This is a genomic window from Nocardia sp. NPDC058519 (genome assembly GCF_042719755.1).
In the GTDB taxonomy this organism is placed as follows: Bacteria; Actinomycetota; Actinomycetes; order Mycobacteriales; family Mycobacteriaceae; genus Nocardia.
Genome location: NZ_JBHXNK010000005.1, coordinates 111779 through 168561 on the forward strand (window position 1 = coordinate 111779; position 56783 = coordinate 168561).

Annotated in this window: 55 protein-coding genes (2 of these 55 running past the window's edge); 31 read left to right on the forward strand and 24 right to left on the reverse strand. The window is 67.0% G+C overall.

What is annotated here, in order from left to right; translation table 11 throughout:
• The 5 genes from ACFWPK_RS08115 to ACFWPK_RS08135 all read right to left on the reverse strand — a co-directional run.
• On the reverse strand, positions 1–575 hold the beginning of the coding sequence (locus ACFWPK_RS08115) for a hypothetical protein (protein ID WP_378913853.1). It extends 808 nt beyond the left edge of the window; only the first 575 of its 1383 coding nucleotides appear in the window; it begins with the start codon at positions 573–575; its stop codon lies beyond the left edge, outside the window.
• A gap of 15 nt (positions 576–590) precedes the next feature.
• Positions 591–983, reverse strand: coding sequence for a hypothetical protein (locus tag ACFWPK_RS08120; protein ID WP_378913854.1), 393 nt, complete (start codon positions 981–983; stop codon positions 591–593).
• 29 nt (positions 984–1012) lie between these two features.
• A complete protein-coding gene (locus ACFWPK_RS08125) occupies positions 1013–1534 on the reverse strand; it encodes a DUF3558 domain-containing protein (protein WP_378913855.1) in 522 nt (173 codons plus the stop codon).
• An 80-nt stretch (positions 1535–1614) separates the two neighbouring features.
• Positions 1615–2040 carry an HIT family protein gene (locus ACFWPK_RS08130; RefSeq protein ID WP_378913856.1) on the reverse strand — a complete coding sequence of 142 codons (426 nt, stop codon included), beginning with the start codon at positions 2038–2040 and terminating at the stop codon, positions 1615–1617.
• Between the two features lie 14 nt (positions 2041–2054).
• A complete protein-coding gene (locus tag ACFWPK_RS08135) occupies positions 2055–2432 on the reverse strand; it encodes a PH domain-containing protein (protein WP_378913857.1) in 378 nt (125 codons plus the stop codon).
• 192 nt (positions 2433–2624) lie between these two features.
• Here ACFWPK_RS08135 and purD point away from each other — a divergent pair, with 192 nt between their 5' ends.
• Positions 2625–3908 carry a phosphoribosylamine--glycine ligase gene (gene purD / locus ACFWPK_RS08140; protein WP_378913859.1) on the forward strand — a complete coding sequence of 428 codons (1284 nt, stop codon included), beginning with the start codon at positions 2625–2627 and terminating at the stop codon, positions 3906–3908.
• An 11-nt stretch (positions 3909–3919) separates the two neighbouring features.
• Here purD and ACFWPK_RS08145 read toward each other — a convergent pair whose 3' ends face one another.
• Positions 3920–4996 carry a M23 family metallopeptidase gene (locus ACFWPK_RS08145; protein ID WP_378913861.1) on the reverse strand — a complete coding sequence of 359 codons (1077 nt, stop codon included), beginning with the start codon at positions 4994–4996 and terminating at the stop codon, positions 3920–3922.
• 127 nt (positions 4997–5123) lie between these two features.
• On the opposite strand from ACFWPK_RS08145, the gene ACFWPK_RS08150 reads away from it, so the two are divergent.
• The 5 genes from ACFWPK_RS08150 to ACFWPK_RS08170 all read left to right on the forward strand — a co-directional run bounded on the left by ACFWPK_RS08150 (position 5124) and on the right by ACFWPK_RS08170 (position 10128).
• Positions 5124–6287: a pyridoxal phosphate-dependent aminotransferase gene (locus ACFWPK_RS08150; protein ID WP_378913863.1), complete on the forward strand. Its 1164-nt coding sequence runs from the start codon at positions 5124–5126 to the stop codon at positions 6285–6287.
• Between the two features lie 157 nt (positions 6288–6444).
• Positions 6445–7098, forward strand: coding sequence for a TetR/AcrR family transcriptional regulator (locus ACFWPK_RS08155; protein ID WP_378913865.1), 654 nt, complete (start codon positions 6445–6447; stop codon positions 7096–7098).
• A 6-nt stretch (positions 7099–7104) separates the two neighbouring features.
• Positions 7105–8526 carry an adenylosuccinate lyase gene (gene purB / locus ACFWPK_RS08160; RefSeq protein WP_378913867.1) on the forward strand — a complete coding sequence of 474 codons (1422 nt, stop codon included), beginning with the start codon at positions 7105–7107 and terminating at the stop codon, positions 8524–8526.
• An 82-nt stretch (positions 8527–8608) separates the two neighbouring features.
• A complete protein-coding gene (locus ACFWPK_RS08165; protein ID WP_378913869.1) occupies positions 8609–9031 on the forward strand; it encodes an HIT family protein in 423 nt (140 codons plus the stop codon).
• Between the two features lie 137 nt (positions 9032–9168).
• Positions 9169–10128 (forward strand): alpha/beta hydrolase, encoded by a 960-nt coding sequence (locus ACFWPK_RS08170; protein ID WP_378913871.1) that lies wholly within the window; start codon positions 9169–9171, stop codon positions 10126–10128.
• A gap of 58 nt (positions 10129–10186) precedes the next feature.
• Here the strand turns inward: ACFWPK_RS08170 and ACFWPK_RS08175 are convergent, their stop codons facing one another.
• On the reverse strand, positions 10187–11191 hold the full coding sequence (locus tag ACFWPK_RS08175; RefSeq protein WP_378913873.1) for a DUF2330 domain-containing protein: 1005 nt from the start codon (positions 11189–11191) through the stop codon (positions 10187–10189).
• A 130-nt stretch (positions 11192–11321) separates the two neighbouring features.
• On the opposite strand from ACFWPK_RS08175, the gene ACFWPK_RS08180 reads away from it, so the two are divergent.
• The 5 genes from ACFWPK_RS08180 (at position 11322) to ACFWPK_RS08200 (ending at position 17675) form a co-directional block, all read left to right on the forward strand.
• On the forward strand, positions 11322–13469 hold the full coding sequence (locus ACFWPK_RS08180; protein WP_378913874.1) for a S9 family peptidase: 2148 nt from the start codon (positions 11322–11324) through the stop codon (positions 13467–13469).
• 99 nt (positions 13470–13568) lie between these two features.
• Positions 13569–14270, forward strand: a complete 702-nt coding sequence (locus ACFWPK_RS08185) for a DUF2334 domain-containing protein (RefSeq protein ID WP_378913876.1) — start codon at positions 13569–13571, stop codon at positions 14268–14270.
• Positions 14271–14458: 188 nt separating this feature from the next.
• Positions 14459–15883, forward strand: a complete 1425-nt coding sequence (locus ACFWPK_RS08190) for an APC family permease (protein WP_378913878.1) — start codon at positions 14459–14461, stop codon at positions 15881–15883.
• Positions 15880–16317: a hypothetical protein gene (locus tag ACFWPK_RS08195; protein WP_378913880.1), complete on the forward strand. Its 438-nt coding sequence runs from the start codon at positions 15880–15882 to the stop codon at positions 16315–16317. Before ACFWPK_RS08190 ends, ACFWPK_RS08195 begins: the two co-directional genes overlap by 4 nt.
• A gap of 11 nt (positions 16318–16328) precedes the next feature.
• On the forward strand, positions 16329–17675 hold the full coding sequence (locus ACFWPK_RS08200; RefSeq protein ID WP_378913882.1) for a dipeptidase: 1347 nt from the start codon (positions 16329–16331) through the stop codon (positions 17673–17675).
• A 1-nt stretch (position 17676) separates the two neighbouring features.
• Here ACFWPK_RS08200 and ACFWPK_RS08205 read toward each other — a convergent pair whose 3' ends face one another.
• Complete coding sequence (locus ACFWPK_RS08205; protein ID WP_378913883.1) at positions 17677–18321, reverse strand: MBL fold metallo-hydrolase; 645 nt, start codon at positions 18319–18321, stop codon at positions 17677–17679.
• Between the two features lie 97 nt (positions 18322–18418).
• On the opposite strand from ACFWPK_RS08205, the gene purS reads away from it, so the two are divergent.
• On the forward strand, positions 18419–18655 hold the full coding sequence (gene purS, locus ACFWPK_RS08210; protein ID WP_056818769.1) for a phosphoribosylformylglycinamidine synthase subunit PurS: 237 nt from the start codon (positions 18419–18421) through the stop codon (positions 18653–18655).
• Positions 18652–19329 (forward strand): phosphoribosylformylglycinamidine synthase subunit PurQ, encoded by a 678-nt coding sequence (gene purQ / locus ACFWPK_RS08215; RefSeq protein ID WP_378913885.1) that lies wholly within the window; start codon positions 18652–18654, stop codon positions 19327–19329. The genes purS and purQ overlap by 4 nt, the downstream gene beginning before the upstream one ends.
• On the opposite strand, the gene ACFWPK_RS08220 is transcribed toward purQ, so the two are convergent.
• Positions 19326–20399 (reverse strand): substrate-binding domain-containing protein, encoded by a 1074-nt coding sequence (locus ACFWPK_RS08220; RefSeq protein WP_378913886.1) that lies wholly within the window; start codon positions 20397–20399, stop codon positions 19326–19328. The genes purQ and ACFWPK_RS08220 overlap by 4 nt on opposite strands.
• 60 nt (positions 20400–20459) lie before the next feature.
• Between ACFWPK_RS08220 and ACFWPK_RS08225 the strand changes: the two genes are divergently transcribed.
• Together ACFWPK_RS08225 and ACFWPK_RS08230 are read left to right on the forward strand one after the other, a co-directional pair.
• Complete coding sequence (locus ACFWPK_RS08225; RefSeq protein ID WP_378914051.1) at positions 20460–20897, forward strand: MarR family winged helix-turn-helix transcriptional regulator; 438 nt, start codon at positions 20460–20462, stop codon at positions 20895–20897.
• Positions 20898–20958: 61 nt separating this feature from the next.
• Positions 20959–22251, forward strand: a complete 1293-nt coding sequence (locus ACFWPK_RS08230; RefSeq protein ID WP_378913888.1) for a M18 family aminopeptidase — start codon at positions 20959–20961, stop codon at positions 22249–22251.
• Between the two features lie 34 nt (positions 22252–22285).
• Here ACFWPK_RS08230 and ACFWPK_RS08235 read toward each other — a convergent pair whose 3' ends face one another.
• Positions 22286–23539, reverse strand: coding sequence for a glycosyltransferase 87 family protein (locus tag ACFWPK_RS08235; RefSeq protein WP_378913889.1), 1254 nt, complete (start codon positions 23537–23539; stop codon positions 22286–22288).
• Positions 23540–23701: 162 nt separating this feature from the next.
• Here ACFWPK_RS08235 and purL point away from each other — a divergent pair, with 162 nt between their 5' ends.
• Positions 23702–25996 carry a phosphoribosylformylglycinamidine synthase subunit PurL gene (gene purL, locus ACFWPK_RS08240; protein ID WP_378913890.1) on the forward strand — a complete coding sequence of 765 codons (2295 nt, stop codon included), beginning with the start codon at positions 23702–23704 and terminating at the stop codon, positions 25994–25996.
• 95 nt (positions 25997–26091) lie between these two features.
• The gene (locus ACFWPK_RS08245) at positions 26092–27786 is read left to right on the forward strand and encodes an alpha/beta hydrolase (protein ID WP_378913892.1); all 1695 of its coding nucleotides are present in this window, start codon (positions 26092–26094) and stop codon (positions 27784–27786) included.
• A 48-nt stretch (positions 27787–27834) separates the two neighbouring features.
• Here ACFWPK_RS08245 and ACFWPK_RS08250 read toward each other — a convergent pair whose 3' ends face one another.
• On the reverse strand, positions 27835–28122 hold the full coding sequence (locus tag ACFWPK_RS08250; protein WP_056818759.1) for a YiaA/YiaB family inner membrane protein: 288 nt from the start codon (positions 28120–28122) through the stop codon (positions 27835–27837).
• Positions 28123–28278: 156 nt separating this feature from the next.
• Here ACFWPK_RS08250 and ACFWPK_RS08255 point away from each other — a divergent pair, with 156 nt between their 5' ends.
• Both ACFWPK_RS08255 and ACFWPK_RS08260 read left to right on the forward strand, forming a co-directional pair.
• Positions 28279–29982 (forward strand): alpha/beta hydrolase, encoded by a 1704-nt coding sequence (locus tag ACFWPK_RS08255; RefSeq protein ID WP_378914052.1) that lies wholly within the window; start codon positions 28279–28281, stop codon positions 29980–29982.
• On the forward strand, positions 29979–30602 hold the full coding sequence (locus tag ACFWPK_RS08260; RefSeq protein ID WP_378913894.1) for a CPBP family intramembrane glutamic endopeptidase: 624 nt from the start codon (positions 29979–29981) through the stop codon (positions 30600–30602). The genes ACFWPK_RS08255 and ACFWPK_RS08260 overlap by 4 nt, the downstream gene beginning before the upstream one ends.
• Before the next feature lies 1 nt (position 30603).
• Here ACFWPK_RS08260 and ACFWPK_RS08265 read toward each other — a convergent pair whose 3' ends face one another.
• From ACFWPK_RS08265 to ACFWPK_RS08275, 3 genes are all read right to left on the reverse strand, one after another.
• Complete coding sequence (locus ACFWPK_RS08265; protein ID WP_378913896.1) at positions 30604–31470, reverse strand: alpha/beta fold hydrolase; 867 nt, start codon at positions 31468–31470, stop codon at positions 30604–30606.
• A gap of 83 nt (positions 31471–31553) precedes the next feature.
• Positions 31554–32054 carry a hypothetical protein gene (locus tag ACFWPK_RS08270; protein WP_378913898.1) on the reverse strand — a complete coding sequence of 167 codons (501 nt, stop codon included), beginning with the start codon at positions 32052–32054 and terminating at the stop codon, positions 31554–31556.
• A 6-nt stretch (positions 32055–32060) separates the two neighbouring features.
• Complete coding sequence (locus ACFWPK_RS08275; RefSeq protein WP_378913900.1) at positions 32061–32264, reverse strand: hypothetical protein; 204 nt, start codon at positions 32262–32264, stop codon at positions 32061–32063.
• Between the two features lie 43 nt (positions 32265–32307).
• Between ACFWPK_RS08275 and ACFWPK_RS08280 the strand changes: the two genes are divergently transcribed.
• Positions 32308–32718, forward strand: coding sequence for a sterol carrier family protein (locus ACFWPK_RS08280; protein ID WP_378913902.1), 411 nt, complete (start codon positions 32308–32310; stop codon positions 32716–32718).
• A gap of 1 nt (position 32719) precedes the next feature.
• Here ACFWPK_RS08280 and ACFWPK_RS08285 read toward each other — a convergent pair whose 3' ends face one another.
• Positions 32720–34042, reverse strand: a complete 1323-nt coding sequence (locus ACFWPK_RS08285; protein WP_378913903.1) for a YhgE/Pip domain-containing protein — start codon at positions 34040–34042, stop codon at positions 32720–32722.
• Between the two features lie 256 nt (positions 34043–34298).
• Here ACFWPK_RS08285 and purF point away from each other — a divergent pair, with 256 nt between their 5' ends.
• The 6 genes from purF (at position 34299) to purM (ending at position 42648) form a co-directional block, all read left to right on the forward strand.
• Entirely contained in the window at positions 34299–35879 is a 1581-nt protein-coding gene (gene purF / locus ACFWPK_RS08290) for an amidophosphoribosyltransferase (RefSeq protein WP_378913904.1), read from the forward strand.
• 277 nt (positions 35880–36156) lie between these two features.
• On the forward strand, positions 36157–37764 hold the full coding sequence (locus tag ACFWPK_RS08295; protein WP_378913906.1) for an ABC transporter substrate-binding protein: 1608 nt from the start codon (positions 36157–36159) through the stop codon (positions 37762–37764).
• Positions 37765–37832: 68 nt separating this feature from the next.
• Positions 37833–38873 carry an ABC transporter permease gene (locus tag ACFWPK_RS08300; RefSeq protein WP_378914053.1) on the forward strand — a complete coding sequence of 347 codons (1041 nt, stop codon included), beginning with the start codon at positions 37833–37835 and terminating at the stop codon, positions 38871–38873.
• On the forward strand, positions 38873–39823 hold the full coding sequence (locus ACFWPK_RS08305; protein ID WP_378913908.1) for an ABC transporter permease: 951 nt from the start codon (positions 38873–38875) through the stop codon (positions 39821–39823). Before ACFWPK_RS08300 ends, ACFWPK_RS08305 begins: the two co-directional genes overlap by 1 nt.
• The gene (locus ACFWPK_RS08310) at positions 39816–41480 is read left to right on the forward strand and encodes an ABC transporter ATP-binding protein (RefSeq protein WP_378913910.1); all 1665 of its coding nucleotides are present in this window, start codon (positions 39816–39818) and stop codon (positions 41478–41480) included. The genes ACFWPK_RS08305 and ACFWPK_RS08310 overlap by 8 nt, the downstream gene beginning before the upstream one ends.
• A gap of 88 nt (positions 41481–41568) precedes the next feature.
• Positions 41569–42648: a phosphoribosylformylglycinamidine cyclo-ligase gene (purM, locus tag ACFWPK_RS08315; RefSeq protein WP_101464588.1), complete on the forward strand. Its 1080-nt coding sequence runs from the start codon at positions 41569–41571 to the stop codon at positions 42646–42648.
• A 292-nt stretch (positions 42649–42940) separates the two neighbouring features.
• Here the strand turns inward: purM and ACFWPK_RS08320 are convergent, their stop codons facing one another.
• From ACFWPK_RS08320 to ACFWPK_RS08335, 4 genes are all read right to left on the reverse strand, one after another.
• A complete protein-coding gene (locus ACFWPK_RS08320) occupies positions 42941–43168 on the reverse strand; it encodes a DUF3073 domain-containing protein (protein ID WP_266297215.1) in 228 nt (75 codons plus the stop codon).
• 175 nt (positions 43169–43343) lie between these two features.
• The gene (locus ACFWPK_RS08325) at positions 43344–44294 is read right to left on the reverse strand and encodes an asparaginase (RefSeq protein ID WP_378913913.1); all 951 of its coding nucleotides are present in this window, start codon (positions 44292–44294) and stop codon (positions 43344–43346) included.
• A 31-nt stretch (positions 44295–44325) separates the two neighbouring features.
• Complete coding sequence (locus ACFWPK_RS08330; RefSeq protein ID WP_378913914.1) at positions 44326–44994, reverse strand: MOSC domain-containing protein; 669 nt, start codon at positions 44992–44994, stop codon at positions 44326–44328.
• 11 nt (positions 44995–45005) lie between these two features.
• On the reverse strand, positions 45006–46109 hold the full coding sequence (locus tag ACFWPK_RS08335) for a YgfZ/GcvT domain-containing protein (protein ID WP_378913915.1): 1104 nt from the start codon (positions 46107–46109) through the stop codon (positions 45006–45008).
• A 122-nt stretch (positions 46110–46231) separates the two neighbouring features.
• Here ACFWPK_RS08335 and ACFWPK_RS08340 point away from each other — a divergent pair, with 122 nt between their 5' ends.
• From ACFWPK_RS08340 to ACFWPK_RS08360, 5 genes are all read left to right on the forward strand, one after another.
• The gene (locus ACFWPK_RS08340; protein ID WP_378913916.1) at positions 46232–47137 is read left to right on the forward strand and encodes an aminodeoxychorismate lyase; all 906 of its coding nucleotides are present in this window, start codon (positions 46232–46234) and stop codon (positions 47135–47137) included.
• A 135-nt stretch (positions 47138–47272) separates the two neighbouring features.
• Positions 47273–48727 (forward strand): cytochrome ubiquinol oxidase subunit I, encoded by a 1455-nt coding sequence (locus tag ACFWPK_RS08345; protein WP_378913917.1) that lies wholly within the window; start codon positions 47273–47275, stop codon positions 48725–48727.
• 9 nt (positions 48728–48736) lie between these two features.
• The gene (gene cydB / locus ACFWPK_RS08350) at positions 48737–49765 is read left to right on the forward strand and encodes a cytochrome d ubiquinol oxidase subunit II (protein ID WP_378913918.1); all 1029 of its coding nucleotides are present in this window, start codon (positions 48737–48739) and stop codon (positions 49763–49765) included.
• A gap of 3 nt (positions 49766–49768) precedes the next feature.
• A complete protein-coding gene (cydD, locus tag ACFWPK_RS08355; protein WP_378913921.1) occupies positions 49769–51601 on the forward strand; it encodes a thiol reductant ABC exporter subunit CydD in 1833 nt (610 codons plus the stop codon).
• Positions 51602–51660: 59 nt separating this feature from the next.
• Positions 51661–53259 carry an ATP-binding cassette domain-containing protein gene (locus ACFWPK_RS08360; protein ID WP_378914054.1) on the forward strand — a complete coding sequence of 533 codons (1599 nt, stop codon included), beginning with the start codon at positions 51661–51663 and terminating at the stop codon, positions 53257–53259.
• Positions 53260–53587: 328 nt separating this feature from the next.
• Here ACFWPK_RS08360 and ACFWPK_RS08365 read toward each other — a convergent pair whose 3' ends face one another.
• The 5 genes from ACFWPK_RS08365 to ACFWPK_RS08385 all read right to left on the reverse strand — a co-directional run.
• Complete coding sequence (locus ACFWPK_RS08365) at positions 53588–54280, reverse strand: FABP family protein (RefSeq protein WP_378913922.1); 693 nt, start codon at positions 54278–54280, stop codon at positions 53588–53590.
• A gap of 177 nt (positions 54281–54457) precedes the next feature.
• Positions 54458–54763 carry a DUF1416 domain-containing protein gene (locus ACFWPK_RS08370; RefSeq protein WP_056818727.1) on the reverse strand — a complete coding sequence of 102 codons (306 nt, stop codon included), beginning with the start codon at positions 54761–54763 and terminating at the stop codon, positions 54458–54460.
• A gap of 5 nt (positions 54764–54768) precedes the next feature.
• Positions 54769–55602 carry a sulfurtransferase gene (locus ACFWPK_RS08375; RefSeq protein WP_378913923.1) on the reverse strand — a complete coding sequence of 278 codons (834 nt, stop codon included), beginning with the start codon at positions 55600–55602 and terminating at the stop codon, positions 54769–54771.
• A 32-nt stretch (positions 55603–55634) separates the two neighbouring features.
• On the reverse strand, positions 55635–56102 hold the full coding sequence (locus tag ACFWPK_RS08380; RefSeq protein WP_378913924.1) for a DUF4395 domain-containing protein: 468 nt from the start codon (positions 56100–56102) through the stop codon (positions 55635–55637).
• A 280-nt stretch (positions 56103–56382) separates the two neighbouring features.
• Positions 56383–56783, reverse strand: partial view of a thioredoxin family protein gene (locus ACFWPK_RS08385; RefSeq protein ID WP_378913925.1) — the 3' portion only. The gene runs 34 nt beyond the window's last position; 401 of the gene's 435 nt are visible here — the last part of the coding sequence; its start codon lies beyond the right edge, outside the window; it ends in the stop codon at positions 56383–56385.

A 56783-nucleotide genomic window follows, 5' to 3' on the forward strand; every position in this document is an offset into this window, starting at 1 on the left:
CCCGCTACCGTGCTGCTCTGTTTGTCGGACTCATGGGGCACTGAGTACTTCACTTGCTGGAAGCCGGAACGAGCTTCGGCCATTTTGTTGCCGATCAACCGCGCGGCCTGCTCGACCTTGTTGATTTCGGTGAGGTAGCTATTGGTGCTCGACAGGGCAGAATTTGCGGCAGAACCTGCCCAGCCGCGTTCCATTTCTTTCTGGATATTATCGCGGAACAGCTTTGCCTTATCTCTCGTGTTATCCGCGAGGGCTGTCCAACCGTCAATGCTCGTGGTCATCTGTCCGATGTTTATCGATTCGGCAAACTTCATGATGCGCGAATGCTCCATGTCGACGAATGACTCCATCGCTGCCGGAAAAACTTGAGAGGCATATTCGCCGGAGAAGCCGGATGCAAGCGCCTTGTTGTCGCCATAGATTTGTGCACGCTCTTTATTGCCGTCCGATTGTGCATCCAATTCTGACTGCGTCGGCGCAATGTCATTGTCGAACAGTGAACCTACACGATTTGCGATCGTGGGCAAGAAGGTGCTTGTATTGGAAATACCGGAAAAGAATTCTCCAAACGACATATTATCCCCCTGAAATCAATCGAGCTTGTTGGTCTGCTGCTTTACGGCAAGCTGGGTGGCTTCGTCGCAGGCCTTGTACGCGGCGCCGGCTTTGCGGTACATGTCAGCCATGGCGGCGAGGACTTCTTGATGCTTGGTGATGGCGTCCGTGTAGGAGCCGGATCCAGGGCCGCCCTGCGCAAGGTTTGCGAATTTTTCGCCGAGTGTTGTCGCCGACCTCAGGTCTCCGAAGGATTCAGCGAATACCATGGCCTTTGCGCGCTGGCTAAGTGAGGTGAGTTCGGCGCTGTAGTCATCGCACCACTTCGCGCACCGTTCAGCTGCGTCGTACTCGATTATCAGCGTTCCCGCGGCCGCCTCCCCTGCCAGTCGCTGGAATTCCTTCGCGGTTTCGTTCGTATCTGCCATCGCTGCAATCTCTTTCGTGTCTGCAGTCGTTACTTCGGAATGATTTCAACAAAGTGCGGCGCTGCATCATTTACAACAGTGCAGGGGTCAGTCGTTGACTTGCTGCTCGATGCCTTATTGGCCTGTAGCGTGATCCTGCCCTGGCTGGATTCGAATACGATCCCACATTCTTCGGCGGGCGAACGGTCGCCGATGAGATACTGCTTGGCGGCTCTTCCTCCTACCGTGACATCTTTGAAGTCGTGTAGGTGGGTGTTTTCTTGGAATTTCTGCATGGTGTAAGTGGTCGAGTAGAACGAGAGGAAGAAGTCGCCCGCGAGCCAGTTGCACCCCTTCCACTCTGCACGTGGCACTGAGAACGGATTGTCGTCCTTCTTTGCAGGATCGGCCCCCGCCGCCTGCAACACGCTGTCCGATACAGCACACGGGTCGAACAACTGCTCCTTGGTCAGCGGAGCCCCGCTGGCCTCAGGCTGCCCATCGACCGCCTTGGAACATCCGGCGAGCGCCACTACAGCGCACACTCCGGCGGCAAAGCCAACCAGTCGCATCGTCTCTCCTCTTTCGCGCACAACAACCACTCGATGTCTTAGACGCGAGACCGGTCGTTTCGGTTCCATCCAGGGCAAAATCAGGCTGGGACGTTGGCTCCGTGGCCGAGGTCGCGCAGGGCGGCCTTGATCTTGGTTTGGGCCTCGTCGAGGGATTCGGGGGTGGGGTCGGTGTTCGCGCCCGAGATGTCGAAGTCGCCCATCGTGTAGGCGGGGAAGACGTGAGTGTGCAGGTGGGGGACCTCGAGGCCGGCGATGAGCAGGCCGGCGCGAGGGGCGTCGAAGGCGACGCGGACGGCCTGGCCGATCTTCTGGGCAAGGCCCATCATCCTGGCGATCACGGCGGGATCCACGTCTTGCCACTGGTCGATCTCCGCGCGCGGGACGACGAGGGTGTGGCCCTGGGTGACGGGGCCGATGGTGAGGAAGGCGACGAATTCGTCGTCCTCCCAGACGAAGCGGCCGGGGATCTGACCTGCGATGATCGCGCTGAAGACGGATGCCATACCGGTGAGCGTAGCTAGATCGACACGAAATGCGACAGGATGCCCTGCACCTCGTAGATGTCGACCTGACGGTTGAATCGCTGCTTGACCGGCTCGCCGCCGCTGCCGATCCAGATGTAGAGCTCGGCGTCGAGGTCGAAGGTGCCCGCGGTTTCGACGGCGAAGTGGCTGATCGAGCGGTAGGGGATGCTGTGGTAGCTGACCTTGCGGCCGGTGACACCCTGTTTGTCGACCATGATCAGGCGGCGGTTGGTGAACAGCATCGCGTCGCGGACCAGGATGAACGCGGCATACACCTGCTCGCCCTGCCCGAACAGCTTCGCGTATTCCTGCTGGGCGGCGGCCGGATCTATGCGACCGGCATTGCCCATCATCCCGTCGAGCAGGCCCATGATGTTCTCCCCGTTTCGGCGGCGGCTCCCGCGCCACACCTGGTTTCATTGTGGCGCAAGCGAAGCCGGGCCGCGAGATGCTGCGCCGTGCGTTCACCAGTTCGCCGGTCGGCCGAAAAGTCGACCATGGGGACGATCAGTGCGGTCGGCCCTAGCGCGGCGACCTACGACGGCGCGACTAATCTAGGGGCCGTGCGCGTACTCGTCATCGGTTCCGGAGCCCGTGAACATGCCCTCGTCCTGGCGCTGCGCCGGGATCCGTCCGTGACGGCGGTGATCGCGGCCCCTGGCAACCCCGGCATCGGCCAGCACGCCGAGCTGCGCCCGGTCGATCCCTGCGCCGCCGAAGACGTCGCCGCGCTGGCCGCCGAAGTGGCCGCCGACCTGGTGGTGATCGGTCCCGAGGTGCCGCTGGTGCTCGGCGTCGCCGACGTCGTGCGCGCGGCCGGGTTCCCGGTGTTCGGCCCGTCGGCCGACGCGGCACGCATCGAAGGGTCCAAGGCGTTCGCGAAAGATGTGATGGCGGTGGCCGGGGTGCGGACCGCGCACAGCGAGATCGTCGACAGCCCGGCCGAGCTGGACGCCGCGCTGGACCGCTTCGGCCCGACCTGGGTGGTCAAGGACGACGGGCTCGCCGCAGGCAAGGGCGTGGTGGTGACCACCGACCGCCGCGCGGCCCGCGACCACGGCGCCGAGCTGCTCGAGCAGGGCCATCCGGTGCTGCTGGAGTCGTTCCTCGACGGCCCTGAGGTGTCGCTGTTCTGCCTGGTCGACGGCGAAACCGTGGTTCCGCTGCTGCCCGCGCAGGACCACAAGCGAGTCGGCGACGGTGATTCCGGCCCGAACACCGGCGGCATGGGCGCCTACACGCCGCTGCCGTGGCTGCCGGACGAGACGCTCACCGAGATCATCGACAACGTGGTGAAGCCGGTCGCGGCCGAGCTCGTCGCGCGCGGCAGTTCGTTCTCCGGCCTGCTGTACGCGGGTCTGGCGATCGGCACGAACGGCCCCGCGGTCGTCGAATTCAATTGCCGTTTCGGCGATCCCGAGACCCAGGCGGTGCTCGCGCTGCTCGACAGCCCGTTCGCCGAACTCCTGCACGCCACCGCGACCGGGCGCCTCGCCGAGGTCGACGCCCCGCGCTGGAAGGACGGTTCCGCGATCACCGTCGTGCTCGCCGCCGAGAACTACCCGGCGCGCCCGCGCACCGGCGATGTGATCACCGGTGCCGATGACGGCGCGCTGGAGGGCGAGACCCTGGTGCTGCACGCCGGTACGGATCAGCGCGAGGACAAGGCGCTGGTGTCGGCGGGCGGGCGCGTGCTGAACGTGGTCGGTGTCGGTGCGGATCTCGCTCAGGCGCGGGAGCGGGCCTACGCACGACTCGCGGGAATCAAACTTCCCGGCAGCCATTTCCGGACCGACATCGGCGCGACCGAAGTTGTTGTTCCGGAACGCAACAGCGTCGTGGGGTAATTCGCGGACGATCAGTTGAGCCGCAGGCCGTGCATCGCGAGCCAGGCCTGCGGATCCACATGCTGACCGTTCTGGACGATTTCGAAATGCAGGTGCGGGCCGGTGGAATCGCCGCGATTGCCGATGCGCGCGATCTGCATTCCGGCGGGGACGCGCTCGCCCTGGGAAACGAAGAAGTCGTACATGTGGCCGTAGATGCTGATGGTGCCGTCGTCGTGCCGGATGCGGACCCACAGGCCGAAACCCTGCGCCGGTCCGGCTTCCACCACGGTGCCGTCGGCCACGGCGTAGATGGGGCTGCCGATGGGGCCCGCGATGTCGATGCCGCGGTGCAAGGTGCCCCAGCGGGAGCCGAAACCGGACGTGAACGCACCCTTCGCGGGCAGGCTGAACCCGCCGACCGACGGGGTCGATCCGGGCACCATCGCGCCGGGGACCACCGGGGCGCGCTGGCCCATCCAGTCCTGCCATTCACCCGATGCCGCGGCCGCCGCCTCCGCTTTCGCACGTTCGAGGGTGGCGCGGGCCGCCGCGGCGACCACGAGTGCCTCGCGGCGCTTTTCACCCGCGTCGATCGCGGCGAGCATGCGGGTCGCCGATTGGGGGTTGGATAAGAGCTGCGGGGGATAGGCGATAGCCACGTGCAGTGCTTCGCCCGGTGCGAGTGGGGGCCCGTCGACGGCGCCGCCGAACTGCCCGTCGGCAGCGACGAACACCGCCACCGCGGCCATTCCGGCGATGAGTACGCGCCGCTCGACCAGCACCTGACGCACGCGCTCACGGCTGGGCCGCCGCGCCCACATGCCCTCCGCCTGCGCCTTGGGCCGTCGCCAGAAGACCTTGCGCACCTCACCGCTGCGCAGCTCGCCCGCGATCTCACCGACCAGCGGATACCGCGCGGCCCACTCGGCCATCCGATCGCGCGCCCCGACCTTGGACGGCAGCTGTTCGCGCCAATTCGCTTGCAGGATTCGACCATTGACGCTGACAGGCGGACGGCGAAGCGCATCGGTAGCCGAACGCGTCGACTCGGGGCTGGTCGTTTCGGTGTCGGCGGGTTCCGCCGCCTTCGTCCCTGTCCGCTTCATTCCGCCCCCGCGCCCCGGCCCCGACGTGACCACAGGGGTCGCGTCGGTGGCTGCGTCTTCGCTGTCGGAGCCATTGTGCCGACCATATCCGTGAACGCTCGCAATCGGGTGCTCTACCGTCTCTCGGGTGTCCAGAGAATCGCGCCGGTCGGCCATTGCCCCTTTCTACGTCATGGATGTGTGGAAAGCGGCTGCTGAACGCGCCAGGTCGCACGGCGATGTGCTGGTGCTCGCGGCGGGGCAGCCCTCGACGCAGGCGCCCGCGCCGGTGCTGCGGGCGACCAGAGCCGCCATCGATCACGAATTGCTCGGCTACACCGAGACATTCGGCATTCTGCCGCTGCGCGAGGCCATCGCGGGCCATCACAGCGAGACCTACGGCTACGACGTGCACCCCGACGAGGTGGTGGTGACGACCGGGTCCTCTGGCGCGTTCACGCTGATCTTCCTGGCCGCCTTCGACCCGGGTGACACCGTGGTGGTGGCGCGTCCGGGCTATCCCGCCTACCGCAACACGCTGTCCGCGCTCGGCTGTGCGGTCGTCGAACTGGACTGCGGCCCGCAGACCAGATTCCAGCCGACCGTGGCGATGCTCGAGGCGCTGCCGGAGCCGCCGAAGGGTCTGGTGGTGGCCAGCCCGGCCAACCCGACCGGCACCATGATCGACCCCACCGAGCTCGCCGCGCTGGCCCGCTGGTGCGAACAGCACGGCACGCTGCTGATCTCCGACGAGATCTACCACGGCATCACCTACGCGGGCGCGAGCACGCCGACCTCCTCGGCGTGGGAGTTCTCCCGGGAATCGGTGGTGATCGGTTCGGTGTCGAAATACTTCTCGATGACCGGCTGGCGGCTCGGCTGGATGCTTGCCCCGGCCGACCTGCGCCCGGCGCTGCAACGGCTGGCGTCGAATATGACGGTGTGCCCGCCCGCGATCTCCCAATACGCGGCCGTGCACGCTTTCGGGCCGGAAGCCAAGGATGAACTGGACGGGCATGTGCGCCGGTACGCGCGCAACCGGTCGCTGCTCCTGGAGGGTTTGCCCGCGATCGGAATCACCGATCTCGCCCCCGCCGACGGCGCCTTCTACGCCTACGCCGATATTGGACATTTGACCGACAATTCCCGGGCCTGGTGCGCGGAGGTGCTCGCCGAAACCGGCGTCGCACTGGCGCCCGGACTCGATTTCGACACCACAAATGGAAACCACACGGTCCGTTTTTCCTTCGCAGGCGCCACCGACGACATCGCCGCAGCGCTGGAGCGTCTGGGAGGGTTCCTGAAGGGCTGATCCGGCCCCTTGTCAACAGTGATGTGCGACAACAACTTTGCGTAGTACGAACACATCTGTGCCGGGATACGGTAAAACTCAGTTATCCCGAATTCCCAGTGTTTCCCCGATGACGATTGCGCACGGTTGAACTGATGATGACTGGCACGTTGGCACGGTGACCACCGCAACGACCCCGAAAGGCGAACGACGTCGGCAGGCTCTGGTGGCGGCGGCGGCTGAGCTGTTGCTCGAAGGCGGCTTCGACGCCGTGCGACATCGTTCGGTGGCCTCCCGAGCCGATCTTCCACTCGCGTCGACCACCTACTACTTCGAATCGCTGGAAGATCTGATCGCCCGCGCCGTGGAGTTCAGCGGCGCGATCGAACTCGACGCGATGCGCCGCCGGGTCGGCGAGGTCAGCCATCGCAGGCGCGGCACCGACGCGACGGTCGAGCTCGTCCTCGACGTGCTCGTCGGCCCCGACGACGGCGACCTGGACGCCCGCGGCCAGCTCATCGCCCGCTACGAGCGTTCCGTGGCGTCGGCCCGTCATCCCGAGTTACGTGAGGTCCAGCTCCGACTACGCACCCAGCTCGAAGAACTGCTCGCCGACGTGCTGCGCCGCTCCGACCGAGTGGTGCGCCCCGAGCAGTTACGCAGGCTGGTGGCCGTCGTCGACGGCGCGGTGGTCGCCGCGCTGATCGAAGGCCACCCCGAGCCCCGCCGACCCGCCCGGGCCGGTCTGCTCGAAATGATCGACATCGTCGCCCCGCCCGTGGTCCCGAACATGATGCCCCAGCAGGCCGAACGGGTGCGGCAATTAGACTGAGTGCTCGTGAGCCTCGTCCCGAATGTCCTCGCCACCCGATACGCCAGCCCGGAGCTCGTCGCGCTCTGGTCGCCCGAGAACAAGATCGTGCTCGAGCGCCGGTTGTGGCTGGAGGTGCTGCGCGCGCAGGCCGAACTCGGAATCGATGTCCCCGCAGGGGTTGTCGAGGACTATGAACGCGTGATCGGCCAGGTGGACCTGGCCTCGATCGCCGAGCGCGAGCGGGTCACCCGTCACGATGTGAAGGCGCGGATCGAGGAGTTCAACGCCCTCGCCGGGCACGAGCACGTGCACAAGGGCATGACCAGCCGCGACCTCACCGAGAACGTCGAGCAGCTGCAGATCCGGCTCTCCCTCGAGCACGTCTACAAGCACGGCATCGCCATCGCGGCGCGGCTGGCCGAGCGGGCGGCCGAGTACCAGACGCTGGTGATGGCCGGGCGCTCGCACAATGTCGCCGCGCAGGCCACCACGCTGGGCAAGCGCTTCGCCTCCGCCGCCGACGAGATGCTGGTGGCCCTCGCCCGGACGCGCGACCTGATCGATCGCTACCCGCTGCGCGGGATCAAGGGCCCGATGGGCACCGCCCAGGACATGCTCGACCTGCTCGACGGTGACGCGGGCAAACTCGCCGCCCTCGAACGGCAGGTCGCCACCCACCTCGGCTTCGCGACGGTGTTCACCAGCGTGGGCCAGGTGTACCCGCGGTCGCTGGATCACGATGTGCTGTCCGCGCTGGTGCAGCTGGGCGCCGGGCCGTCGTCGTTCGCGCACACGATTCGGCTGATGGCCGGTCATGAGCTGGTCACCGAGGGTTTCCAGCCGGGCCAGGTCGGGTCGTCGGCGATGCCGCACAAGATGAACACCCGATCCTGCGAGCGGGTGAACGGCCTGCAGGTGATCCTGCGCGGCTACGGCTCGATGGCGGCCGAGCTGGCGGGCGCGCAGTGGAACGAGGGCGACGTGTTCTGCTCGGTGGTGCGCCGCGTCGCGCTGCCGGACGCGTTCTTCGCCATCGACGGGCAGACGGAGACCTTCCTGACCGTGCTCGCCGAGTTCGGCGCCTACCCGGCGGTGGTCTCGCGTGAGCTCGACCGGTACCTGCCGTTCCTGGCGACCACCCGCATCCTGATGGCGGCGGTGCGCGCCGGCGTGGGCCGCGAGACCGCGCACGAGGTCATCAAGGAGCACGCGGTGGCGGTGGCGCTGGCCATGCGCGAGCAGGGGCGCGAACCCGATCTGCTGGATCGTCTCGCCGCCGATGAGCGGATGCCTCTCGACCGTGCGGGCCTCGACGCGGCGCTGGCCGACAAGGCCGCGTTCATCGGTGCGGCATCGGACCAGGTGTCCGAGGTGGTCGCGCAGGTGCAGAAGCTGGTCGAAGCCAATCCGGAAGCCGCGCGCTACACGCCGTCACCGATTCTGTAGAGCCGTGCGTATCAGCCCGCCCCTGCCGCTTTTCCGGCGCAGGTGGCGGGCTTTCGCGCGTCGGAGTCGATACCGTACGCGGGTGAATCCGTACACGATCTTCACCGACATCATCGCCGGGGCCGCCCCGTCCTCGAAGGTTTACGAGGACGACGAAGTCCTCGCCTTCATGGACATTCGTCCTGTGACACCGGGGCACGTTCTGGTGGTGCCCAAGGTGCCCGCGCCGAGTCTGGCCGATCTCGATCCCGCCCTGGGCGGCAAGCTCTTTCAGGTCGGGCAGCGGATCGCCGCCGCGCTGCGCAGCAGTGAAGTGGCGGCCGACGGGGTGAATTTCTTCCTCGCCGACGGGGTTACGGCCGGGCAGGAGGTCTTCCATGTGCACCTGCACGTGATCCCGCGAACACCCGGCGACGGCTTCGGCTTGCGTGCGCGGCCGACAACTCCCGCGCGGGCGGACCTCGACTACCTGGCAGGCTCGATCCGGGGCGCGCTCACCCGCTGACCTGCATTTTCGGGCGAAGCGGTCATTGCAAACCGGGGAGTTTGCTGAAGAAACGCCGGAAACGCTAAATGCTTCCAGTTCGTTCACCTGTGGGTTACCTTGGACTGTCATTGGCATGCGGTTATGGAGGGTAGATCGTGCGTCGTACAGGTGTTGCTGCTGTAGTGCTGGCTATTGCTCTCGGTGTGATCGGACCGGCGGTGGTTCACCCCACGGCGGCGTCCGCCGCGCAGATCATCGGAGTCAACGAACTGACTCCGCACCGGACGGCTATCACCGTCGCCTCGCCCGCGATGGGCCGCAATGTCGACCTACAGGTGCTGCATCCCGCGGGCGGTGGCTCGCGCGGCACGTACTACCTGCTCGACGGGCTCGACCCCGGCATCGGCCAGAGCACCTGGACCAACGCCACCGACGCCGAAGCCTTCTTCCGCGGCAAGAACGTCAACGTGGTGCTGCCGATGGGCGGCCAGGCCAGCTACTACACCGACTGGATCACCGATGATCCGCGTTTCGGCCGGTACAAGTGGGAAACGTTCCTCACCCAGGAACTGCCCGGCCTGATCGACGGACACTTCAACGGCAACGGCGTGAACGGCATCGGCGGGCTGTCGATGGGCGGCAACGCGGCCTACATCCTTGCTGCCCGCCACCCCGGCCTCTACCGTGCCGTGGCCGGTTACAGTGCCTGTCCGGACATCGCGATGGCCGCGGGCGCGATGATGTTCTCCATCGTCAATCGTGGCGGCAATCCCGGCAACATGTGGGGCGCGCCCGGTAGTCCCGAGTGGGCCGCACACGACCCGGCCCTGATGATCGAAGCGCTGCGCGGCAAGGCGCTGTACATGTCCACCGGCACCGGCATCCCCGGCCCGCACGAGGCCGAACTCAAGCCGACGCTGGCCGAGAACATCTTCCTCGGCGGACCCATCGAACTCGGCGTCAACACCTGCATGGTGGCCTTCGACCAGCGCCTGCGCGGTGCGGGCATCGGCGCGAAGATCGACTATCACCCGGTGGGCACGCACTCCTGGTCCTACTGGCAGGACGCCCTGCACGCCTCGTGGCCGGTCATCGGACCCGCGCTCGGCGCCTGACAATCTCCACACGCGACCCGGTTCTACGGCCGTAGAACCGGGTCGCGGTGCGTTCGGGCTACCTCGCGGATCGTCGACGCAGGACCGCGCTCGCGATCACGCCGATCACCGACAGTCCGGTGACGATCAGCACGTAACCCGCAGGCAGGCCGAGTATTTCGACGTATTCCTTGCTCACTATCCGGTCACGCACGGGCACGTTCTCGGCAGCGGGGCCGAAAATGAAATCGCTGGTGATGGTCGCGGGGTCGGGGATGTAGATCGAGAGTTCGGTGAGGTAGTTGTTGCCTGCGGCAAGCGCTTTCAGGTCCGGGTCGCTGGGTTCGCCGACCGGAGAGGCGAATTCGGTGGTGATGGTGTGGGGTTTCGTGTCGGGGTCGACGCGTGCCACCCGGTGGTCACTGAAGATGTAGAGGTGAACCGACTGGGGTGTGGTCGCGGCGGCCGACATGCGCATCGGGTACACGAGGCGGTCGGAGTCGAAGGTGAGAAGGACCGGGTCGAGAGCGCCGGAGAGAGACTTCGCGCTGGTCAGACGCATAGCGACGAAGGACCAGCCCTCGCGTAGGTAGGGGTCGAGGGTGGCGCTCACTTCGGGTCGGAGTTGATAACCGTTGGTGTCGAGCCACTCCCGGATTCCGGCGAGGTCCCCGCCGCGCAAGGTGGTTGCCTCTAGCGGGCCCAGCTGCACCCGGCCGAGCACATCGGGACCGGAACCGGGAGCGGCGCCGGAGGTGTCGCCGCCCAGCGAACCGCTGCCGAACCAGTCGTATTCGGTGACCCGCTCGGGTGCGGTCATGCGCGAGAGCTCGCGCAACGAGTCCGGATTCCCGGCCGAGACGGTCGCGGGTGTCGGCGTCGGCACGATCAGCGCCGCGTCGGCACCGGCGAACTGCATACCCAGCCGCATCAGCACGGTCTCGCGCCGCCCGTCCCAGCCGAGGACCGCCGACTCACTGTTCACCCTGGCCGAACTGTCCCCGCTGACGACGCCGCCGCACGCGCACGCGTTCGCCGGCAGCACCGCCCCGGACCCCGCGGCCAGCAGCACCCCGGCAGTCACGAACAACGATCGAATTGCGTACCGCATCCCCATGCGGTCAGGCTACGCAAATCGGGCCTTCGGCACGGCCACCAGCGGCCGGCGGCCGAGTTGGCGGGCCCGGTTGGAGTGGGGCGGCTACGGTGGACGGATGGCTGGCGAGAATGAGACTGTGTCGGCGCCGATCGCGAAGAGGGCGCCCTTCGAGCGGGTCCACCACGGTGACACGTTCGTCGACGACTACGAGTGGCTACGGGACAAGGAAGACCCCGAGGTCATCGCGTATCTGGAGGCGGAGAACGCCTTCACCGCGGCGCAGACCGACCAGCTGCAGCCCCTTCGGGACAAGATCTTCGACGAGATCAAGGCCAGGACGCAGGAAACCGATCTCTCGGTGCCGACGCGCCTGGGCGACTACTGGTATTACTCGCGCAGTTTCGAGGGCAAACAGTACGGCGTGCACTGCCGCTGTCCCATCGACGCGAAGGCCGAGGGAATCGACGCGTGGACGCCGCCGCAGCTCGAGGTGGGTTCCGAGATCGAGGGCGAGCAGGTGCTGCTCGACAGCAATATCCTCGCCGAGGGTCTGGACTTCTTCGCCCTCGGCGCGTTCTCGCTGAGCCACGACGGCAACCTGCTCGCCTACTCCGTCGACAGCTCCGGCGACGAGCGCTACACGCTGCGGATCAAGGACCTGCGCACCGGTGAACTGCTGCCCGACGAGGTGGCGGGCGCGGCACCGGGGGCCACCTGGTCGCTGGACGGTACGCACATCTTCTATCAGACGGTCGACGAGTCATGGCGCCCCGACACCGTGTGGCGCCACCGCGTCGGCACCGGTTCCGACGCCGATGTGACGGTGTTCCACGAGCCCGACGATCGCTACTGGGTGAGCGTCGGCGCGACCCGCTCCGAGAAGTACCTGATGGTCTGGCTCGGTTCCAAGATCACCACCGAGGGCTGGGTCCTGGAATCGGACAACCCCGAGGGCGAGTTCCGGCCGCTGTTGCCGCGCCGCGAAGGCGTGGAGTACTCGGCCGAGCACGCGGTGATCGCGGGCGAGGACAAGTTCCTGATCCTGCACAACGATGTGATCGACGGGGTGAAGGCGGAGAACTTCGTGCTCGCCGTCGCGCCCGTCACCGACCCGTCGGACATGACGACCCTGATCGGGCATCGCGAGGACGTGCGGCTCGAGGACATCGACGCCTTCGCCGACCACCTGGTGCTCGGCTACCGGCGCGACGCGCTGCCGCGCCTTTCGGTGTGGCCGCTCACGCCGGAGGGCTTCGGCGAACTGACCGAGCTCGACTTCGGCCTCGAATTGTTCTCCGCCGGTGCGGGTTCGAGCCCGGAATGGGAGCAGCCAACGCTGCGCGTCGGCGTCACCTCGTTCATCACGCCGATGCAGGTGTTCGACTACGTGCCCGCCACCGGTGAGCTGCTGCTGCGCAAGGAACAGCCGGTACTCGGTGGTTACGACGCGGGCGACTACGAGCAGCATCGTGATTGGGCCGTCGCCGCCGACGGCACCCGGATTCCGATCTCGATCATCAAGCGCAGCGGGCTGCCCGACGGGCCGAAACCCACACTGCTCTACGGTTACGGCTCCTACGAGGCCAGCATCGACCCGTCGTTCTCGGTCTCGCGGCTGTCGCTGCTCGATCGCGGCATGGTGTTCGCGGTGGCGCATGTGCGCGGCGGCGGCGAGATGGGCAGGCTCTGGTACGAGCACGGCAAGACGCTGCTGAAGAAGAACACCTTCACCGACTTCGTCTCCTGCGCAAGCCATCTCATCGACACCGGCGCCACCGCACCCGACCGGTTGATCGCCGACGGTGGCAGTGCGGGCGGGCTGCTGATGGGCGCGGTCGCCAACCTCGCCCCTGAGCTGTTCACCGGCATCCTCGCCAATGTCCCCTTCGTCGACCCCCTCACCTCCATCCTCGACCCGTCACTGCCGCTGACGGTGATCGAATGGGACGAGTGGGGAAACCCGCTGCGGGACAAGGACGTCTACGAGTACATGAAGTCGTACTCGCCCTACGAGAACGTCGAGGCCAAGGACTACCCGGCCATCCTGGCGATCACCAGCCTCAACGACACCCGCGTGCTCTACGTGGAACCGGCCAAGTGGGTGGCCAAGCTGCGCGCCACCAAGACCGGCGACAACGAGGTGCTGCTCAAAACGGAGATGACCGCAGGCCACGGCGGTGTGAGCGGGCGCTACGAGAAGTGGAAGGAAGTCGGCTTCGAGTACGCGTGGGTCCTCGACCGAGTGGGTCTCGCCGACGCGTAGGAGTAGAACCCGCGGCGCCAGCCGCCAGAAGACACGAAATTCGTCGGGGCGTCATCGGGGTAGCACGTTGGCGTCACCTCGGGCTGTCATCGTTGGAGCATGAACGCTGAGCTGATCGTTTCGGTGTCGGGGATCCGGGATACGACTCGCGATGCCGCGATCGAGTTCGCGGGGGAGATGGACGCGCGGGGTGTGCGGCTGTCGTTGCTGGTCGCACCGCGATTGAAGGGCAAGTACCGGCTGGTCGACGATCCGGCGACGCAGTCGTGGCTGCGCGGGCGGCGCCTCGAAGGCGACGCGATCGTGCTGCACGGGTACGACCAGGCCGCCACCAAGGCCCGGCGCGCGGAGTTCGCCGACCTGCCGCGACACGAGGCGACGTTGCGGCTGAAGGCAGCCGATCGGGTGATGGAGCGGGTGGAACTGCGCACCCGGCTGTTCGCCGCGCCACGCTGGGACGCCTCATCCGGTGCGCTGGCCGCGCTGCCCGACGTGGGGTTCCGGATGGCATTCGGGCTCACCAGCATGCTCGACCTGGAACGCGATGTGGCCCAACGTGCTCGGGTGTACGGGATCGGCGAGGGCTTCCGGGCCGAACCGTGGTGGTGCCGGGCGCTGGTGATGGGTGCCGCGCGCACCGCACGGCGCGGTGGCGTGCTGCGGTTGGCGGTGTCGGCGGCGCAGTTGCAGCGGTCGGGCCCGCGCCAGGCGATGTTCGACGCGGTCGATCTCGCGCTGTACCACGGTGCCCGCAGCGACGTATACCGCTGGGAGCCATACCCGGAAGCCAGAGCTGCCTGACCAGGCCGCCGCCGCGCGCACACTGGCGAACAGCGCGCGGCGGTAGCCTCGGAATCGAGTGTGTCGACACTCGACAGTGCATATGTTTCCCGGAGTTTCGAGCCTTCTCGCCGCACACACGGCGGTTATCATTGCCCAGTTGATCGAGTGGTTTCCGCTAGTTGTTAAAACAGCAGGAGGCAGCGCTGATGACGGGCACCGCGACGAAAGTCGCGACAACGACGAAATATATGTCCTGGGTGACATTGGCGCTGATGACCACGAGTTCGGTGGCCAGCCTGCGATCCGCGCCCACGATGGCCATATACGGATTGGCCTGTGTATTCCTGTACATCATTCCCGCGATTCTGTTCCTGATGCCGACCTCGCTGGTCGCCGCGGAACTCGCGTCGGGATGGCAGGGCGGGGTGTATCAATGGGTCAGCGAGGGATTGAGTAAGCCGCTCGGATTTCTTGCCGTCTGGTGCCAGTTCGCCATGACGATCTTTTACTATCCGAGCCTGCTCGCCTATGTCGCAAGCACTTTCGCCTACATCATTCATCCGTCGCTGGCTTCCAACGGCCTGTACGTGGCGATCGTGATCATCACCGTCTATTGGGCGGGTGTGTACGTGTCCTCGCAGGGCACCAAGACCGTGGCCGGATTGTCGAGTATGGGCCTGGTCATCGGCACGCTGATCCCCGGCACGTTGCTGGTGGTTCTCGGTCTGGTATTCCTCGCACAGGGCAATCCCTCCGCGGCCCCGATGGATTCGTCGCACCTGCTGCCCGCGTGGGCCGGGTTGGCGAGCCTGGTGCTGATCGTGAACAACTTCCTGTCCTACGCGGGCATGGAGATGAACGCGGTGCACGTGTCGTCGCTGAAGAACCCGGCCAAGGAATTCCCGAAGGCGATGTTCCTGGCCATGGGCCTGGTGCTGGTGATCTTCATCCTGCCCGCGCTGGCGATCAGCTGGGTCGTCCCCTCGGCCAGCCTGAGTCTCACCGCGGGTGTGATGCAGGCCTTCGACGCGTTCTTCGGCCACTTCGGGATCGGCTTCCTCACCCCGATCATCGGTATCGCGCTGGTGGCCGCCGCACTCGGCGGCATGCTCACCTGGCTGGCCGGACCGTCGAAGGGGCTGTTGCTGATCGGGCGCAGCGAGGGCTATCTGCCACCGATCCTGACCCGGCTCAACAAGCACGGCGTGCAGCAGAACATGCTGGTGGCGCAGGGTGTGTTCACCACGCTGATCGCGCTGCTCTACGCCTTCATCCCCAATGTCTCCAGTGCGTACTGGATTCTGTCGGTGATCACCACGCAGGTGTATCTGATCATGTACGTGCTGATGTTCGCCGCGGCCGCCAAGCTGCGCAGGGACAATCCCGATCACCCGCGCGGCTACCGTGCGCCCGCGCTGATGGGGCTGTGCGCGCTCGGCGCCGCCTCCTCGATCGCCGCGTTCGCGATCGGTTTCGTGCCGCCCTCGCAGTTCGGCGCGGGCAGTCCGCTGGTGTACGTGCTCATCGTGGGTGGCGGCTTGGGCATCGTGGGTCTGCTCATCCCGTACCTGTTCTACCGAAACCGCAGGGACAGCTGGAAATTCGCCGTACCGGAAGGGCAGCAGGCATGACGACCGGAGACGCCCCCGACCGCAAGCGACGCTGGATCTACGTCACCGCGGGTGTGCTGCTCGTGGTGTTCGCCCTGATCGGGCTCTTCACTTTCACCGAGATCCGCGAGAACACCCAGGCGAGTGCGAAAGCCGAGCAGCTGCACAACAATCTGCTCGCCGCCGGTCTGCCCGCGCCGGAGACGGACGTGATCGCCAACGCGCTCGGCGACGACGGCGGGTCGGTGTGCCAGGACCCGGGTTCGCCGCTGATCAAGGCGAAATACCAGGCCTCGATCACCAACGGTGCGGCCGGGCCGGGGCAGCGTCCGGTGATCGGCCCGCGCGACACCACCGAGGCGGTCGCGCTCACGATCGCCACCTACTGCCCGGATCGCTTGCAGGACTACCTTTCTCATCTCGACACCCTGAATCTGGACGACACCACGAAGTGAGGCGCGAAGAGATGACCGATGATGTGACGGCGCTGCGCAGCAAGGTTTCCGGGCTGATGGGCCAGGCGAAAAAGGATCTGGCCCAGCTCGTTTCGTTCAAATCCGTCGCCGACCCGCGCCAGTTCCCGCCGGAAGGATGTGAGCAGACGGCGCAGTGGGTGGCCGACGCGTTCGCCGCGGCGGGACTGACCGAGGTCGGCCTGCACGAGACGCCCGACGGCAGCAAGGCCGTGATCGCGTCGAAGCCGGGGCCGCCCGGCACGCCGACGGTGCTGCTGTACTGCCACTACGACGTGCAGCCGCCGCTCGACGATGCCGCGTGGCAGACGCCGGTCTGGACGCTGACCGACAAGAACGGGCGCTGGTACGGGCGCGGGGCGGCCGACTGCAAGGGCAATATCGTCACGCATCTGACGGCCCTGCGCGCGATCGGACCAGACTTCCCGATCGGGATCAAGGTGGTGGCGGAGGGTTCGGAGGAACAGGGCACCGGCGGCCTGGAGAAGTTCGTCGTCGCCAATCCCGCTCTGCTGCAATCGGATGCGATCCTGGTCGCCGACTGCGGCAACTTCGCCGTCGGGGTACCCACGTTCACCCAGACCCTGCGCGGGATGGTGAATGTGGTGCTGACGGTGAAAACCCTGGAAGGGCCGATGCATTCGGGAATGTTCGGTGGACCGGCGCCGGATGCGCTCGCCGCGATGATCCAGCTGCTGTCGTCGTTGCGCGATGCCGAGGGCAACACCACGATCGACGGGCTCACCGACGATCAGAAGTGGACCGGTGTGCAGTATCCGTCGGCGGACTTCCGGTCCGACGCGGGTGTGCTCGACGGCGTCGAGCTGCTCGGCAACGGCACCGTGTCCGACATGCTGTGGGCGCGGCCCGCGCTCACCGTGCTCGGGATGGATGTGCCCGCGGTGGTCGGGTCGTCGGCGGCGATCCAGCCGAGCACCAAGGCCAGGCTCAACCTGCGCATCCCGCCCGGTACCGAACCCAAGCAGGCCTACGACCTGCTGGAGAAGCACCTGCGCGCGCATGTGCCGTGGAACGCCGAGCTCGACATCGAGGTGGAGGCGCTCGGCGAACCGTTCGTCGCGTCTACACAGGGACCTGCCCGTTCCGCCATGGAACAGGCGATGGCGACCTCCTACGGCCGCGACGTGACCACCGAGGGGCAGGGCGGATCCATCCCGCTGTGCAATGTCTTCCAGGACACCTACCCGAAGGCCGAGATCATGCTGATCGGCGTCGAGGAACCGAAATGCCTGATCCACGCCCCCAACGAGAGCGTGGATCCCACCGAGATCGAACACATGGCACTGGCCGAAGCCCTGTTCCTGACCAGCTACCGCTGATTCAGAACTGGCCCTGGTCCTCGGGTTCGATGACGCGGAACTCGGTGCCGGCCGGGGCCATCTCGGTCAGCCTGCCGAAGTAGATGCCCTGGGCCGAGGGGGTGATGATGCCGTGGTGGATGGGCACCGCGGTGCGGGGGTTGACGGCGCGTAGGTAGTCGACGGCCTCCGAGATGCGCATCCACGGGGCGACGGCCGGGATGGCGAGCACGCCGACCGGGACCGGCGGCACCCAGAGCGAGTCGCCGGGGTGGACCAGCTGGGCGGGGTCGGCCTCGGTGCCGAGCTGGAAGACGGTGTTGTCGATCACCGGGATCTCCGGGTGGATCACCGCGTGCCTGCCGCCGCCGCCGGTGATCTGTAACTCGCCGATGTCGAGCACCTGACCAGCCGAAACCGGCTCCCAGCCCTCGCTGCGCTGCTGCGCGGTCTGCGGATCCGACAGCAGGCGGGCGCCGGGATTGTTCTCGATGAGGTCGCCGATCCGGTTCGGATCGATGTGGTCGGGATGCTGGTGGGTCACCGCGATCGCGTCCAAGCCGGTGATGCCCTCGAAGCCGTGCGCGAAGGTGCCGGGGTCGAACAGCACTTTCACGCCGTGCAGTTCCACGAGGATGCAGGAATGACCGAAGTGGGCGATGCGCATACCCGATGCTAAGCCGCCGCGACCCCGGAACGCGGGCACGACGGCCCTGTCAACTAGGATTTCTGGGGTAACCCACACACCACTTGAGGAGCAACGCGTGGCACGAGTCGTGGTCGAGGTCATGCCGAAGGCCGAGATTCTGGACCCCCAGGGACAGGCCGTGGTCGGCGCGCTCCCGCGTCTGGGATTCGCCGGAATCTCGGATGTGCGGCAGGGCAAGCGATTCGAGCTCGAGGTGGACGACAGTGTGTCGGACGCTCAGCTCGAGCAGATCGCCGAGGCGCTGCTGGCGAACACGGTGATCGAGGACTGGAAGGTCGTTCGGGTCTCGTGAGCGCGCGCATTGGCGTAATTACTTTTCCGGGGACGCTCGATGATGTCGACGCCGCTCGGGCGGTTCGGCTGGCCGGCGCCGAGGCTGTGAGCCTGTGGCATGCCGATGCCGATATCAAGGGTGTCGACGCCGTGATCGTGCCCGGTGGGTTCTCCTACGGGGATTACCTGCGGTGTGGGGCGATCGCGCGATTCGCGCCGGTGATGGGCGAGGTTGTTCGCGCCGCCGGGCAGGGTCTGCCGGTGCTCGGCATCTGCAACGGATTCCAGGTTCTGTGTGAGGCCGGGCTGCTGCCGGGTGCGCTGACCCGTAACGAGGGACTGCACTTCATCTGCCGGGACGAGTGGTTGAAGGTCGAGGGGACCGATACCGCGTGGAGTTCGCGGTACGAGCCGGGTGCGCAGATCCTTGTTCCGCTGAAGTCGGGCGAGGGGCGTTACCAGGCATCGGAGAAGGTGCTCGACGAGCTCGAAGGCGAAGGCCGCGTGGTGTTCCGGTACGCGGGTGACAACCCGAACGGATCGCAGCGCGGGATCGCCGGGATCTCCTCGGCCAACGGGCGGGTCGTCGGTTTGATGCCGCACCCCGAGCACGCGACCGAGGCATTGACCGGTCCCAGCGATGACGGTCTCGGAATGTTCTTCTCGGTGATCGATAGTTTCGTCGGCGCCTAGAGACTGTCGATGATGTAGAAGTCGACCCCGTTCGCCATTGCCAGGTGGGCGGGGCCTACTGCTTGATTGCCCAGAAATCCGCGGCGGGTGGCCGGTCCGTCCAGCACCAGCCCGGTTTCCGCCGCGGCGATGATGGCTTCCACCTCGAGCGTGCCTGTCGTGTCGGCCAGGGTGTTCAGCAGGTGGATCGCCTCGTAGGTGGAGTTGCTGAAAGTCGTCAGCGCCGGGGCGAATTGGCCCTGATGCCGCTGGTAGCGGGCGCGCCGGGACCGGCCCTCGGTGGTGCGGTTGTCGATGAAGAAGCTCGAGGCGACGTAGAGGTTGGTGTTCGCAGACGGGCCCGCGCTGAGTAGGACGTTCTCGTCGACCGCCGGGCTGAGGCGGGGCATGACGGTGGGCAGGCCGGTGGCGGCGAACTGGCGATTGAAGCGGGCGGTGTCGGCGCCGACCATGAGGATCAGGACCGCGTCGGCCAGCAGCAGCGCCGGGTTCTCCAGGAAATCGCTGAAATCGGTGGTGCCGAGGGGGACGTAGTGCTCGACGATGATGTCGTACGGGTTGGGCAGGGATCGGCGCAGGGCCAGTGCTGTCCGGCGGGGCCAGATGTAGTCGTTGCCGATCACCGCCCAGCGGCGCACTCCTAGTTCACGGCCCATCCAGGCGGCCGCGGGGACTGTTTGATGGTCGGGATGTTCGCCTACCAGCAGGACACCGGGGCGTTCGTCGGGAAGGCCCTCGTGGTCGGTGGCGTAGAGGTAGGGGACGCGGGCGTCCACGGCCTCGGCGACTGCCCGGCGCACCGCCGAGGTGTGCCAGCCGGTGATCGCGCCGACCATTCCGGTGGCCAGGAAGGCCGCTACCTCGGCGGCGACTTCGGCCGGTTCGCGGCCGCCGTCGATGGTCGTGAGGTGGATTTCGCGGCCGAGAATTCCTGTGCCGCTATTGATTTCGTCGACGGCCAGGGAAATGGCGGCGGTACACGATGGCGCGATGATGCCACCCGGACCCTGCGTGGGGACGATCGAGAGAATCTCGATCGTTTCATCCCGGCTCTGACCGAACAAAGGCACTCTGTACTCTATCGCCAAGTGCGAACAGGATTGTTCGAATGAATTTTTCGGCAGGTGGGAATGCAATCGGTGGCCATCATAAGTGGGTATTCCACGCTGCACGGCGCGCTGCGCTCCGCGGAGCGCAACTGGGTAGGCCGGCTCGAATCGGCGTTGTCGGCTGACAACCTCACGGCCGATCATTGGGCGATCCTGTCGCAGTTGTCCACCGACGACGGGATGACGATGTCGGAACTGGCCGCGCAGGCGCGGCTCGCCCCGTCCTCGGCCACCCGGCACGCGGACAACCTGGCCGAACGCGGGCTGATCTTCCGGGTCGCCGCCACCGACGATCGGCGCCGGATCCTGATCGGGTTGAGCAGCCTCGGGGCCAAGCTGGCCGCCAGGATCCGCGCGCAGGAGAAGCTAGCGGAGGAAGAGTTACGGTCGCGCCTCGGGATTCGCCGCTACGGCGAATTACTGGCGGCGCTCGCGGTGATCGCCGAACGCGACGACTGATCAGGCACCGTACTTCCCGATGCGGGGTGCCCGGGCGCGGTGTCGTGCCTAGGATCGCAGGATGCCGGTTTCCTTGACAGCGGCCACGGCCAGCGGATTGTGTGCCTTCATCGATGCGTCACCCTCGCCTTTCCATGTGTGTGCGACGGTGGCGGCCGAGCTGGACGGCAACGGGTTCACGCCGTTGACCGAGGCGTCGGCATGGGACGACGCGGGCGGGAAACACTATGTGGTGCGCGGTGGTTCGCTGATCGCGTGGGCAGATTACGACGCGGTGCCCGCTGCTCCGTTCCGGGTGGTCGGCGCGCATACCGACAGCCCCAACCTGCGGGTGAAGCAGCATCCCGACCTGGCGGGTGCGGGTTGGCAGCTGGTCGGGCTCGAGCCGTACGGCGGTGCCTGGCTGAACTCCTGGCTGGACCGGGAGCTCGGTCTCTCGGGGCGGCTCAGTGTGCGCGAGGGTGCGCGGATGCGCGATGTGCTGGTTCGCGTCGACGAGCCGATCCTGCGGGTGCCGCAGCTGGCTATTCACCTGTCCGAGGACCGGCGCGGGGTCACCCTCGACCCGCAACGGCACGTGAACGCCATCTGGGGGATCGGCGACGCACCCGCGTCGTTCCTGGATTTCGTCGCCGAGCGGGCCGGGGTCGACGGCGCCGACGTGCTCGGCTGGGAACTGATGACCCACGACCTCGCGTCGAGCACGATCGTCGGTCGCGATCTGGATCTGGTGAGCGCTCCGCGCCTCGACAACCAGGGCACCTGCTACGCCGGGTTGCAGGCGTTCCTCGCGGCCGCCGACGAGCCGGGGGCGGCGACGGCGGTGCTGGTGATGTTCGACCACGAAGAGGTCGGGAGTCAGTCCGATCGTGGGGCGCAATCGGATCTGCTGCCCGCGGTGCTGGAGCGCATCGTGCTGGCCCGCGGTGGTGGGCGTGCGGACTACCTTGCCGCGCTTGCCGGTTCGGTGGTCGCCTCCGGCGATATGGCGCACGCGACGCACCCGAACTACCCGGACCGGCACGAGCCCGCGCATCGCATCGAGGTCGGTGGTGGGCCGGTGCTCAAGGTGAATCAGAACCTGCGCTACGCCACCGACGCGGCGGGCGCGGGTGCGTTCGCGCTCGCGTGCGCGCAGGCCGACGTGCCGCTGCAACGCTATGTCCACCGTGCCGACCTGCCGTGCGGCTCGACCATCGGGCCGATGACGGCCGCCCGCACGGGGATGTCGACCGTCGACGTCGGCGCACCGCAGCTCGCGATGCACTCGTGCCGCGAGCTCATGGGCGCCGCCGACGTCCCCGCCTACGCGTCAGCCCTTGCGGCGTTCCTGACCCCGGAAGCGACGGACTGACAGATTCGACGATCGGCTCTGGTCGACGCCGCGCTCAGGTGGTCGCGAGTTCCGGCGTCGTCGAAGGCTTTCGGGTGGGGCGGTAGGTGATCACCGCGTAGACGATCACAGCGAACGTGGCCCACACGTAACTGCTGCCGATGATCTGCTGCCACCAAGCCCAGGCGAGTTCCTTGTCACCCGAATGTGGCAGGACCCACTGCGGGCCGACGATGAACATCACCGTGAACAGGGCGACGAGGGTGGTGAAGGCGCGGGAGCGGCGACGGTCGGCCAGGCTGACGGCGACGACCAGCGCGGGGGCCACCCAGACCCAGTGATGCGACCACGACACCGGCGAGACCAACAACACCGCGGCCGCGTTCACCAGGAGCGCGCCGACATCGTTGCCCGCGCCGATCAGCCGGTACATCCAGACCGAGGCCAGCCCGATCGTCAACGCCGACAGGCCGATCCACAGGCCGGTCGCCAGCGATTCGTCCATGCCGAGGCGGAACAGGGTGCCCTTGATCGACTGGTTGCCCGCGAAGTAGGGCGTGCCGATACGGCCGGTGTCGGACACGGTGTGGAACCAGTACTCGACCGAGTCCTTGGGGAACAGCAGGAAGCCGACGCCCACCGCGCCCGCGGCCGACGCGACCATGGTGGCCGCGGCCTTCCAGTCCCGGCGGATCAGGAAATACAGCAGGTAGCCTGCCGGAATCAGCTTGATCGACACCGTGATGCCGATCAGCATCCCGCGCGGCCAGAACGGCTTGCGCGCGAGAATGTCGATGGCGACCACGGCCATCAGGATCAGGTTGATCTGGCCGAAGTTGAAGGTCTGGCGGACCGGTTCGAGGTACTGGGCGAGGGCGAGCCCGGCGATCACCACGGCGAGTACCGAGATCCGGTCGAGCTCGGGACGCACGCGAACCAGCACCAGCCACAGCACGATCCCCAGGCTCGCCAGCGAGGTCAGCAGCACGACGACCTCGGCGACGACCAGCGGCATCAAGGCCAGCGGCACGAAGAACATCGCGGCCAGCGGGGGATAGGTGAACGGCAGCCCGAGCCCGTACACCGGCGGCATCGGGCCGTACAGGTCGCCGCCGTCGAGCCACACGCGCGCGCCGTTGCGGTAGACCTGCAGGTCGATGAACCCGTGCCACCAGTGCGCGAGGAGCGCGATCACGGCGGAGACCACGAACAATCCGATGGCGGCGGTCAGCCATTTCGAGCTCGGTTCCGTGGCCTGCGCGGCGACAGGCGGCTCGACCTGCTCGGAAACCCCCGGACTTTCGTTCACGGCGCCAGAGTAACGGGTACTCCTGTGGCCCAACCGCAAGTGTGACCAGACCGAATCCGGCCGCCTCCCCAGCTCGAGGCAGTACGGGCGGCGGGCGGTTATCGCGCAACCATTAGACTCTGCAGATCAAGTTCCCCCCGGCCGAAAGGACCCTGGTCTCCCGTGACACTGCAGGTCGACACCGTCGCTACCGCCGCAGCCACCCCGGATGCTCCGCAGCCGTACAAGGAACTCGGTCTCAAAGACGACGAGTACGCCCGCATCAAGGAGATTCTGGGCCGTCGGCCCACCGATGCCGAGCTGGCGATGTACTCGGTGATGTGGAGCGAGCACTGCTCCTACAAGTCCTCCAAGGTGCACCTTCGCTACTTCGGTGAAACCACCACCGACGAGATGAAGGCCTCCATGCTGGCCGGGATCGGCGAGAACGCCGGCGTGGTCGACATCGGCGACGGCTGGGCCGTCACCTTCAAGGTGGAAAGCCACAACCACCCGTCCTACGTGGAGCCCTACCAGGGCGCGGCCACCGGCGTCGGCGGCATCGTGCGCGACATCATGGCCATGGGCGCCCGCCCGATCGCGGTGATGGACCAGCTGCGCTTCGGCGCGGCGGACGCCCCCGACACTCGTCGCGTTGTCGACGGTGTGGTGCGCGGCGTCGGCGGTTACGGCAACTCCCTCGGCCTGCCCAATGTCGGCGGCGAGACCGTGTTCGACGCCTCCTACCAGGGCAACCCCCTCGTGAACGCGCTCTGCGCGGGTGCGATGCGCGTGGAAGACCTGCACCTGGCCTTCGCCTCCGGCGCGGGCAACAAGATCATCCTGTTCGGCGCGCGCACCGGCCTCGACGGCATCGGCGGCGTGTCCGTGCTCGCCTCGGACTCCTTCTCCGGTGACGAGTCCGGCACCGGACGCAAGAAGCTGCCCGCCGTGCAGGTGGGCGACCCGTTCACCGAGAAGGTGCTCATCGAGTGCTGTCTCGACCTGTACGCGGCCGGGCTGGTCGTCGGGATCCAGGACCTCGGCGGCGCCGGACTGTCCTGCGCCACCTCCGAACTCGCCGCGGCGGGCGACGGCGGCATGCACATCGACCTGACCAGGGTCCCGCTGCGCGCCAAGCACATGACTCCCGCCGAGATCCTGTCGAGTGAATCGCAGGAGCGCATGTGCGCGGTCGTGACGCCGGAGAACGTGGACGCGTTCATGGCTGTCTGCAAGAAGTGGGACGTGCTGGCCACCGACATCGGTGAGGTCACCGACGGCGACCACCTCGTCATCACCTGGCACGGCGAGACCGTGGTGGACGTGCCGCCGCGCACCGTCGCCCACGAGGGTCCGGTCTACGAGCGCCCGGTGCAGCGTCCCGACACCCAGGACGCGCTGATCGCCGACACCACCGCCACCCTGACCCGGCCGAAAACCGGCGACGAGCTGCGCGAGACCCTGCTCACGATGATCTCGAGCCCGCAGCTGTGCAGCCGCAAGTGGATCACCGAGCAGTACGACCGCTATGTGCGCGGCAACACCGTGCTGGCCGAGCACGCCGACGCGGGCGTCGTCCGCATCGACGAGTCCTCGGGCCGCGGTATCGCACTGGCCACCGACGCGTCGGGCCGCTACACCAAGCTCGACCCGTACACCGGCGCGCAGCTGGCGCTGGCCGAGGCGTTCCGCAATGTCGCCACCACCGGCGCCACCCCCAAGGCCGTCACCAACTGCCTGAACTTCGGTTCGCCGGAGGATCCGGGCGTGATGTGGCAGTTCCAGCAGGCCGTACGCGGTCTCGCGGATGGTTGTGCGGCGCTGGGCATTCCGGTGACCGGCGGCAACGTGAGCTTCTACAACCAGACCGGCAAGGACGCCATCCTGCCCACCCCGGTGGTCGGCGTGCTCGGCGTGATCGACGATGTGCACCGCCGCATCCCGACCGGCCTCGGCCTCGAGCCGGGTGAGTCGCTGATCCTGCTCGGCGAGACCCACGACGAGCTGGACGGCTCGATCTGGTCGCAGGTCACCCACGATCACCTCGGTGGTGTGCCGCCGAAGGTCGACTTCGCCCGCGAGCAGCTGCTCTCGGAGGTGCTCACCTCGGGTTCACGCGACGGCATGATCTCCGCCGCGCACGACCTGTCCGAGGGTGGTCTGGCACAGACCGTCATCGAGGCGGCGCTGGCAGGCGAAACCGGTTGCCGCATCGTGCTTCCCGAGGGCTCGGACCCGTTCGTGCAGCTGTTCTCCGAGTCGGCCGGGCGCGTGCTCGTCGCGGTGCCGCGTTCGGAGGAGACCCGTTTCACCAAGATGTGCGACGCGCGGCAGCTGCCGTGGGTGCGCATCGGCGTGGTGGACCAGGGTTCGGATTCGGTCGAGGTGCAGGGTCAGTTCACCGTGACACTCGCGGAATTGCGCGAGGCGTTCGAGGGCACTCTGCCTAAGCTGTTTGGAGCGCACACCGCCTGATCAACAGAGGAGTCGAGCTTGTGACCAGTGGGGATACGAGCTCGGCTTCTGCGCCGGTAGTTCGCGATAACCTCTTCATCAGGGGAATTCACCTGGTGGAGAGGTTTTTTCATCCCGATTACGCTGGGCTGATCGTGGCGACCATGTTCTTCGGGCTGTCGCTGACGCCCTCGCTGCTGCCGCGTGACTGGTTCTTCCAGGGGTTGGTCAGCGGGATCAACGCGACGATCGGCTACGGGCTCGGCTGCGCGCTGGCCTTGGCCTGGCGCAAGTGGATCGCGCCGCGGATCACCTGGCCCGAGCAGGTGCGCACGGCGTGGGCTCGGCGCCCGAGCTGGTTGCTGGTCGCGCTGAAGAGCGCGATCGTGCTGGCGTGCCTGATCTTCGCGGTGCTCATGAGCATCCGGTCCTCGAAGTGGCAACGGCAGATCACCGATCTGATGGGGATGGAGCCGGTGTCGGACGCGGGGTATCCGCGGACGGTGCTGGTCGGCGCGGTCGTTGTGGGTCTGCTGATCTGGATCTCGCGGCTGGTGGTGCGGCTGGTGCGCGTGGTGACGCGCGCGCTGAACCAGTGGGTGCGGATTCCGGCCGCGTTCGCGCGGCCGCTCGGGGTGATCGTCGTGGTGGTGGCCGCGGCGATGTTGTTCAACGGCGTGTTGGCGAAAGGCTTTTTCGCCGTGGCCAATTCGGCGTTCAGCGCGCGCAACAGCCATACCTCACCGAATGCGGTGCAGCCGACGCTGCCCGAACGTTCCGGCAGCCCCGACTCTTTGGCCAAGTGGGACACCCTCGGTTCGGAGGGGCGGTGGTTCGTGGCGAACGCGCCGACCGCCCTGGCGATCGGTCAGGTCACCGGAAAACCCGCGCGCGAACCGATTCGGGTCTACGCGGGGCTGGAATCAGGGGACGGCGTCGAGGCGCAGACCGATGTGGCCATCGCCGAACTCGAGCGCACCAAGGCTTTCGAGCGCGAAGTGCTCGTGGTGATCAGTACCACCGGCACCGGCTGGGTCGATACGACCAGCGCCGAGGCGGTCGAGTTGATGTTCGGCGGCGACACCGCGCTGGTGGCGACGCAGTACTCGTATCTGCCCAGCGCGCTGTCGTTCCTGTCCGACCGGGACAAGTCGATGACCATGGGGCGCACGCTGTTCGACAAGGTGTACGACCGCTGGTCGACGCTGCCCGAAGACTCAAGGCCCAAGCTGCTCGTCTACGGCGAGAGCCTCGGTTCGCAAGGGTCGGAGGGCGCGTTCTCCGGTCTGGCGGATATCCGTAACCGCACCGACGGTGTGCTCTGGGTCGGCCCGCCCAACTCCAACCGGCTGTGGTCGGAATTCGTGACCAGGCGTGACCCCGGCACCGAGGAGATCACCCCGATCTACGCCGACGGAATGTCGGTGCGGTTCGCGGCGAACGCCGATCAGCTCACCGAGCCGACGCCCGCCTGGAACGACCCGCGCATCGTCTACCTGCAGCACGCCTCCGACCCGGTGGTGTGGTGGTCGCCGGATCTGCTGTTCTCGAGCCCGGATTGGTTGCGGGAGAAGCGCGGACCCGATGTGGCACCGGCGATGTCGTGGTACCCGATCGTCACGTTCTGGCAGGTGGCGGCGGATCTGCCGCGTGCGCAGACGGTTTCGGACGGGCACGGTCACAACTACGGCAACCTGGTGCCCGACGCGTGGGCCGCGGTGGCCCAACCACCGGACTACACACCGGAATTGGCTGCCCGGATTCGCGTGTTCCTCGAAGAATCCATGGCTACCGAGCATCAGCTGAAGTGACGAACCGCCGGGCGCCGAACCCCTCGATCGGCGCCCCGGCGGTTCGGCTCACGACACCGATTTGAACGGATTGTGTTCGGCGATCAGCTGTTCCAGCCGTGCCTCGTCGATCCGGCCGATCAGTGACTGAGTCTCCTGCTGGTCGCGTACGACCTTGGCGAGGGTGAAGCAGCTGGTCACCAGGAACAGGCCCGACATCGCGAGGAACGCGCGCTGCCAGCCGTCCAGCGGCAGGTAGGCGATTCCGGCGCCGGTCCCGAACAGGCTGACAGCGAACGCGATCGCGGCCTGGGCCATGTAGGCCGAGGTGTTCTTCGGCTTGGTGTTTGTGCTCATGGCTCTCAGTGTGCTGATCCGGCGCTCGGCGATCGCGCGTACAACTACTCGAGTGCGGTACGTAGTTTGTGAGCGGCTCCGCAGGCACAAATCCGGTGATTGTCTCCTACCGGCGGCCATACTGGGGCGGTGACCGAGCGCGCTTCGACTTCAGCGATGCTGCGTGCGCGCGGCAGCGTTGTCGCGCGGCGCGTTGAGGACGCCGTCGATCTGAATTATGTCGGATTGGTGCTGGCGACGCTGTTTTTCGGGCTGTCGGTGACGCCGTCGCTGGTGCCGCGTGACTGGCTGTTCCAGGGGCTTATCAGCGGTATCAACGCCGCGATCGGGTATGGGCTCGGGTGTGTGCTCGAATGGGTGTTCCGGCGGTGGGTGCGGGCTCGGCTGCCGATTCCCAGCCCGTCGGATCGGCTGCGGTATGCGATCAAAGCGACCGTGCTGGTGGGGTGTGCGCTGGTCGCGGCGGTGATGCTGGTGCAGTCGGCGCGATGGCAGCGCGAGATCACCTCGCTGATGGGGATGGCGGGCACCACCACGCCCGCGTATCTGCGCACCGGGCTGCTCAGCGTGGCCGTCGGGGTGGCTGTGGTGGCCGCGTACCGCACGGTGCGGATCATGGTGCTCGGGCTGGCTCGTCAGCTCAATCGGTGGGTGCGGGTGCCGCGTGAAGTGGCGCCGGCCGCCGGGTTGCTCGTACTGGTCGTGCTCACGGTGACGATCTTCAACGGTGTCGCCTCGCAGGCGTTCTTCGCGGTGGCCAACTCGGCGTTCAGCGTGCGCAACGACCGGACCACGCCGTACGCGGTGCAGCCGATCGCGCCGGAGCGTTCGGGGAGTCCAGGGTCGCTCGCGCCGTGGCAGACATTGGGGTTCGAGGGCCGTTGGTTCGTTTCCAATGGTCCGAGTGCCGCCGCGATCACCGAGGTGACGGGAAAGACCGCGCGCGAACCTATTCGGGCGTATGTGGGGTTGGAATCGGTGCCGCGGGACCAGACCGCGGCGCAGCTGGCTGTCGCCGAACTCGAGCGGACCAAAGCCTTCGAACGTGAGGCGATGGTGGTGGTCACGACCACCGGGACCGGCTGGGTCAACGGGATGGCGGCGGGGGCCGTGGAATATCTCTACGGCGGTGATACGGCGATCGTGGCGACCCAGTTCTCGTATCTGCCCAGCGTGCTCTCGTTCCTGTCGGACCGGGAGAAGGCGGCCGCGGCCAGCCGGGAGCTGTTCGAGGCGGTGTACGAGCGGTGGTCGGCCCAGCCGGAAGGGCATCGGCCGAAGCTGTTCGTCTACGGGGAGAGTCTGGGGTCGCAGGGGTCGGAGGAGGCGTTCGACGGGCTGGCCGATCTTCGCGAGGAGGTCGACGGCGCGTTGTGGGTCGGGCCGCCGAATTCGAATCGGTTGTGGAGCCAGTTCGTCGATCGCCGCGATCCGGGGTCACCCGAGGTGGCGCCGGTGTACGCGGACGGGCTGGTCGTTCGATTCGCCGATGACGCAACGGATTTCGCCGGCTCGGAGCCGTGGCGCGCACCTCGCATCGCCTACCTGCAACATCCCTCCGACCCGATCGTGTGGTGGTCGGCCGATCTGATCTTCACGCAGCCGGATTGGTTGAGCGAGCCACGTGGTTCCGATGTGTCGACCCAGATGCGGTGGGCGCCCTTCGTGACGTTCTGGCAGGTCACGGCCGATCTAACCAATGCGCAAGGGGTTGTGGACGGGCACGGGCATCGGTACGGCAGTTTGGTGCTGGACGGGTGGTTGGCCGTCGCCGCGCCTGATGGAGTGAACGATGACGTTATCGAAAGTATCCGTGTCGCATTGGAATCGGCGGAGACCTATGAGCGGGAGGTGAAGTGAGACGACTCGAAAGTGCTGCGGCGCTGGTCCTTCCGCTGCTGTGGAACAACCGGGTTCTTCCCTCCCTCGATCTTCCCCTTCGCGGGCGCACCGCGGCGAATATCGCGTTTGCGACGGGATACACAAAGCTCTTCCGGGGTAGCCCGAACTGGTTGTCGGCCAGCGGGTTCCGGTGGGGGCTGGGTAGCGTGGCGATAGTGCTCGCCGGCTACGCCGTTGCCCTGGCGGTGCCGTCGCTGCGGCGCCTCCCGCTCGAAATCGCCGTCCGCGCACCGGAAACGTCGACCCTCGAATGGATCGCCCTGCACATCCCCGTGGGCACCGTCCTAGCCGAGGAAGCGATCTTCCGGGGCACCCTCGACCCGCTACTCGCCGAGAGCGCAGGCGCCCCGGTGATCAGCGCCGTCGACTTCGGTCTCTGGCACATCCAACCGGCAAGAGCCGCAGAAGATCCGGTACTACCGACGGTCCTGGCAACCACCCTCGCCGGGCTCGTCTTCACCGAACTCCGCCGCAGGTCGGGCAGTGCCACCGCACCCGCGCTCCTGCATCTGGCGATCAATGCCGGGGGAGCGCTCGCGCCCACCGCTGCCCGTTGGGTCGACGGGCTGAGGCGCTAGCTCAGGCCGTGGCGACGAAACCGGCGACGGCCTCGGTGAAGGCGTCGTTGTCGTCGCCCGCGGCGGTGTGCGCCGCCGTGCTGATCTCGGCCAGGCGGGCGTGCGGTGCGAGGGCAAGGAAGGCCGCGGCGCCCTCGTCGCTGACGACATCGGACTTGCCGCCGCGGATCAGCAGGACCGGGATGGTCAAGGCCTCGGCGGCGGCTTCCATCTCGACGATGCGGGCGTCCGGGTCGTCGTTGACGTCGCTGATCAGGTCGGGATCCCAGTGCCAGTACCAGCGGCCGTCACGCTCGCGCAGGTTGCGCAGCAGGCCGTCGGCATTGTCGGGGCGCGGCCGGTGCGGCAGGTAGGCGGCGACCGCGTCGGCGACCTGGTCGAGGGTCTCGAAGCCGTCGCGGTGCCTGCCGAGGAAGTCCATGACGCGCTCCACGCCCGCGGATTCCGAGCGGGGCACGATGTCGACCAGCACGAGCGCGCGGATCGCGCTGCCACCCGGCTTCGCCGTGGCGAGCAGCCCGGTGATCCCACCCATGCTGGCCCCGACCACCACCGCACCCGCCTCCCGCGTCGCACCGAGCTGCTCGAGCACGGTGTGCAGGTCGGCGACCATCACATTCCTGGAGTAATCCGCCGTCGGCGACCAATCACTGTCACCGTGCCCACGCGCGTCGACGGCGACAACGCGCATCCCCGCCCCCGCGAGCGCCCGCCCGGTCCGCTTCCACGAATACCGATTCTGCCCACCACCGTGCAGCATCACGACCAACGGGCCGTCCTCCGCACCGAAGCAGTCAGCGACCAGGGTGAGCCCGTCGGCACCGCGCAATCGCAGCGTGGTCGGCTCCAGGGGACCGGAAACACTCATAGGACGAATGTACGACGCCCCCCGCCGATCGGCGCCGTCGGGCGTTCGATCGGTCGCCGGGGCGTTGCCGAGAGCCCCGTGGTTCAGCGGTCGGACCTGGTCCAGGTCAGGTACTCGGCGTCGCGGGACGGCGTGCCGTTCCACGGGTGCGCCGGGAAGTCCTCGTCGCGCACTTCGGTGCGACCCGGGAGGTGGGCGCAGACGCAGGCGATGGTCAATGTGGCTGTGCGGGAGCCGAGTTCGTCGGCCTTGAGGTCGTTGGCCAGGTCGGTGGCGACCGGGAGGAGGTCGTTCATCGTTGCCGTGCCGGGCAGGCAGAGGTCGAGGTACAAGTCGACCGAGCCCGGTCGCTCGGGCGACACGGCCGATCGTCCCGCGGCTATGCGGACATCCGGTGGGAGGCGGGTGCGCTGCATGAATTTCGAGAGGTCGAATCCGGCGATCGTCTGTGGACCGGTCACGAATTTGCCCTGGCACGCCAGCACGGTCTGTGGCGGTTCGGGCGGGGTGGTGTCGTCGGGCGTCTGGCAGGCGACGATCAGCGTCGCCACGGGGATCGAGATCAAGGCTGTCGCACGTCTCATCGGGAATCACGCTAGCGCGTAAATGAGTTCGACGGTGGAGGCTGCGACATCGGCGACTGTGCAGATGTAGTCGGTTGCCTCTTTGGCGATATCGGCGTGGCGCCGCGCTTGGGTGAGGCCTTCGATGTTGCCGTTGAGGCCGTCGAGTTGGGGGATTCGGATCATCCACCAGCGGTCGTCTCGGAAGACTTCGAGGTGGTAGGCGGTCATGGTTGTCCTCTGTGTGTCGGTTGCGCTAGGTAGCGTCTGGGGAATGGCGCGACAGAAGGTTGATCCCGCGGAGGTGCGGGCGGCTGTGTTGGGTGTGGGGGAGTGGTTGCGGGATTCGGCGTTGCCGGTGCCGGGGCGGCGGGAGTTGGCGGCCGCGGTGAAGGGGACGGTGCGGGCCCTGGCGGGGAGTGCGCCGGGACATTCGGTGGAGGTTCGGGTGCCGCCGTTCGTGGCGGTGCAATGTATCGAGGGGCCTCGGCATACCAGAGGGAATCCGCCGAACGTGGTGGAGACGGACGCGCGGACCTGGTTGTTGCTGGCTACCGGGCTGCTCGGGTTCGAGGACGCGGTGCGGGCCGGGGTCGTGAGTGCGTCGGGGACAAGGGCGGGCGAGATAGCGGGGTGGCTGCCGATCGTGCCGCTGCGCACGGCCGACGACCCCGCCCTCGGGTAGGTCAGGCCGCGGCCTTCTTCTTGTCGATCAGATTCTCCCGGTGCAGGCCTTTGTAGTCGTAATACTTGGTGATGACGACACCGCCGACCAGGGCGAGGAGCAGGCCGAGCAGTGACATCCAGATTCCGCGACCCAGGCCCGCGGTGTAGTCGGATTCGAAGTACAGGATCGAGCGCATGCCCAGGTAGACCTGGTGCATCGGCTCGAACTCGGCCAGCCAGGCGATGTAGGTCGGGGTCGCCTGGATCGGGACGGTGCCGCTCGACGAGGGCAGGCCGAGGATGACGAAGACGGCCAGATTGATCAGCAGGCCCGCGGTGCCGAAGGCGGCCAGCGAGGCCATACAGGTCATGCCGACCGCGACCAGCGCCAGCACCGAGAACAGGAACAGCTGCATCGGCTGGTGCCCGGCGACGCCCAGGATCTTCGCCACGACCAGATAGATCAGCGAGACCACTACGGTTACGAAGGCCATCACGCCCCACTTGATCAACAGTGTGTGGAACCGCGAGATCGGTGTCGGCGGATAGTGCACGTACCAGGGGCCGTACTCGGTGGGCTGGAAACCCAGCTGCGCGTCGACCATGGTGTGGATGACCATCGCGCCGACCACGCCGGCCATCAGGATCAGCAGCGCGTAGAAGAAGGCTGTCAGGCCGAGGCCTGCGCCCGGGCTCAGCGGTCGCCACTCCTGCTCGACCACGTGGATCGGCTGGGTCAGCGTCAACTGGGCGGCGCCGGAGAGCTGTGGCGTCGGCGCGCCCTCCGGTGTCGCGGCGAGCGTGTCGCGGACCTGCGTGGTCAGCTGCCGGCCGACCTGCTTGTTAACTTCCGTCATCGCCCGCTCGCCGATGCGGGTCACGATGCCCGCGGAGTACGGGCCCATCCCGGGATTGGTCTGCACGGTGATGATCGGGCGCTCGATCTCACCGCCGACCACGCTGCCCACCCCGAGAATGCCCAGTCGTTTGCTGAAGTCGCTGGGGATGATGATGGCGCCGTAGATCTGGGCGGTGCGCATCAGCCGCTCGGACTCGCTGATCCCGACCACACGCACGTCGACCTGATCGGCGGGCATGCCCGCCACCAGTGCGTCGGCCACCTGCTTGCCGAAATTCACCTGCTCAGGGCGGCCGTTGTTGTCGATGGTGTCACCGACGTCCTGATTGACCAGCGTGATCGGGAAATCGTGCAGATTCCCCTCCGGATCGGAGATGTAGGCCAGATACATGACGCCGAGCAGGGAAAACACGATCGCGAGGACAGTGGTCGGCGCCAGCACGATCCGAACCCAGCGCCGGGGCGGAATCCGGAGTGTGTCCAACGTCGCTTCCCTTCGCCGCGGCGAATCGGAATCCTTCGCTACCGAATCGACGTTGTCTGTGGGAGACGCTGGGGAATCAGCAGGTTCGTGCGCACTGTCATCGGTGGTCACGAACCGCACCGTAACAGCTGGGACTCCGGAATTCGGGTGATCAGAACGCCTCGATTGCGCCGGGTTTGCGCCGTGGTGTACGTCGAGGCCCGAATCACCCGTAGAATGACGGGTGCCCCCAGCCCGCCCGAACAGGGAGCAAACGGTGACCGACGCCGATCGCACGATCGACAGCACATCCACTCTTGCCGACGAGCCCGAGAACGAGCCGCGCGAGGAGTGTGGCGTCTTCGGCGTCTGGGCTCCCGACGAAGACGTGGCCAAGCTCACCTACTACGGCCTGTACGCCCTGCAGCATCGCGGGCAGGAGGCGGCCGGAATCGCCGTTTCCGATGGTTCACAGATCCTGGTCTTCAAGGATCTCGGCCTGGTCTCCCAGGTCTTCGACGAGCAGACTCTCGCGGCCATGCCGGGGCATATCGCCGTCGGACACTGTCGCTACTCCACCACCGGTGGCGTCACCTGGGAGAACGCGCAGCCGATCTTCCGCACCACCTCCGTCGGCTCCGGCCTGGCGCTCGGCCACAACGGCAACCTGGTGAACACCGCCGAATTGGCCGGTCGCGCACGCGAACTCGGCTTGATCGGCGCCGGTGTGATCGATGGCCGCCCGCAGATGACCGGCGCCACCTCCGACTCCGATATCGTCACCGCGCTGCTGGCGCACGCCTCGGCGGATTCCAGCATCGAAGCCGCCGCGATGGAACTGCTGCCGCAGTTGCGCGGCGCGTTCTGCCTCACCTTCATGGACGAGCACACCCTCTACGCCGCGCGTGACCCGCACGGCGTGCGCCCGCTGGTGCTGGGCAGGCTCGATCGTGGCTGGGTCGTCGCGTCCGAAACCGCCGCGCTCGACATCGTCGGCGCCGCGTTCGTCCGCGAGATCGAGCCGGGCGAGCTGCTGGCCATCGACTCCGAGGGCGTGCGCTCCATGCGCTTCGCCAATCCAGAGCCCAAGGGTTGCGTCTTCGAGTACGTGTACCTGGCGCGTCCCGACACCACGATCGCCGGTCGCTCGGTGCACTCCACCCGCGTGGAGATCGGCCGCAAGCTGGCCAAGGAGCATCCGGTCGACGCCGACCTGGTGATCCCGGTGCCCGAGTCGGGCACGCCCGCCGCGGTCGGTTACGCCCAGGGCTCCGGCATTCCGTACGGCCAGGGCCTGATGAAGAACGCCTACGTGGGCCGCACCTTCATTCAGCCGAGCCAGACGATCCGTCAGCTGGGTATCCGGCTCAAGCTCAACCCGTTGAAGGAAGTGATCCGCGGCAAGCGGCTGATCGTCGTCGACGACTCCATCGTGCGCGGCAACACCCAGCGCGCGCTGATCCGCATGCTGCGCGAGGCGGGCGCGCTCGAGATCCACGTGCGCATCGCGTCGCCGCCGGTGAAGTGGCCCTGCTTCTACGGCATCGACTTCGCCTCGCGCGCGGAGCTGATCGCCAACGGCACCGGTGCCGACGACAGCTACGCCGACATGGTCGAGAACGTGCGCCGCTCCATCGGCGCCGACACCCTCGGCTACGTCTCCACCGAGGGCATGATCGCCGCCACCGAACAGCCGCGCTCGCGCCTGTGCACCGCCTGCTTCACCGGCGACTACCCGATCGAACTGCCGCCGGAGGCCGCCATCGGCAAGAACGTGCTCGAGGGGATGCTCTCGGGCAAGGCCGAGTCGAAGCTGCTCGGCGAGAACGCGAACGTGGACGCGCTCAGTCGCCCATAAGGCGCGTCGGCCGTAGAGCGCGGCACGCTACACCTCACCAGAGGGGTCGGACAGGATAAACCTGATCGGCCCCTTTTGTGTTGTGTACGAGAGTAATTCCGGTGACCCGCAATTTCGTAAGATTAGTTCATAACATGGCGGCAATTTTTCGGACCATTTGAAACTGGCCGGTAATGGTTCACCTGTACGGTCCCTCGATATATCGCTAGCTCACCATGTAGTCGTCGCTCCTGTGATCCGGGTGCGGCGGCTGCGCGGCGTTCGAGAATGGGACCTGATGTTGAACAAGGCACGAAGTACGCGCGCGAAACAAATTGCCGCGGTGGGTATTACCGCTGCTGTCGCCGCCGCGCTGGCCGGTTGCGGCTCCGGCCGTACCGATGAAGCGGGCTCCGGTGCGGGCCTGGTCGTCGGCACCACCGACAAGATCTTCTCGCTCGATCCCGCCGCGGCGTACGACAACGGTTCGCTGCTGGTGGAGAACCAGATCTATTCGTATCTGCTGAACTTCGCGCCGGGCGATACCACGCCCAAGCCCGATGCGGCGGAAAAATGCGAATTCACCACTCCCACGGTATACACCTGCAAGATCAAGTCCGGGCTGAAATTCGCCAGCGGTAACCCGTTGACCGCCAAGAGCGTGAAGTTCTCCTTCGACCGGATGGTGAAGATCAACGATCCGCACGGTCCCGCGTCGCTACTGGGCAATCTCGACAAGACCGATGTGATCGACGATCTCACCGTCGCGTTCACCCTGAAGGTCGCCAATGATCAGACCTTCCCGACGATCCTGCCGACCCAGGCAGGCCCGATCGTGGACGAGAAGGTGTTCCCGGCCGACAAGGTCGCCACCGACGACGAGGTCGTCGCCGCCAAGGGTTACTCCGGGCCGTACACGATCAGCAGCTACGACAAGAACAAGCTGGTGGAGTACCAGGCCAACCCCGACTACCAGGGCATCCTCGGCACGCCGAAGAACACCACGGTGTCGACCAAGTACTACGCCACCTCCGACAACCTGAAGCTGGACCTGCAGAACGGCGCCATCGACGTCGGCTACCGCTCGTTCACCCCCACCGATATCGACTCCCTGCGAGCCGATTCCAAGGTGAAGGTCACCGACGGCCCCGGCGGCGAGCTGCGCTACGTCGTGTTCAACATGAACACCATGCCGGGCAACACGCCGGAGCAGAAGCTGGCCGTGCGCAAGGCATTCGCGTCGTCGGTCGATCGCGAGGCGCTGGCCGCCGGCGTCTACAAGGGCACCTACCAGCCCGCCTTCGGCTACGTGCCCGCCGGCATGGCCGGTTCGGCCGAGCCGCTCAAGGATCTCTACGGCGCCAAGCCGGACAAGGCCGCTGCCGCGAAGTTCCTCGCCGACGCGGGCGTCGCCACCCCGGTGACGCTGAACCTGCAGTACAACCCCGACCACTACGGCTCCAGCTCCTCGGAGGAGTACGCGGCGGTCAAGTCCCAGCTCGAGGCCTCCGGCCTGTTCAAGGTGAACCTGCAGTCCACCGAGTGGGTGACCTACCAGAAGGAGCGCGCCTCCGACGGTTACCCGATGTACCAGTTCGGCTGGTTCCCCGACTTCCCGGACGCCGACAACTACCTGACGCCGTTCTTCGGCCCGAACAACTTCCTGCAGTCGCACTTCGAGAACCCCGGCATCAACGCCCAGCTCACCGCCGAGGCCACCGAGTCCGACCCGACCAAGCGGACCGAGTTGCTGAAGAAGATCCAGACCGATCTGGCGCAGAACTACCTGCCGACCCTGCCGCTGCTCTCGGGTAAGCAGGTCGCGGTGTCGAAGCCGGGCGTCAACGGTGTCGATCAGACCCTCGACGGCTCCTTCAAGTTCCGGTTCACGGTCCTGAGTAAGTAGGCGACGGGCAAGTGAGTGACGTTGCCGCTGCGCCCGGATCACCGATCCGGGCGCGGCGTTTCGGGTGGATGCGCGGCGGGGGTTCCCGCCAGGTGGCTTTGCTGCGGTACCTGCTGATTCGGCTGTTGCTGATTCTGCCCACCGCGTGGTTGCTGGTGACAGTGGTGTTCTTCCTGATGCGGGTGATCGGTGACCCGATCAGCGCGGCCATGGGTGGCAGGCTGACCCAGGACCAGATCGAGGAACGCAAGGAAGCGGCCGGGCTCAATCGCCCTATCCTGACCCAATATTGGGAGTACATCACCGGCTTTCTGCACGGTGACTTCGGGCGGACCCAGGACAACCAGCAGATCAGCGAGGTGGTGATCACCTACGGTGCCGCCACCTTCGAACTCGTGTTCTGGGGCTTGCTCGTCGCGTTCGCCGTCGGCGTTCCGCTGGGCAGATACGCGGCGACACACCGGGATACGCCCTCGGACGCGTTCCTGCGGTTCGCCGCGGTGCTGGCCTACGCGGCGCCGGTGTTCTTCGTCGGCATGCTGCTCAAACTGATCTTCTCGGTGTGGCTTGGCTGGTTCCCGGTCGGCGGGCGGGCAAGCACGGATGTAGAGCTCGCGCTACAACACGTTTCGCCGAAGACGAACATCCTGATCATCGATTCGATCCTCTACGGCGAACCGTCCTATGTGCTCGACGTACTCGAACACGCGGTGCTGCCCGCGGTGGCGCTCGGCCTGCTCACCGGCGGCATCTTCCTGCGGCTGGTGCGGGTGAACCTGATCCAGACGCTGCGCAGCGATTTCGTCGAGGCGGCGCGGGCGCGCGGGTTGTCCACGCGGGTGGTCACCGGCAGGCACGCGGTGCGCAACGCGCTGATCCCGATCATCACGGTGATGGGCATGTGCATCGCGATGATGCTCGGCGGCGCTGTGCTCACCGAGACCACGTTCGAATGGAAAGGGTTGGGCTATCAGCTCGCCGAGTATCTGCGGGCGCGCGACTTCATCGCGGTGCAGGGCATCGTGGCGTTCATCGCGCTGGTCGTCGCGGTGATGAGCTTCGTCGTGGACGCCATCGTCGCGCTGATCGACCCGAGGGTGAGGTTCTGATGAGCACCGCTGTGAAACGGCGGCGTCTGCCCGGCGCCGAGCTGTTGTCGAAAACCGCTGGTCTGCAACGGGTCACCCTCATCACCGGGCTGGTGCTGGTCGGGGTGTTCGTGTTCGTGGCGGCGTTCGCGCCGTTGCTCGCGCCCTACGGGCTGGCCCAGAACACTGCTGACGGTGTGGCTTTCGTGCCGCAGCAGGGTCCGTCGGCCGAGCACTGGTTCGGCACTTCGGTGCGGAGCGAGGACGTGCTCTCGCGGGTGCTGTTCGGTGCGCGCACCGCGCTGCTGGTGATCGCGATCTCGGTGACGCTGTCGCTGCTGATCGGCGTGCCGCTGGGCCTGCTGTCGGGGTACGTGGGGCGCTGGGTCGACAAGACGCTGGTGCTGATCATGGACGCCATCTACGCGTTCCCGTCGCTGCTGCTGGCCATCGTGGTGTCGATCGTCGTCGCCGGTGGTACGTCGAGCAGTCTCGGCGGCATGCTGTCGGCGGCCATCGCGATCACGGTTGTCTATGTGCCGCAGTACTTCCGGGTGGTGCGCAACGCGACGGTCGCGGTGAAGACCGAGCCGTACGTGGATGCCGCCAGGGTGACCGGCGCGTCGACGACGCGAATCATGTTCCGGCACATCCTGTCCAACGTCACCGGCTCGCTGCCGGTGATCGTCACGATCAACGCCGCGGACGCCATCCTCACCCTCGCCGCGCTCGGTTTCCTCGGATTCGGCATCGAGCCGACCCAGGCCGCCGAGTGGGGCTACGACCTGAACAAGGCGCTCAACGATGTCTCCAACGGCATCTGGTGGACCTCGATCTTCCCCGGAACCGCGATCGTGCTGGTGGTGCTCGGGATGACGCTGGTCGGCGAGAGCCTCGACGAAACACTGAACCCGCTGCTGCGCACCAGGCGTGCGGTCACCTCGGCAGACAAGGAAACAGTCGATGAGTGAGAAGACTGCCGCACTGGCCGTTTCGGGCCTTTCGGTCACCTTTTCGACCGACAGCGGACCCGTGAACGCGGTGCGCAATGTGTCCTACGAGGTGTTCCCCGGTGAGGTGCTCGCCATCGTCGGCGAGTCCGGGTCGGGCAAGTCGGTGAGTTCGCGCACCGCGATCGGGCTGCTGCCGCATTCGGCTTCGGTGCGCGGACTGGTCACCATCGGCGATCGGCCGGTCACCTCGATGACCGAACGTCAGCTCACCGCACTGCGCGGTGGCGAGGTGTCGATGGTGTTCCAGGAACCGGCGCGGGCGCTCGACCCGCTGTTCACGGTCGGGTTCCAGATCTGTGAAGCGCTGCGCGCGCACAGCGGGATGAGCCGGAAAGCCGCCAAGGCCAAGGCGATCGAGCTGCTGCGCACGGTCGGGCTGCCCGACCCCGAGCACCGGGTGGACTACTACCCGCATCAGCTCTCCGGCGGGCAGAAGCAGCGGGTGATGATCGCGATCGCCATCTCGTGTGAGCCGAAGGTGATCATCGCCGACGAGCCGACCACCGCGCTCGATGTCACCGTGCAGGCCGAGATCCTGGAACTGCTGCGAGATCTGCGCGATCGGCTCGGCAGCGCGATCGTGCTGATCACCCACAACATGGGTGTCGTCGCCGACCTGGCCGACCGGGTGGTGGTGATGCGCGCGGGCGAGGTGGTCGAACAGGCGCCGGTGCACGAGCTGTTCGCGAGCCCGAAGGCCGACTACACCAGGGCGCTGCTCGATGCCGTTCCGCATCTCGGTGCGGCGACCATCGAGCGGCCCGCGATCGACCGGACCGTCGAGCCGGTGCTCGATGTGAGGGATCTGGTCGTCACGTTCCCCGGGCCGTTCGGGCGGCCCGCTTTCCGGGCGGTCGACGGCGTCAGCTTGCAGATCAGGCCGGGGGAGACCCTGGGGCTGGTCGGTGAGTCGGGGTCGGGAAAGTCGACCATCGGGCGCTGTGTGGCCGCGCTACAGCGGCCGAGCGAGGGGCACGTGCTGATTCGCGGGCAGGACATCGCGGAGCTGTCCCAGCGCAAACTGCGGCCGATCCGGCGGCGGTTCGGGTTCGTGTTCCAGGACCCGGCGGGTTCGCTCAATCCGCGCCTGACCGTCGGTGAATGCGTCGCCGAACCGCTCGTGGTGCACGGCATCGGCGACAAGGCGAGCATTCGCGAGCGGGTCAGGCACATGCTCGACGACGTGCAGCTGCCCGCGGGCACCGAGAACCGATATCCGCACGAACTGTCCGGTGGGCAGCGTCAGCGGGCGAGTCTGGCGCGGGCACTCGTGCTCGACCCGGATCTGCTCGTGGCCGACGAGCCGACCAGTGCGCTGGATGTGTCGGTGCAGGCGGCGGTGCTCGAGCTGTTCGCCGAGTTGCAGCGTGGTTGCGGTTGGGCGTGTCTGTTCATCAGCCACGACCTCGCCGTCGTCGACCAGCTCGCGGACCGGATCATGGTCCTGCGCGAGGGATCCTGCGTCGAGGAAGGCGACAACGAGCAGATCCTGCGCAACCCGCAGCACGAGTACACCCGCCGCCTCGTTGCCGCCGTTCCGGTCCCCGACCCGGTCGAACAGCGACGCCGCCGCGCGGAGATCGCCGCCACATTCGCCACGGAGCTGGAACAATGACCTAGGAGCCGCACGACACCCGGACTGGCGGATCACTTAGAGTTACTAGGCATCTATCCGCCGATTCGGTTTGGAGCTTTCCCCCACAATGACTGAACAGACACCCAGCGGTGCAGGCGCTTCCTACGCTGCGGCAGGCGTGAGCATCGAAGCCGGTGACCGCGCCGTCGAATTGTTCGGACCATTGGCCAGGAAGGCCAGCCGACCCGAGGTGCAGGGCGGTATCGGCGGCTTCGCCGGGCTGTTCGCGCTCAAGGGCGGATACCGGGAACCGCTCCTCGCCGCCTCCACCGACGGCGTCGGCACCAAGATCGCCGTCGCCCAGGCGCTGGACAAGCACGACACCGTCGGGCTGGATCTGGTCGCCATGGTCGTCGACGACCTGGTGGTGTGTGGCGCAGAGCCGCTGTTCCTGCAGGACTACATCGCCATCGGCAAGGTCATCCCGGAGAAGGTCGCCGAGCTGGTCTCCGGCATCGCCGAGGGTTGCATCAAGGCCGGTTGCGCACTGCTCGGTGGCGAGACCGCCGAGCACCCGGGTCTGATGGATCCCGATGACTACGACCTGTCCGCCACCGGCGTCGGTGTCGTCGAGGCCGACGCGGTCCTCGGCCCCGACCGGGTGCGCCCGGGCGACGTCGTCATCGCGATGGGGTCGTCGGGTCTGCACTCCAACGGCTACAGCCTGGCGCGCAAGGTGCTGCTCGACATCGACCGGATGTCGCTCACCGGCTACGTCGAGGAGTTCGGCCGCACCCTCGGTGAGGAACTGCTCGAGCCGACCCGCATCTACGCCAAGGACTGCCTCGCGCTGATCGCCGAAACCGACGTGCGCACGTTCTCGCACGTCACCGGTGGTGGCCTGGCCGCCAACCTGGCGCGCGTGCTGCCCGCGGGCCTGGTGGCCGAGCTGGATCGTGGCACCTGGAACCCGGCACCGGTGTTCAAGATGATCGCCCAGCGCGGACGCGTGGAGCGCATCGAGATGGAGAAGACGTTCAACATGGGCGTCGGCATGGTCGCGATCGTGGCGCCCGAGGACGCCGATCGTGCGCTGGCGGTGCTCACCGCCCGCCACATCGACTGCTGGACGCTGGGTCAGGTCAAGAAGGCCGCCGATGTCGAAGCGCCGCGTGCGGTGCTGCTGGGCGACCACCCCAGGTTCTGAGCAACGACAACCACCACTGAGCCGGGTCGCGATCGCCGCGACCCGGCTCAGCTGCGTTGCGGGGGTTTGTTCCGGCCACCGATCGGTTAACCCCTACCCGGAGAGTCTGCGCGGCGGCTCGGGGTGGTCGGGGCCTCGGGGCGAGCGAACACGACGAGCGTCCTGTGCATGCACAGGACGCTCGTCGCGTATTCAGGTATTCGCCGTAACTGCTACTGCGAGCCTGTCGTCACTCACCTGAGAACGGCTGGAAGGGGGAGGCCAGCAGGCCTCCCCCTTCGTCGCTGTCAGGTCAGCGGCGCCAGCTGTCGTAGCCGTCGTCCTCGTCGTTCCAACGAGACGGCGACTCGTCCGCATCATGCTCATCGGACAGCACTGCACCACTCCTTGGTTGGGAGTAGGGCGGAGCATCGCTATCCGACAGCTCGCGCTGAAGGCTCGCGAAGTCGGTCGGCGCGGAGCTGTACTTGAGCTCACGTGCGACTTTGGTCTGCTTTGCCTTAGCCCGGCCACGGCCCATGGCTGACCCCCTCGCGTCACTGCGGGGCGGCCTGGGGTTTGTTGGCGGCCCCGTTCGAATTAATACTCTTCCTGACAGACACTTTAGCGTGTGTCAGACCGTCGCGCTCCCAGGAGTGGGTGAAGACCTGTCGAAGCGCCCCGGTTTGCCCCTTCTTCGCCCAGACCGCCCGGTCTCAGATGACTCCCGGGATCGCCCGGATCACGCCGACTCTGGCGTCGCCGCCGAACACCGCGGTGGCCGCGAGCTGAGTGTGCTGATCGGTCCACTCGACGCCGAGTTCGCGCAGAATCGCCAGCGTCAGCGGCATCCGGGCCCGATCGTGACCGTCTTCGATCTTGTACGCGAAGGCCCTTCCGTCGGGTAGCGCACCCGCGTGGACGCCGTCGGCGCCGATCTTGCAGAACAGTCCAGGGGTCGCCGACATAGCCAGCAGATCCGGCCCGCTCGTGCCGGAAATCACTCGTGGATTCGCCCGAACGGCATCGGCGATCCGGCGCGGCGCGGTGCCGGATTCGGCCGTGGTGAAGCCGGCGAAGGCGCGCGCGAGGTTGATCAGCGAGACGGGCACGATCGGCAGGCCGCAGCCGTCGATGCCCAGATCGGTCTCCGGTTCGCCGGTGACGTCGGCGACGGTGGCCAGAACCGCTTGCTGGAGTGGGTGCTCGATCTCGAGATATCCGGTGCGCGGCCAGTCGTTGATCGCGCAGGTCGCCAGCATCGCGGCGTGTTTGCCGGAGCAGTTCATGTACAGCGGGCTCGGGCCTTCGCCGGTGATCGCGGCGGCGCGGGCCTTTTCCTCGAAGGGCAGGTCGGGCGGGCACGCGAGGTCCGCGGCGGTGCAGCCGAAGCGGTCTAGCAGGCGGCGGACGAGGGCGATGTGGTCGGGTTCACCGAAGTGAGAGGCGGTGGCGATGGCGAGTTCGTCGTCGTCGACGGGGTCGAAACCGTTGCGCAGCAGGGCCAGTGCCTGCATCGGCTTGTTGGTGGAGCGCGGGAAGATCGGGCCGTGGATCTCGCCGAGTTCGAGGGTGGGGGTGCCGAAGGCGTCGAGGATCACGACGGATCCGCGGTGCACGCACTCACGGAAGCCGGAACGGACGACTTCGACCAATTCGACACTCATTCGCTGACCTCCGTGCTGACCTGCGGACCGTTCATCCCCGGACCTCCACGGTGATGCCGGTGCGGGAGCGGGTGTGGCGGTCGATCTGCATGTGCACGTCGGCGGAGATGGTCGGTTCCTCCGCGCGCAGGCGTTCGAGGCGGGCGGGGTCGGCGCCGGTGAACAGATCGCGCACGGTGATGCCGTGTTCGGGGACGTGGACCACGCGGACTTCGTCGCCCGCGCCGATCGTGCCCTCGGTGAGCACCCGGAAGTAGGCGCCGGTGTCGGATCGCAAGGCGAAGCGTTTCACCCAGCGCGGTTCGCCGGACCACTGCTGGAAGGTCGCACAGGGCACGCGGGGCGCGCTCACCTCGAGGAGGGTGTCGCCGATCGCCCAGTGCGCGCCGAGCACCGCGTCGCTGACCGGGAGGCAGGTCAGGCGCAGGTTCTCGCCGAACCAGCCCGCGGGTAGTTCGCGGTCGAGTTCGCCTGCCCAGCGGCGGGCGTCCTCCTCGGCGTAGGCGTAGACGGCCTGGTCGAGGCCGCCGTGGTTGGCGGTGTCGCAGACGTGGTCACCGGCAAGGCCGAGTGCGGCCACGGCTACACGGCCATCGACCGGACGCTTGTCGATGGCGGTGCGGCCGACGCGCGTGCGGACCTCGATCTCGGCGTGCACGACGCACACGGCCTCGACGCGGCCGGTATCGCCCACGCGCATGGCCGGACGGTTCATCGCCCGCGCAACCGGTTGACGGCGGCGCGCCCCGCCTGCTCGGTGTCGTCGGCGGGGATCGAGTCGGGGTCGATGGCGGCGGCCATGCTGCCGACCACGAGTTCGGTGCCCGCGGGGACCGAACGCTTGACCAGGGCCAGGGCGATCGGGCCGAGTTCGTAGTGGTCGATGACGGTGCCGAGGCGGCCGACGGTGCGGCCACCCGCGGTCACGTCGTCACCGGTCGACGGGCGCTCGTCGGCCGAGCCGTCGAGGTGCAGGAGCACGAGATTGCGCGGGGGCTTGCCGAGGTTGTGGACCCGGGCGACGGTTTCCTGCCCGCGGTAGCACCCCTTGTTCAGGTGGACGGCCCCGTGCTCCTCGATGCCGCCGATCCAGCGGGTCTCGTGCGGGATCGTGCGTTCGTCGGTGTCGACGCCGATGCGGGGCCTCAGCGCGGCCACTCGCAGCGCCTCGTAGGCCCACATGCCCGCCGGAGCGGCCCCGGCCTCGGTGAGCCTGGTCCACCAGGCCGACAGCTCGGTCCGGGGGACGATCAGGTCGAAGGAGTCCGGCATCCGCCGCAGGAATCCACCACCGGGCAGCGCCGCGACGACGTAGGTCTCCGGCAGCTGTGCGATGCCCAGCGCGTCGAGCAGGGTGTCCACTCGGGGGCCCAGCAGGCTCAGCACGGCGTGATCGGGGGCGGCCTCGGGTTTGGCGTCGGCCCAGAACACCATCTTCTTCAGGAACGCCAGCAGCTCGGCGCCGCGGTCGGCCTCGGTATCGAGCCACAGGGTGCCGTCGAGGTCGGTGAGGACGAAATGATTGAGGATGCGGCCGTTGAGATCGAGGTCGAGCGTCTCGGCGCTGTGCGCGTCGGGCAGCGCGGCGATGTGCTGGCTGGTGATGGTGTGCAGCCAGCTCAGGCGTTCGGCGCCGGTGATCGTCGCGAGGCTGCGATGGGAGCGATCCACGACCGCGACCCGCTCCGCGGCAGCCTTCTGTTCTCCGAACGGGTCACCGTAATGCCAGGCGACCGCGGCGTCCGGAGTGTCGGGAGCACCCGCGACGGCACCCGGCGTATGGAGAACAGGACTGGGGACGACGACCTGTGACACGACACCCACTGTAGGCGCGTCTGCCGACACGCGCTGAACCTGGTCATCCTCACGGCGCGCGTCGCGAGCTCGATTCGATCCAGCCGTAGGCATAACAGAGCGATAACGCCTACGCTCGGCACATGGGAGATCGGGTTCTTGTGACACTCGACGGGACGGTCGCTGACGCGAACGTGCCGTCGCTTTATGCCGACGACATCGGCGCACTTCGCGGCGATGGAGTATTCGAAACTATTTTGGTGCGCGGCGGCACGGCCACCGCGCTGGAATTTCACCTGGCGCGGCTGCGTCGTTCGGCGCAAGCGCTGGAACTACCGGAGCCGGGTCTGTCGAGATGGCGCACCGCGGTGGAACTGGCCGTGAAGGAATGGGGATCCGAAGAGGAAGGAATGTTGCGGCTGATCTACACCCGCGGTCGTGACTCGGAATTCGACGCGCCGCGCTCGGAACTGGCGCCGGAGGATCCGCAGCCCACCGCGTATGTGCTCGTCTCCCCGGTGCCCGCTCGGGTCGCGACGGCGCGCGCGGAGGGCGTGAAGGTGATGTCGCTGGCGCGCGGCATCTCGGTCGACCTGGCGCAGGCGGCGCCGTGGCAGCTGCTCGGCGCGAAGACGCTGTCGTACGCGACCAATATGGCCGCGCTGCGGTTCGCGCGGCGCATGGGCGCCGAGGACGTGATCTTCCACAGCACCGAACACAAGGTCCTGGAGGGACCGCGCTCGTCGGTGGTGATCGCACGCGGCAAGGAACTCATCACGGTGCCCGCGAAGAGCGGTGTGCTGCCCGGTGTCACGCAGCGGGCCCTGTTCAACGTGGCGGAGAAGTCCGGCTGGACGTGCAAGTACCAGACGCTGTTCACCGCGGACCTTTTCGACTGTGACAGCATCTGGCTGCTGTCGAGCATCACCCTCGCCGCCCGAGTGAACCAGCTCGACGGTGTGCGCATGTCGGCCCCCGACAATGCTCAGGAGATCATCGATATGGTCGACCTCGGCATCGAACGGCCGGGGACCATCGGAGACTGGTGATCCGTGTGTGGGGCACGGGTGGGCGTGCCCCTGCGGAAAGGGTTTCCACGCGCCGTGGCGGTTGTCACGCTCGAGTGAGGTGAATCCCGGCGTACGATCTACTACAAGTTGTCGTAGTAGATCGGTGGAGGTCGGATGGACACCCTTGATGTCTCCCGGTGGCAGTTCGGGATCACGACCGTCTACCACTTTCTGTTCGTTCCACTGACCATCGGTCTGGCTCCGCTGATCGCGATGATGCAGACCGCCTGGGTGGTCACGGGCAATGAACGCTGGTACCGGCTGACCAAATTCTTCGGCAAGCTGTTCCTGATCAACTTCGCCCTCGGGGTCGCGACGGGCATCGTGCAGGAATTCCAGTTCGGGATGAACTGGAGCGAATACTCCCGCTTCATCGGCGACGTCTTCGGTGCGCCACTGGCTTTGGAAGCGCTGATCGCCTTCTTCATGGAGTCGACGTTCATCGGATTGTGGATCTTCGGGTGGACCCGGCTGCCGAAGCTGGTGCACTTGGCGACGATCTGGATCGTCGCCATCGGCGTGAACGCTTCGGCCTTCTTCATCGTCGCGGCCAATTCCTTCATGCAGCATCCGGTGGGCGCGCGGTACAACCCGGAGACCGGACGCGCTGAGCTGGAAAGCATTTGGGCGCTGCTGACCAACAACACGGCATTGGCCGCGTTTCCGCATGTGGTGGCCGGCGCGTTTCTCACCGCGGGCACCTTCGTGGCAGGCATCGCGGGATGGTGGATGGTGCGCAACGCGCGCAGTGGCGATCCCGCGAAACTCGAAGCGGCGCGGACAATGTGGCGACCGGTGGGACGCGCGTCGCTGGTGGTGGTCGCGCTCTCCGGTGTCGCGCTGATCTTCACCGGCGATATCCAAGCCAAGCTGATGTTCGAACAGCAGCCGATGAAGATGGCATCGGCGGAATCGTTGTGCCACACGGAGACTGACCCCTCCTTCTCGGTCCTCACCGTCGGCACGCACAACAATTGCGACAGTGTGATCCACGTACTGAAGGTGCCTTACGTGCTGCCCTATCTCGCCAAGGGCGAGTTCACCGGGGTGACGCTCGACGGTGTGGTCGATCTGCAGAAGACCTACAACGTCGCGTACGGACCCGGTGACTATCGGCCCAACCTGTTCGTCACCTACTGGTCCTTCCGCGCCATGATCGGGCTGGCAGGCGGGTCGGTGCTGCTGCTGTTGGCCGGGTTCTGGGTGACGCGCGGTGGCCGGGTGCCGAATCAGCGGTGGTTCGCCTGGCTGAGCCTGCTCGCGATCCCCACGCCGTTCCTGGCCAATGCCGCGGGATGGGTGTTCACCGAGATGGGGCGTCAGCCGTGGGCGGTGGTGCCGAATCCGACCGGTGATCCGAACATTCGGATGACGGTGCAGCAGGCGGTCTCCGAACACGATGCCGGGACCGTGCTGTTCTCGCTGGTCGTGTTCACGCTGCTCTACGGCGCGCTCGCGATGGTGTGGTTCTACCTGATGCGGCGATACGTCGTCGAGGGGCCGGACACGCAGGTGCACGCGGCGAGTTCGGCCGACTCGGACACTCCCCAACTTTCCTTCGCGTACTAGGAGCCGACGATGGGTCTGCAACAGTTCTGGTTCATCTTGATCGGCGTGCTGTTCACCGGCTACTTCGTGCTCGAAGGATTCGATTTCGGTGTGGGCATGTTGATGCCGATTCTCGGTAAGGGTGCCGACGCGCGCAGGCGTGTGGTGCTCAATACGATCGGGCCGGTCTGGGACGGCAACGAGGTGTGGCTGATCACCGCCGCCGGAGCGTTGTTCGCGGCGTTTCCCGAGTGGTACGCCAGCGTGTTCTCGGGTTTCTATCTGGCGCTGCTGCTCCTGCTGGTCGCGTTGATTCTGCGCGTGTGCGCGATCGAATACCGGGGCAAGATCAATGATCCGAAATGGCGGGCCTGGTGCGATATCGGGATCGGGATCGGATCGTGGATTCCGGCGTTGGCCTGGGGCTGGGTGTTCGCGAATATGGTGCGTGGCGTGCCGTTGGACGCGGACAAGCAGATCGTCGGGTCGGTGGGGGAGCTGCTCAGCCCGTACGCGTTGCTCGGCGGATTGGCGACGGCGGTGCTGTTCGCGCTGCACGGTGCGGTGTTCCTGGTGCTCAAGACCGCGGGCGAGGTTCGTACGGATGCTTTGCGGATCGCCAGGTTGCTGCTGATTCCCACCGCGGTGGTGGTCGGCGGATTCGGCTTGTGGACTCAGCTCGCCTATGGCGCCGGGTGGACCTGGATCGTTCTGGTGACTGCCGTGCTCGGGCTTGTTCTCGCCGCGGTAGCCAATAGCGCGGGGCGTGATGGATGGGCCTTTGTCGGGACGACGCTTACTGTTGTCTCGGCGACGGTGTTGATCATCGGGTCGATGTATCCGAATGTGCTGCCCTCGACCATCAGTCCGCTCTACGACCTCACCATCTACAACGCGTCGTCGACGCCGTATACGTTGAAGGTGATGAGCTGGGCGGCGCTGATCGCTACGCCGGTGGTGCTGATTTATCAGGGGTGGACCTATTGGGTGTTCCGGCAGCGGATTCGGGTCGAACAGATTCCGCCGCCGGTGGGTTTGCCGTTGAGCGGTAAAGGCTGACCGATGGAGTCGGCCTCGTCCCGGGAAGGTTCTGCTCGCGAAAGGTCGGACGCGGTGGTGTCGGAAAGCTTGTCGCAGGACGGACCGGGGCAGGCTCGACGCCGATCAGGGCGGCGACCGGTCGATCCGCGGTTGCTGCGGTACGCGCGGTCGGCGCGGCCGCACCTCGTCATCGCTGTCGCGCTGGCGTTGGTGATCACCGCGACGATCGTGGTGATCGCCATCGTGCTGGGACGGGTGCTCGCCGGGGTCATCACTGATCCGAATACGCGTGAGTTCAGTTCGTGGACTACGGAATTGGTGGTGCTCGCCACGGCTGTCGCGGTGCGGGGCCTCGCGAGTTGGTGGCAGGCGCGGCTGGCTCATCGGGCTGGAAGCGCGGTGGTCGCCGAGCTCGAGACGGCGGTGCTGCGGGCCGGTGCCGAACTGCCGCCGCGGGAACTCGACGCGCGGCGGACCGAGATCGCGGTCGTTGTCGGCAACGGTCTGAGCGGGTTGCGTGGCTGGTTCACGGGCTATCTCCCCGCGCTGCTGCTGGCGTGCCTGGTGCCGCCGGTGGTGTTGGTGGTCATGGCGTTGCACGATCCGACCTCCGCGCTGATCGCGGTGATCACGGTGCCGCTGATCCCGGTGTTCATGGTGCTCATCGGGCTGCTCACCCAGGGGCGAGCCGAGGCGACGCTCGCCGCGACCACCCGGTTGTCCGACCAGATCCTCGACCTCTTCGCGGGCATGCCCACCTTGCGCGCGCTCGGGCGGGAAGGCGGGGACGCGCCGAGTATGGCGAATCAGGTGCAGGCGCTCGGTGATTCGCTGCGGCAGCGGACCATGCGCGCGCTGCGGATGGCGTTCCTGTCGTCGATGGTGCTGGAAAGCCTTGCCACGCTGAGTGTCGCGTTGATCGCGGTGGCGATCGGGCTGCGGCTGGTGTTCGGGGAGATGGCGTTGTACGGCGGGCTGGTGGCGCTGATCCTCGCTCCGGAGGTGTACTGGCCGCTGCGTCAGGTGGGGGAGAAGTTCCATGCCGCGCAGGACGGGATGGCCGCGGCGGACCGGGCATTCGCGGTGCTCGAGCCGAGCGTTGACGCACGGCAGCGAGTTGACGCGGTAGGTCGTGCCGTGACGGCATCGGGTGGACCCACGATCACCTTGCGCGGTGTGACTGTCGCCGCGCGCACCGGCACCGCGCCCGATCAGCTGACGGCCGAGCTCGCGCCGGGGCTGGTGACGGTATTGACCGGCCCCAACGGGTGTGGGAAATCGACCACACTGCAAGCGATTCTGGGGTTGATCCAACCCGACGCGGGGGCGGTTCTGGTGGACGGCACCGACGTTCGTGCACTCGACCCTGACAGCTGGTGGAGCCACATCGCATGGCTGCCGCAGCGGCCGGTGCTGGTGCCCGGGACGCTACGCGAGAACGTCGAGTTGCTCGGCGCGCGGACTGCATCAGATCGGACCGATGACGAGCTTCGGGCAGTCAGCGCCGCAACAGGATTCGATTCCGTCCTGGCGGAACTGCCGGAAGGCTGGAACACGGTTGTCGGCCAGAACGGCACCGGCCTCTCGCTCGGCCAGCGTCAGCGCCTCGCCCTGACCCGCGTCCTGGCCGCCCACCGCCCGATCCTGCTCCTCGACGAACCCACCGCCCACCTCGATCCCGAGAGCGAGCAACGCGTGCTCGACACCTTGCGCACGCTCGCCGCCGGCGGTGCGACGGTCGTCGTCATCGCCCACCGTCCAACGGTTCTGGCGGCCGCCGATGTTGTCGTCCAAGTGGTCGCTGGTGCGGTTGCGGCCACCGAACGAATCGGTCAGGAGGTTCGAGTCTCGTGAGTGCTGATCGGGAAGTGCGGTTGGACCGCTCAGCCGGTGTCATCGGGGACGTGCGGGAAATGTGGCGCATGCTCGCGTTGTCGCCCGCACGGGTCGCGGTCGCGATCGCGTGGGGCGTGGCCGCGTTGGGGAGCGGGCTCGGGTTGGCCGCGCTGGCCGCGTGGTTGATCGCGCGGGCGTGGCAGATGCCGCCGGTGCTCGACCTGAGCGTCGTGGTGGTCTCGGTGCGGGCGCTCGGCATCTCGCGGGGGTTGTGCCGGTATCTGGAGCGGCTGGCCACCCACGATGTGGCGCTGCGGGCCATGACCACCGCCCGGACCTCGGTGTATCGCACGCTGGCCCGGTCCGATGTCTGGAGGTGGCGGGATCGGGCAGGCCCGTCGGGTCGGCATGCGACCGTGGCGGGCCGGGAGATGCGGCGCGGAGATGTGCTGGTGCGCATCGGCACCGATATCGATGACCTCGGGGCGGTCGTGGTCCGGGTGCTGGTTCCGGTCGCGGTCGCGGTGGTGTTGTCGTTCGCCGCGGTGGGGTTGATCGCGGTCATCTCGCCACTGGCCGCGGTGATTCTGGCCGTCGCGCTGGGGGTTTCGGGGATCGTGGCGCCATGGTTGTCGGCGATGGCCGCGCGGGAGGCCGAGCGCGCGGTGCGGGCCGATCGGGCGGAGTTCACCGCTGAGGCGGTGACCGTGCTCGACCACGCCGCTGAACTGCGCGTCGCGGGTCGGCTCGATGCGGCGCTCGCGGTGGCGGACAAGGCCTCTCACCGTGCGGTGGCCGCGGAGGATTCGGCGGCATCGCGCAGCGCGTGGGCCGCCGCTGCGACCCCGCTCTCGATCGGGATCAGCGCGTTGGGTGCCCTGCTGGTCGGCATCGCCGCCTACGGGCCGACCGGCGGACTCCCCGGCGGGATGACCCCGATGGCCCTGGCGATCCTCGTCCTGGTGCCGCTGTCCGCCTTCGAAGCCGTCGGTGCCCTCCCGGCCGCCGCGACCACCCTCACCACCGCCAGAGCCGCGCTGCATCGCCTTCGCGACAGTTCGGTGGAGCCCTCAGCGGTCGCCGGCAAGCCGACCACGATCGCGATGCCGGAAGGGCGGCGGGTGGTTGTCCTCGGGCCGAGTGGGGCAGGGAAGACGACGTTGCTGATGGCATGGGCTGGGCTGTTCGATACGCCTCGGGACGGGGTCACGTTCTTCGCGGAGGACGCGCACCTCTTCGGTACCTCGATTCTGGAGAATCTGCGGGTGGCGCGTGGTGATCTCGGCCTCGATGAGGCCGAAAGCGCGCTGCGCACAGTCGGGCTCGGCCCTTGGCTGGATTCGTTGCCGGACGGTGTGCACACCTCGCTCACCGCGGGTGCGGCCGCGGTATCGGGTGGTCAACGCCGCCGCATCCTGCTGGCCCGCGCCCTCGTCGCCCCCGCGCACACCCTGCTCCTCGACGAGCCGACCGAACACCTGTCCGCTGCCGTTGGTGACCAGCTCCTGCGCGAGCTCCTTGACGCGAACAGCGGCCTCGTAGCCCCCGATCGCACAGTTGTCGTTGTCACCCACCAACTCCCGCTCGGCCACGGAGCCGACACGATCGTCACCGTCGACGCGACCGGTACCTGCCACGTCGAACATCCCCACGCCGTGGCAGCCTCGGCGAACTGAGGCATTCGCCCAGGTCAGCACCGCAATTAATTCAATTGCCGACCACGCCGGGCGCAGCTAGATTCATCAGTACACAAGAGAGGAGGTGGTCTGAAGAATGTATGTTCAACGGATGCGTGAGGTGGCTGCCCGCTAGCAGCTCCACTGCGGGAGATTCCCCAGCGGTGCGCTGAGCGAATCCCAGGCAGTCACCCGACCCCCGAGCCCCCGGATGATCCAACCGGGACCATCGCGTTCACCGAATGCGATGGAAAGGCTCGGGGGTCGCTCCATTTCACGACGAAAACGGCCCTCCCAGAGAGATCTGGACGGGCCGTTCGTGCAGATGTCAGCCGATGTAGCGGACCAGCCGCGCCGACAGGCGGGGGACGAGGGCGCCGTCGGGGTCCACTCGTTCCTCCACGTAGGCGAGGTCACCGTTTTCGACGATGCCGTAGAGGCGTTTCGCGCCGCCGACCACCGCGCCGGAGGTGCTGCGGATGGAGACGTCGGTCGCGAGTTCCCATGAGGCGTGGTTGCGGGCCGTGCCGTAGTACAGCTCGATCACACCGTTGCTGTGGGTCAGCAGGAATTCGAGCATCTCCTCGGAACCCTCACCGCCGACCCGCCAGTAGCCGCTCTCACGGAGGTCGGGGCCGGTGTACTTGCCCTCGGCGTCGAGCTTCCAGGTCTGCGATTCCCAGGCCAGGTAGTCGCCGCCGTCGTGGGAGACGATGATCTGCTGGCCGAAGTGGTAGTCGCCCTGGGTGGGGTGATTGCCTTCGCCCTCGCCGCGCCACACGCCGACCAGCGGCAGCAGGGCCAGCATGGCGTGGTTCAGATCCGGGCCGAGGCGCAGATTGGCCGTGTCTTCGGGCAGGGGAAGACCGGGCAGGACCGAAATGTTTCGGGCGCCGGTCTCTTTCGCCCGTTCAGCGGCGACATTCACTGCCTCGTCGCCACTACGACGCTCGGCCGGAGCGTCTTGCTCGTTACTCGCTCGCTCGGCCTGTTCGTTACCCTCGCCGGCGAGCCCGCTCATGACTCGGTGAAGAGCCGGTAGAAGACGTAAAGGCCGAACCAGCCGATGAGAATCGACACGGCAACAAGGAGTACCTCGAAGAAGATGACCACAACCGAAGTCTAGCTACCCCTCGCAACAGATACGAAAACGGCCCTGGCAGTTCCCGCACAGGAACTACCAGGGCCGTTGTGAGCTTTACTTCGCGACCGCGACGTCCACAGCGTGGATGCCCGCGCCCTCGGGGCTGATCTCGGCGGAGCCGTTGCCCGACGAGGACAGCGCGCGCAGGGTCCACGAACCCGGCGCGGCGAAGAAGCGGAAATCACCGGTGCCCGAGGCCACGACCTCGGCGGTGAAGTCACCGTTGCCGTCGAGCAGGCGCACGAACGCGCCGCCGACGGGCTGGCCGTCGGTGCTCAGGACACGGCCGGTGATGACCGTTTCCTTCTCCACATCGACGCCGGCCGGAATGGCCTGACCCTGGGTAGGTGCTGCACACATATTGATTACGCTCCCAACTCGATAGGCACGCCGACGAGCGAACCGTATTCGGTCCAGCTGCCGTCGTAGTTCTTGACGTTCTGGTGGCCGAGCAGCTCCTGCAGCACGAACCAGGTGTGCGAGGAACGCTCGCCGATACGGCAGTAGGCGATGGTTTCCTTCTCGCCGTCCAGGCCCGCGTCCTTGTACAGCTCGGCCAGTTCGGCGTCGCTGCGGAAGGTGCCGTCCTCGTTCGCGGCCTTGCTCCACGGCACGCTGATCGCGGTCGGGATGTGGCCGGCCCGCTGGCTCTGCTCCTGCGGCAGGTGCGCGGGAGCGAGGATCTTGCCGGAGAACTCGTCGGGCGAACGCACGTCGACCAGGTTCTTGACGCCGATGGCCGCGATGACCTCGTCGCGGAAGGCGCGGATGGTCAGGTCGGGAGCGGCGGCCTTGTACTGGGTGGCCGGGCGCGAGACCGCGTCACGCGAGAGCGGACGACCGTCGAGCTCCCACTTCTTGCGGCCGCCGTCGACGAGCTTGACGTCGTTGTGGCCGTACAGCTTGAAGTACCAGTAGGCGTAGGCCGCGAACCAGTTGTTGTTGCCGCCGTAGAGCACCACGGTGTCGTCGTTGCTGATGCCACGCGCCGAGAGCAGGTCGGAGAACTGCTCCTGGTTCACGAAGTCACGACGAACGTGATCCTGCAGGTCGTCCTTCCAGTCCAGGCGGATGGCGCCTTCGATGTGGCCACCCTCGTAGGCGGAGGTGTCCTCGTCGACCTCGACGAAGACGACGCCGGGGGCGTTGAGGTTCTCTTCGGCCCAGTCAACGGAGACCAGGACATCGGAGCGAGCCATGTTGTTCCTTTCAGAGATGACGTGCAGGAGGGTCAGTTCGGTGCCGGGGCAGGCGACCGGCGGAAGCGAGCTACCAGCGGATAGATCTGGCAACCCAGGCAGACCCCGAACGCCGCGTTCAAGAACGCCGCGAACAGGGCGAAGCCGGCGAACACCGCGCCGACGATCGAGGAGCCGAGCGCGAAGCCCAGCAGGGAGAGACCGGCGAACACGAAGCCGAGCGCTTGCGCGAAACGCAGCGGTGGCACGGGCTCGGTCTCGGTGGGCGGACCATTACGCGGCGCGACGAACGCGGCGTAGATCCTGCCGTAAGGGTGCTTGACAGGGCCCGCGGTGGCGCCGATCGCGAAGACGACGGCCTGCAGGCCGATCAAGATCGCGGCGGCGGCGGTCGAGACGGCGCTGACGAGGAGCACCAGGATCAGGACGCCGGTGGTGATCCAGGCCACGAAACGCGGCCCGCGTACGTCGACGCGAGGTGGGGAATCAGAAACGGTCATTGTGCGAACTCCTGCGCTTCATATGAGCACTTACAGGGGGATCTACCTGTTCGCCGGGGGATCCGAGAGGATCACTCGCGCGGCGGGGCATAGATCGACGTCAGAAATCTCGGGAGAGAAAGGGCCGATCGTTCAGCAGCACAGGCAGCAACAACCACCGAGGCGACACAGGTCAACTGTGCGGCGTCGGGTGAGCATCAGCTCGTGGTCGGTTTGCACGAGAAGTAGTTTACCCGGTCTCCCCGGAGAATGTCTCGGCCCCCCTGAATACGGGGCTAGATCACACAGTCAGGGGTTCTAGGGCGGTGCGCAGGTCGCCGGGCTTCGGGACGCCGGAGATGCGGAAGCGCTCCTTGCCCTCGGCGTCGAAGACGAAGGTCGTCGGCAGGGAAAGGACGTTGAGCTCACGGGCCAGCGCGGGGTCGGCGTCGATATCGATCTCGATGTCGCGCGGGGCGTTCGGGGACTCCGACAGCTCGGCGGTGACGCCCGCGACGACCCGGCGGACCGCGTCACACGGGCCGCACCAGTCGGCGGAGAAGTGCAGCACCGCGGGGACCTCGCCGGTCACACCGGCGGCGTCGAGCAGGCGGGTGCGCTGGTGTGTCTCCGGGTCGAGGGTGGCGGGACGAACCTGCCCTTGCCTGCGCGACAGGTAGAAGCCCACCGCGACGGCGGCCG

Bases quoted from the DNA above. Each gene is read 5' to 3' on its own strand.
- ACFWPK_RS08120 (WP_378913854.1), bottom strand. From the start codon at position 983: ATGGCAGATACGAACGAAACCGCGAAGGAATTCCAGCGACTGGCAGGG.
- ACFWPK_RS08125 (WP_378913855.1), bottom strand. From the start codon at position 1,534: ATGCGACTGGTTGGCTTTGCCGCCGGAGTGTGCGCTGTAGTGGCGCTC.
- ACFWPK_RS08130 (WP_378913856.1), bottom strand. From the start codon at position 2,040: ATGGCATCCGTCTTCAGCGCGATCATCGCAGGTCAGATCCCCGGCCGC.
- ACFWPK_RS08135 (WP_378913857.1), bottom strand. From the start codon at position 2,432: ATGGGCCTGCTCGACGGGATGATGGGCAATGCCGGTCGCATAGATCCG.
- ACFWPK_RS08145 (WP_378913861.1), bottom strand. From the start codon at position 4,996: ATGAAGCGGACAGGGACGAAGGCGGCGGAACCCGCCGACACCGAAACG.
- ACFWPK_RS08180 (WP_378913874.1), top strand. From the start codon at position 11,322: ATGGCTGGCGAGAATGAGACTGTGTCGGCGCCGATCGCGAAGAGGGCG.
- ACFWPK_RS08185 (WP_378913876.1), top strand. From the start codon at position 13,569: ATGAACGCTGAGCTGATCGTTTCGGTGTCGGGGATCCGGGATACGACT.
- ACFWPK_RS08190 (WP_378913878.1), top strand. From the start codon at position 14,459: ATGACGGGCACCGCGACGAAAGTCGCGACAACGACGAAATATATGTCC.
- ACFWPK_RS08195 (WP_378913880.1), top strand. From the start codon at position 15,880: ATGACGACCGGAGACGCCCCCGACCGCAAGCGACGCTGGATCTACGTC.
- ACFWPK_RS08200 (WP_378913882.1), top strand. From the start codon at position 16,329: ATGACCGATGATGTGACGGCGCTGCGCAGCAAGGTTTCCGGGCTGATG.
- ACFWPK_RS08205 (WP_378913883.1), bottom strand. From the start codon at position 18,321: ATGCGCATCGCCCACTTCGGTCATTCCTGCATCCTCGTGGAACTGCAC.
- ACFWPK_RS08225 (WP_378914051.1), top strand. From the start codon at position 20,460: ATGCAATCGGTGGCCATCATAAGTGGGTATTCCACGCTGCACGGCGCG.
- ACFWPK_RS08230 (WP_378913888.1), top strand. From the start codon at position 20,959: ATGCCGGTTTCCTTGACAGCGGCCACGGCCAGCGGATTGTGTGCCTTC.
- ACFWPK_RS08250 (WP_056818759.1), bottom strand. From the start codon at position 28,122: ATGAGCACAAACACCAAGCCGAAGAACACCTCGGCCTACATGGCCCAG.
- ACFWPK_RS08255 (WP_378914052.1), top strand. From the start codon at position 28,279: ATGCTGCGTGCGCGCGGCAGCGTTGTCGCGCGGCGCGTTGAGGACGCC.
- ACFWPK_RS08265 (WP_378913896.1), bottom strand. From the start codon at position 31,470: ATGAGTGTTTCCGGTCCCCTGGAGCCGACCACGCTGCGATTGCGCGGT.
- ACFWPK_RS08270 (WP_378913898.1), bottom strand. From the start codon at position 32,054: ATGAGACGTGCGACAGCCTTGATCTCGATCCCCGTGGCGACGCTGATC.
- ACFWPK_RS08275 (WP_378913900.1), bottom strand. From the start codon at position 32,264: ATGACCGCCTACCACCTCGAAGTCTTCCGAGACGACCGCTGGTGGATG.
- ACFWPK_RS08280 (WP_378913902.1), top strand. From the start codon at position 32,308: ATGGCGCGACAGAAGGTTGATCCCGCGGAGGTGCGGGCGGCTGTGTTG.
- ACFWPK_RS08295 (WP_378913906.1), top strand. From the start codon at position 36,157: ATGTTGAACAAGGCACGAAGTACGCGCGCGAAACAAATTGCCGCGGTG.
- ACFWPK_RS08300 (WP_378914053.1), top strand. From the start codon at position 37,833: ATGCGCGGCGGGGGTTCCCGCCAGGTGGCTTTGCTGCGGTACCTGCTG.
- ACFWPK_RS08305 (WP_378913908.1), top strand. From the start codon at position 38,873: ATGAGCACCGCTGTGAAACGGCGGCGTCTGCCCGGCGCCGAGCTGTTG.
- ACFWPK_RS08310 (WP_378913910.1), top strand. From the start codon at position 39,816: ATGAGTGAGAAGACTGCCGCACTGGCCGTTTCGGGCCTTTCGGTCACC.
- purM (WP_101464588.1), top strand. From the start codon at position 41,569: ATGACTGAACAGACACCCAGCGGTGCAGGCGCTTCCTACGCTGCGGCA.
- ACFWPK_RS08320 (WP_266297215.1), bottom strand. From the start codon at position 43,168: ATGGGCCGTGGCCGGGCTAAGGCAAAGCAGACCAAAGTCGCACGTGAG.
- ACFWPK_RS08325 (WP_378913913.1), bottom strand. From the start codon at position 44,294: ATGAGTGTCGAATTGGTCGAAGTCGTCCGTTCCGGCTTCCGTGAGTGC.
- ACFWPK_RS08330 (WP_378913914.1), bottom strand. From the start codon at position 44,994: ATGCGCGTGGGCGATACCGGCCGCGTCGAGGCCGTGTGCGTCGTGCAC.
- ACFWPK_RS08340 (WP_378913916.1), top strand. From the start codon at position 46,232: ATGGGAGATCGGGTTCTTGTGACACTCGACGGGACGGTCGCTGACGCG.
- ACFWPK_RS08345 (WP_378913917.1), top strand. From the start codon at position 47,273: ATGGACACCCTTGATGTCTCCCGGTGGCAGTTCGGGATCACGACCGTC.
- cydB (WP_378913918.1), top strand. From the start codon at position 48,737: ATGGGTCTGCAACAGTTCTGGTTCATCTTGATCGGCGTGCTGTTCACC.
- cydD (WP_378913921.1), top strand. From the start codon at position 49,769: ATGGAGTCGGCCTCGTCCCGGGAAGGTTCTGCTCGCGAAAGGTCGGAC.
- ACFWPK_RS08360 (WP_378914054.1), top strand. From the start codon at position 51,661: ATGTGGCGCATGCTCGCGTTGTCGCCCGCACGGGTCGCGGTCGCGATC.
- ACFWPK_RS08365 (WP_378913922.1), bottom strand. From the start codon at position 54,280: ATGAGCGGGCTCGCCGGCGAGGGTAACGAACAGGCCGAGCGAGCGAGT.
- ACFWPK_RS08370 (WP_056818727.1), bottom strand. From the start codon at position 54,763: ATGTGTGCAGCACCTACCCAGGGTCAGGCCATTCCGGCCGGCGTCGAT.
- ACFWPK_RS08375 (WP_378913923.1), bottom strand. From the start codon at position 55,602: ATGGCTCGCTCCGATGTCCTGGTCTCCGTTGACTGGGCCGAAGAGAAC.
- ACFWPK_RS08380 (WP_378913924.1), bottom strand. From the start codon at position 56,102: ATGACCGTTTCTGATTCCCCACCTCGCGTCGACGTACGCGGGCCGCGT.